General features: G+C 70.3%; 47 protein-coding genes, 1 tRNA gene and 3 pseudogenes (1 of these 51 only partly in view). 28 read left to right on the top strand and 23 right to left on the bottom strand.

Annotated elements, in window-relative coordinates:
- Positions 1–482 precede the first annotated feature (482 nt).
- Complete coding sequence (locus tag ACFP2V_RS28245) at positions 483–1,049, bottom strand: Uma2 family endonuclease (protein WP_055628263.1); 567 nt, start codon at positions 1,047–1,049, stop codon at positions 483–485.
- Between the two features lie 219 nt (positions 1,050–1,268).
- Positions 1,269–1,577, bottom strand: a pseudogene (locus ACFP2V_RS28240) (helix-turn-helix domain-containing protein); the annotation flags it as partial.
- On the opposite strand from ACFP2V_RS28240, the gene ACFP2V_RS28235 reads away from it, so the two are divergent.
- On the top strand, positions 1,569–1,886 hold the full coding sequence (locus ACFP2V_RS28235; protein ID WP_381218123.1) for a group II intron maturase-specific domain-containing protein: 318 nt from the start codon (positions 1,569–1,571) through the stop codon (positions 1,884–1,886). The pseudogene ACFP2V_RS28240 and the gene ACFP2V_RS28235 overlap by 9 nt on opposite strands.
- A gap of 425 nt (positions 1,887–2,311) precedes the next feature.
- Here ACFP2V_RS28235 and ACFP2V_RS28230 read toward each other — a convergent pair whose 3' ends face one another.
- From ACFP2V_RS28230 to ACFP2V_RS28205, 6 genes are all read right to left on the bottom strand, one after another.
- Positions 2,312–2,791, bottom strand: a complete 480-nt coding sequence (locus ACFP2V_RS28230; RefSeq protein ID WP_381218122.1) for a riboflavin kinase — start codon at positions 2,789–2,791, stop codon at positions 2,312–2,314.
- A 243-nt stretch (positions 2,792–3,034) separates the two neighbouring features.
- Positions 3,035–3,559 carry a flavin reductase family protein gene (locus tag ACFP2V_RS28225; protein ID WP_332429570.1) on the bottom strand — a complete coding sequence of 175 codons (525 nt, stop codon included), beginning with the start codon at positions 3,557–3,559 and terminating at the stop codon, positions 3,035–3,037.
- Positions 3,560–3,594: 35 nt separating this feature from the next.
- Positions 3,595–4,530: an SDR family NAD(P)-dependent oxidoreductase gene (locus tag ACFP2V_RS28220; protein WP_381218121.1), complete on the bottom strand. Its 936-nt coding sequence runs from the start codon at positions 4,528–4,530 to the stop codon at positions 3,595–3,597.
- Between the two features lie 135 nt (positions 4,531–4,665).
- On the bottom strand, positions 4,666–5,625 hold the full coding sequence (locus ACFP2V_RS28215; protein WP_381218120.1) for an isocitrate lyase/PEP mutase family protein: 960 nt from the start codon (positions 5,623–5,625) through the stop codon (positions 4,666–4,668).
- The gene (locus ACFP2V_RS28210) at positions 5,622–6,143 is read right to left on the bottom strand and encodes a cupin domain-containing protein (RefSeq protein WP_381218119.1); all 522 of its coding nucleotides are present in this window, start codon (positions 6,141–6,143) and stop codon (positions 5,622–5,624) included. The genes ACFP2V_RS28215 and ACFP2V_RS28210 overlap by 4 nt, the downstream gene beginning before the upstream one ends.
- Before the next feature lie 31 nt (positions 6,144–6,174).
- Positions 6,175–7,359 (bottom strand): LLM class flavin-dependent oxidoreductase, encoded by a 1,185-nt coding sequence (locus ACFP2V_RS28205; RefSeq protein ID WP_381218118.1) that lies wholly within the window; start codon positions 7,357–7,359, stop codon positions 6,175–6,177.
- A gap of 750 nt (positions 7,360–8,109) precedes the next feature.
- On the opposite strand from ACFP2V_RS28205, the gene ACFP2V_RS28200 reads away from it, so the two are divergent.
- Entirely contained in the window at positions 8,110–9,183 is a 1,074-nt protein-coding gene (locus ACFP2V_RS28200; RefSeq protein ID WP_381218117.1) for an AraC family transcriptional regulator, read from the top strand.
- A gap of 217 nt (positions 9,184–9,400) precedes the next feature.
- Here the strand turns inward: ACFP2V_RS28200 and ACFP2V_RS28195 are convergent.
- The 3 genes from ACFP2V_RS28195 to ACFP2V_RS28185 all read right to left on the bottom strand — a co-directional run bounded on the left by ACFP2V_RS28195 (position 9,401) and on the right by ACFP2V_RS28185 (position 11,346).
- Positions 9,401–9,474 (bottom strand) — tRNA-Pro (locus ACFP2V_RS28195).
- A gap of 33 nt (positions 9,475–9,507) precedes the next feature.
- Positions 9,508–10,311: a Pr6Pr family membrane protein gene (locus ACFP2V_RS28190; protein ID WP_381218116.1), complete on the bottom strand. Its 804-nt coding sequence runs from the start codon at positions 10,309–10,311 to the stop codon at positions 9,508–9,510.
- A 108-nt stretch (positions 10,312–10,419) separates the two neighbouring features.
- The gene (locus ACFP2V_RS28185; protein WP_381218115.1) at positions 10,420–11,346 is read right to left on the bottom strand and encodes a metallophosphoesterase; all 927 of its coding nucleotides are present in this window, start codon (positions 11,344–11,346) and stop codon (positions 10,420–10,422) included.
- Positions 11,347–11,509: 163 nt separating this feature from the next.
- Between ACFP2V_RS28185 and ACFP2V_RS28180 the strand changes: the two genes are divergently transcribed.
- Positions 11,510–11,974, top strand: coding sequence for a GatB/YqeY domain-containing protein (locus tag ACFP2V_RS28180; RefSeq protein WP_381218114.1), 465 nt, complete (start codon positions 11,510–11,512; stop codon positions 11,972–11,974).
- A 128-nt stretch (positions 11,975–12,102) separates the two neighbouring features.
- Here ACFP2V_RS28180 and ACFP2V_RS28175 read toward each other — a convergent pair whose 3' ends face one another.
- Positions 12,103–14,427, bottom strand: coding sequence for a transglycosylase domain-containing protein (locus tag ACFP2V_RS28175; RefSeq protein ID WP_381218113.1), 2,325 nt, complete (start codon positions 14,425–14,427; stop codon positions 12,103–12,105).
- Positions 14,428–14,844: 417 nt separating this feature from the next.
- Between ACFP2V_RS28175 and wblA the strand changes: the two genes are divergently transcribed.
- Positions 14,845–15,183 carry a transcriptional regulator WblA gene (gene wblA, locus ACFP2V_RS28170; RefSeq protein WP_381218112.1) on the top strand — a complete coding sequence of 113 codons (339 nt, stop codon included), beginning with the start codon at positions 14,845–14,847 and terminating at the stop codon, positions 15,181–15,183.
- A 287-nt stretch (positions 15,184–15,470) separates the two neighbouring features.
- Here wblA and bagB read toward each other — a convergent pair whose 3' ends face one another.
- Together bagB and bagA are read right to left on the bottom strand one after the other, a co-directional pair.
- Complete coding sequence (bagB, locus tag ACFP2V_RS28165; RefSeq protein WP_381218111.1) at positions 15,471–16,964, bottom strand: ATPase BagB; 1,494 nt, start codon at positions 16,962–16,964, stop codon at positions 15,471–15,473.
- A 232-nt stretch (positions 16,965–17,196) separates the two neighbouring features.
- Positions 17,197–18,174 (bottom strand): ATPase BagA, encoded by a 978-nt coding sequence (bagA, locus tag ACFP2V_RS28160; protein ID WP_381218110.1) that lies wholly within the window; start codon positions 18,172–18,174, stop codon positions 17,197–17,199.
- Between the two features lie 81 nt (positions 18,175–18,255).
- On the opposite strand from bagA, the gene ACFP2V_RS28155 reads away from it, so the two are divergent.
- The 4 genes from ACFP2V_RS28155 (at position 18,256) to ACFP2V_RS28140 (ending at position 20,825) form a co-directional block, all read left to right on the top strand.
- Positions 18,256–18,417 carry a DUF4177 domain-containing protein gene (locus ACFP2V_RS28155; protein ID WP_019355547.1) on the top strand — a complete coding sequence of 54 codons (162 nt, stop codon included), beginning with the start codon at positions 18,256–18,258 and terminating at the stop codon, positions 18,415–18,417.
- Positions 18,414–18,884, top strand: coding sequence for a RidA family protein (locus tag ACFP2V_RS28150; protein WP_381218109.1), 471 nt, complete (start codon positions 18,414–18,416; stop codon positions 18,882–18,884). Before ACFP2V_RS28155 ends, ACFP2V_RS28150 begins: the two co-directional genes overlap by 4 nt.
- A gap of 184 nt (positions 18,885–19,068) precedes the next feature.
- Complete coding sequence (locus ACFP2V_RS28145; RefSeq protein ID WP_381218108.1) at positions 19,069–19,998, top strand: NUDIX hydrolase; 930 nt, start codon at positions 19,069–19,071, stop codon at positions 19,996–19,998.
- On the top strand, positions 19,995–20,825 hold the full coding sequence (locus tag ACFP2V_RS28140) for an MBL fold metallo-hydrolase (protein ID WP_381218107.1): 831 nt from the start codon (positions 19,995–19,997) through the stop codon (positions 20,823–20,825). Before ACFP2V_RS28145 ends, ACFP2V_RS28140 begins: the two co-directional genes overlap by 4 nt.
- A 332-nt stretch (positions 20,826–21,157) precedes the next feature.
- On the opposite strand, the gene ACFP2V_RS28135 is transcribed toward ACFP2V_RS28140, so the two are convergent.
- A complete protein-coding gene (locus ACFP2V_RS28135) occupies positions 21,158–21,832 on the bottom strand; it encodes a Crp/Fnr family transcriptional regulator (RefSeq protein WP_042163713.1) in 675 nt (224 codons plus the stop codon).
- 274 nt (positions 21,833–22,106) lie between these two features.
- Between ACFP2V_RS28135 and nth the strand changes: the two genes are divergently transcribed.
- The 3 genes from nth to ACFP2V_RS28120 all read left to right on the top strand — a co-directional run bounded on the left by nth (position 22,107) and on the right by ACFP2V_RS28120 (position 25,246).
- Positions 22,107–23,105, top strand: a complete 999-nt coding sequence (gene nth / locus ACFP2V_RS28130) for an endonuclease III (RefSeq protein WP_381218106.1) — start codon at positions 22,107–22,109, stop codon at positions 23,103–23,105.
- Positions 23,106–23,233: 128 nt separating this feature from the next.
- Positions 23,234–23,929, top strand: coding sequence for an NUDIX hydrolase (locus ACFP2V_RS28125; protein WP_381218105.1), 696 nt, complete (start codon positions 23,234–23,236; stop codon positions 23,927–23,929).
- A 117-nt stretch (positions 23,930–24,046) separates the two neighbouring features.
- Positions 24,047–25,246: a MarP family serine protease gene (locus tag ACFP2V_RS28120; protein ID WP_381218104.1), complete on the top strand. Its 1,200-nt coding sequence runs from the start codon at positions 24,047–24,049 to the stop codon at positions 25,244–25,246.
- A 254-nt stretch (positions 25,247–25,500) separates the two neighbouring features.
- Here ACFP2V_RS28120 and ACFP2V_RS28115 read toward each other — a convergent pair whose 3' ends face one another.
- From ACFP2V_RS28115 to ACFP2V_RS28090, 6 genes and pseudogenes are all read right to left on the bottom strand, one after another.
- Positions 25,501–25,689, bottom strand: coding sequence for a hypothetical protein (locus ACFP2V_RS28115; RefSeq protein ID WP_381218103.1), 189 nt, complete (start codon positions 25,687–25,689; stop codon positions 25,501–25,503).
- Positions 25,690–25,867: 178 nt separating this feature from the next.
- On the bottom strand, positions 25,868–26,818 hold the full coding sequence (locus tag ACFP2V_RS28110) for an alpha/beta fold hydrolase (protein ID WP_381218102.1): 951 nt from the start codon (positions 26,816–26,818) through the stop codon (positions 25,868–25,870).
- A complete protein-coding gene (locus tag ACFP2V_RS28105) occupies positions 26,815–27,303 on the bottom strand; it encodes a phage holin family protein (RefSeq protein ID WP_381218101.1) in 489 nt (162 codons plus the stop codon). Before ACFP2V_RS28105 ends, ACFP2V_RS28110 begins: the two co-directional genes overlap by 4 nt.
- A gap of 202 nt (positions 27,304–27,505) precedes the next feature.
- Positions 27,506–28,942 carry a Na+/H+ antiporter NhaA gene (nhaA, locus tag ACFP2V_RS28100; protein ID WP_381218100.1) on the bottom strand — a complete coding sequence of 479 codons (1,437 nt, stop codon included), beginning with the start codon at positions 28,940–28,942 and terminating at the stop codon, positions 27,506–27,508.
- 276 nt (positions 28,943–29,218) lie between these two features.
- Positions 29,219–31,174, bottom strand: coding sequence for an acetate--CoA ligase (acs, locus tag ACFP2V_RS28095; RefSeq protein WP_381218099.1), 1,956 nt, complete (start codon positions 31,172–31,174; stop codon positions 29,219–29,221).
- A gap of 207 nt (positions 31,175–31,381) precedes the next feature.
- Positions 31,382–31,924: pseudogene (locus ACFP2V_RS28090) on the bottom strand (carbonic anhydrase); the annotation flags it as partial.
- Positions 31,925–32,651: 727 nt separating this feature from the next.
- Here ACFP2V_RS28090 and ACFP2V_RS28085 point away from each other — a divergent pair.
- Entirely contained in the window at positions 32,652–33,932 is a 1,281-nt protein-coding gene (locus tag ACFP2V_RS28085; protein ID WP_381218098.1) for a polysaccharide deacetylase family protein, read from the top strand.
- A 94-nt stretch (positions 33,933–34,026) separates the two neighbouring features.
- Entirely contained in the window at positions 34,027–34,851 is an 825-nt protein-coding gene (locus ACFP2V_RS28080) for a Fic family protein (protein ID WP_381218097.1), read from the top strand.
- Positions 34,852–35,299: 448 nt separating this feature from the next.
- On the opposite strand, the gene ACFP2V_RS28075 is transcribed toward ACFP2V_RS28080, so the two are convergent.
- The gene (locus ACFP2V_RS28075) at positions 35,300–36,133 is read right to left on the bottom strand and encodes an HAD family hydrolase (RefSeq protein ID WP_381218096.1); all 834 of its coding nucleotides are present in this window, start codon (positions 36,131–36,133) and stop codon (positions 35,300–35,302) included.
- Between the two features lie 578 nt (positions 36,134–36,711).
- Here ACFP2V_RS28075 and ssd point away from each other — a divergent pair.
- From ssd to ACFP2V_RS28040, 7 genes and pseudogenes are all read left to right on the top strand, one after another.
- Positions 36,712–37,818: a septum site-determining protein Ssd gene (ssd, locus tag ACFP2V_RS28070; protein ID WP_381218095.1), complete on the top strand. Its 1,107-nt coding sequence runs from the start codon at positions 36,712–36,714 to the stop codon at positions 37,816–37,818.
- A gap of 209 nt (positions 37,819–38,027) precedes the next feature.
- Positions 38,028–39,230, top strand: a complete 1,203-nt coding sequence (locus tag ACFP2V_RS28065) for a TadA family conjugal transfer-associated ATPase (protein WP_381218093.1) — start codon at positions 38,028–38,030, stop codon at positions 39,228–39,230.
- A 136-nt stretch (positions 39,231–39,366) separates the two neighbouring features.
- Positions 39,367–40,218 (top strand): type II secretion system F family protein, encoded by an 852-nt coding sequence (locus tag ACFP2V_RS28060; RefSeq protein ID WP_381218138.1) that lies wholly within the window; start codon positions 39,367–39,369, stop codon positions 40,216–40,218.
- Positions 40,215–41,003 carry a type II secretion system F family protein gene (locus ACFP2V_RS28055; RefSeq protein ID WP_381218091.1) on the top strand — a complete coding sequence of 263 codons (789 nt, stop codon included), beginning with the start codon at positions 40,215–40,217 and terminating at the stop codon, positions 41,001–41,003. Before ACFP2V_RS28060 ends, ACFP2V_RS28055 begins: the two co-directional genes overlap by 4 nt.
- An 85-nt stretch (positions 41,004–41,088) precedes the next feature.
- A complete protein-coding gene (locus tag ACFP2V_RS28050; protein ID WP_326754001.1) occupies positions 41,089–41,298 on the top strand; it encodes a DUF4244 domain-containing protein in 210 nt (69 codons plus the stop codon).
- Positions 41,285–41,650, top strand: a complete 366-nt coding sequence (locus ACFP2V_RS28045; protein ID WP_381218088.1) for a TadE family type IV pilus minor pilin — start codon at positions 41,285–41,287, stop codon at positions 41,648–41,650. Before ACFP2V_RS28050 ends, ACFP2V_RS28045 begins: the two co-directional genes overlap by 14 nt.
- A gap of 263 nt (positions 41,651–41,913) precedes the next feature.
- Positions 41,914–42,264, top strand: a pseudogene (locus tag ACFP2V_RS28040) (Rv3654c family TadE-like protein); the annotation flags it as partial.
- Between the two features lie 115 nt (positions 42,265–42,379).
- On the opposite strand, the gene ACFP2V_RS28035 reads toward ACFP2V_RS28040, so the two are convergent.
- On the bottom strand, positions 42,380–44,899 hold the full coding sequence (locus ACFP2V_RS28035; protein ID WP_381218086.1) for a DEAD/DEAH box helicase: 2,520 nt from the start codon (positions 44,897–44,899) through the stop codon (positions 42,380–42,382).
- Between the two features lie 79 nt (positions 44,900–44,978).
- Here ACFP2V_RS28035 and bldG point away from each other — a divergent pair, with 79 nt between their 5' ends.
- From bldG to tmk, 8 genes are all read left to right on the top strand, one after another.
- Complete coding sequence (bldG, locus tag ACFP2V_RS28030) at positions 44,979–45,320, top strand: anti-sigma factor antagonist BldG (protein ID WP_003991900.1); 342 nt, start codon at positions 44,979–44,981, stop codon at positions 45,318–45,320.
- Between the two features lie 112 nt (positions 45,321–45,432).
- The gene (locus ACFP2V_RS28025; RefSeq protein WP_381218083.1) at positions 45,433–45,861 is read left to right on the top strand and encodes an ATP-binding protein; all 429 of its coding nucleotides are present in this window, start codon (positions 45,433–45,435) and stop codon (positions 45,859–45,861) included.
- A gap of 505 nt (positions 45,862–46,366) precedes the next feature.
- Entirely contained in the window at positions 46,367–48,772 is a 2,406-nt protein-coding gene (locus tag ACFP2V_RS28020; RefSeq protein ID WP_381218081.1) for a sodium-translocating pyrophosphatase, read from the top strand.
- Between the two features lie 195 nt (positions 48,773–48,967).
- Positions 48,968–49,561 (top strand): small secreted protein, encoded by a 594-nt coding sequence (locus ACFP2V_RS28015; protein ID WP_381218079.1) that lies wholly within the window; start codon positions 48,968–48,970, stop codon positions 49,559–49,561.
- Between the two features lie 154 nt (positions 49,562–49,715).
- Entirely contained in the window at positions 49,716–51,245 is a 1,530-nt protein-coding gene (locus tag ACFP2V_RS28010; RefSeq protein ID WP_381218077.1) for a DUF7059 domain-containing protein, read from the top strand.
- 284 nt (positions 51,246–51,529) lie between these two features.
- Entirely contained in the window at positions 51,530–51,727 is a 198-nt protein-coding gene (locus ACFP2V_RS28005) for a hypothetical protein (protein WP_381218075.1), read from the top strand.
- A gap of 256 nt (positions 51,728–51,983) precedes the next feature.
- Positions 51,984–54,890 carry a type I DNA topoisomerase gene (topA, locus tag ACFP2V_RS28000; protein WP_381218073.1) on the top strand — a complete coding sequence of 969 codons (2,907 nt, stop codon included), beginning with the start codon at positions 51,984–51,986 and terminating at the stop codon, positions 54,888–54,890.
- Positions 54,891–55,122: 232 nt separating this feature from the next.
- Positions 55,123–57,671: the 5' portion of a dTMP kinase gene (tmk, locus tag ACFP2V_RS27995; RefSeq protein WP_381218071.1), read on the top strand. 730 nt of this gene lie beyond the right edge of the window; the window shows 2,549 of its 3,279 coding nt (coding positions 1–2,549); the start codon lies at positions 55,123–55,125; its stop codon lies off the right edge, out of view.

Below are 57,671 nucleotides of genomic sequence, written 5' to 3'. Positions count from 1 at the left end.
GAGCACGACAGAAACCCCCTACGGACGTCCGTAGGGGGTTTCTGAACTGTGTCGGGGTGGCGGGATTTGAACCCACGACCTCTTCGTCCCGAATGAGGTTCGGTTGCTGAGCTCGCCAGGGCGGATGGCGTTTTCCCTGGTCAGAGCGTCGGGCTGGCGTGGTCTCGAGTGGTCTCGAAGGGGCTCGGAGAGCGAGTCGGCTCCCCGATGGCTCCCAGAAGGACCCCCATCCGCCACCTCGGGCTGGTCGGCGCCGACGGACTGGCGATCCGCCTTCTGGCGTGCGTGCACTGGGGCGGTCGACAGAGATGAGACCTACACATTACGAGGGCTGGTGGGGGTGTGCCGGGTGGTTCCGGACAGTGCTCCACTGCCCGGATCTGCCTGGTCAGAGCCCGTGACAGGTGTCGCGCGGTCTTCTCCGTGATGCCCTGTGCGGCACCGTCCGCTCACGCACAGCGGGCCGCTGAGCAGCATGTGGGTCAGATCTGCCCGAGGTCGATCTCCACCGGGAACGGAGCCGTGACCTTGACGACGCCGGTGAACACGTCGCCCTCCCGGTACGTCTTCGTCGCAGGGTCGAGCACGTACGTGTACACCAGAGGAACGCCTGTCGCGGCCTGCTCGATCCGCCAGTAGAAGCCGATGCCTGCCTTGGCATACTGGTCGACCTTCACGATCCGGTCGGTGGTCTCCGAGCCCGGTGACACCACCTCCGCCGCCAGCAGCACGTGCTCGGGCCGGGTGGGCGTGACGTCGATCGTGTCCGCGCGGTACACCACGACGTCCGGGCGGCGATTGGTCAGCGGGACGTCTTGGAGCCGGACGTCGAAGTCGGTGTCTGCGTTCCAGTCCGGCCCCGCGGCGGCATCCAGGGCGTTCGCCAGAATCCGGGCCAGCCGGTTGTGCCGCTTGGACGCACTCGGGCTCACGACGACCATCCCGTCAACGATCTCGATGCCGGCGCACTGCTCCTCGGACCAGGACTCGTACTCCTCCGCCGTGATCTGCTCGTGCATCCACGCCGGGGCCACCATCTCGGCCGTCATGAAGCACCTCCCGGACACTGTGCGGCGGGCCCGATCCCGCTCGGTTCAGCGTACTGTCTCCGGCCCGTCGGGCACTCTGCCTCAGGGCTGTCGGACATCGGCAACATGCGTGCCGGCCTTGTGGCCGACGCCCCTCCGGAGCTGCGCCGCTGATCAGCGGCGGCCTGCTCTGCCTCGCCGCGGTCGCCGCAGTGGGAGCCGTCACGGTGGACCTGCGCCGGCCCGCCACTGGTCCTCATCCCAGCCGTGCGCGGCCGGCCCCTGCTCCAGCATCGCGGCCAGTTTCTCGCACAGCGCCGGGCGGAGTTTGCAGCGCTGCCCACCGGGCCCCCGGGAGGCCGGCGCCGCCGGCCCTCCGGCGGCCCAGGCGCGCCGCCACTGGTAGGCGGACTTCGGTGTCACCCGCAGCAGCTCGGCGACCTCCGGCGCACTGGCCCCGGCCGCGAACAGCTCGGCGGCCCGCAGGCGCAGCGCCTCGCGTCGCGCGCGTTCCTGAGCGGTCATTCCGCCGCTGTCTGCGTGCCTCACACCTTCCGGTGCAGCGCTGTCGCCGCGTACCGTCACCCGGGCGGGCTGTCACCGGTCAGACCTCAAAGCGCCGAAGTCGGTAATCCAACCGTGCGGGGATGGATGCAGTATTTCGGCCGGTTCTACCGGTCGGCGCTGACACCCCTTCTGACGCGCATCAATGCCTGCTTGGCGCGATGGATTCGCCAGAAACACAAGAAGCTCGCGGCGCTACGCAAGGCGCTCCAGAAGATGTGGGAGATCGCTGATCGGTATCCCCGCATGTTCGCGCACTGGAGTTGGACCACTGTGGCGTCCGTGGCCTGGTGATCAGAGTGGCAAGAGCCGTGTAACGGGAGACTGTTACGCACGGCTTCTGTGAGAGCCGAGGGGTGAGATTCCCCTCGGCTACTCGGCATCTTCTGGTTCAGGCAACACCCCATTGCCGATCCTCGCCCGCTGGATCATGCCGCCGCACTCCTTCACCGTCACCTGTCTGTCGACCGTTCCCGACCCCCGCGCCCGACCCGAAAAGCGTCGTCAGCTCGGCTACGGCACGCCGACCGCACGATGCGGGGACGCCGGCGTGGAGCGCTCTGAATCTGCCGCGAAGAGGCAAGCGGACGTCATGCTCCGGCTGAGCCCGACTCGCCGTGCGAGCAGGCCGACGTCGATCCGTGCGCACCCGGCGCGACGCTGCGCCTCCACAGCGGCCACAACGCGCAGAATTGCCCACCGAGGCGGTCGACGCGGGGTCATCGCGCGCCCGCTTCGAGCGAGATCGACGTCGCCCAGTCGCGGACATCCTCAATGTCTCTCGCCAACTGCCCCACAAGGTCCTCGACGTCACGAAACCGACGTTGCGAGCGGAGCCGGTTCACGAGATGGACCGATATTTCCCGGTCGTACAGCTCGATCTCCACGTCGAGGAGATGGGCTTCGAGGAGTCGTTGGCCGTGGCGGCCGTAGAAGGTGGTTCTCCGTCCGATGGAGACCGCAGCAGGCCAGTGTCGGCCGTCATCCTCCGTGACAACTACGGCGGACCAGACACCGTCGAGGCGAGCGCTGGTCGACATGGTGAGGTTGGCGGTGGGAAAACCCAGCAGTCGTCCGCGGGCATCGCCGTGTTGGACGACGCCGGTGACGACCTGGTCGTGTGACTGAAGGCTTTCGATCGCGAACGGCCGGCTCGCTGTCAGGCGTCTGGCCGGGCTCTGCCGAGTTATCTGCAGCAACGGAATCCTCCTTGGTGCGGTCAGGGGCCACATCAGTGGACATCGCATATGAACCGATCGGCGGCTCGCCTATAGAGACCATTGAGGCGTTATGTCTTTTTAGAGATGGGGCCAGTTGTCTCGTGATTCTCAAACAGAATCACGAGGCAACTGGATCGATTCCTGTCTCGGCCCGGTAGGGATTCGCGCGGCGGATCGCCTCCGCGTCGGAGATGCGGCGCGGAGTCGGTGTGCTCGATTCCGTTACGCGGCGTCGACTGCGGGAGGAGAGGCGAGCTCGCGGAATGTCGAACCGTGCCAGACGAGCGGCTCGTTCTCACCGGCACCGAGACGGTGTGCTTCGAGCAGCACCATCCAGTGGTCGCCGGCTTCCGAGACGGCGGAGATGGAGCAGTCGAGCCACAGCGCCGCACCGTCGATGAATACCGCACCGTCATCGCTCACTTCGATCGCGACCTGTTCGAATCGCGCAGCACGATCCTTATGGGCGAGCTGTCGGGTGAGACCGCTCTGCCCCTTGCCGAAGATCGAAACGCCGAGGCGGCCCGCCTTCGAGATCTGCTCCCATGTCACGGACGTCTTCTGCACCGCGACGGCGACGAGGCACGGTTCGAGGGACACGCCGACCATGAAGGACGATGCGACGAGCGCGTGCTTCGCTCCGTCGATGTCGGCCGCGAGCGCCGCAACGCCCGAAGGGAACTGAGCGAACGTCTGACGCACGATCAGCGGATCGGCGTCGAACCCACGCAGGCGGTTCTGGATCACGGTTTCTTGCTCCTTCACCTCTACGGACACCTGCGTCACCTCACTGACACGTCTGCCGCGTCGGCGGGCAGCACGGTATCGAGCTCGGGCGCGAGGTAGACCATCTGACCGCGGAACGACTGGCTCGCGTTCCGAAGCGGCTCGAGACCGCCGTCCTGCATGAGGTCGCCCGCGCTCGCCGCCCAGCTCTCGGGAGTGGGCTCAGCGGTCTTCATTCGCGGCATCACGGAGAAAGCCGTGCGGGCGGCGGCGACGCCTGCCACCTCGAAGGCTTCGCCGTAGACCGTGGTGTCCTGGTGCGCGAGCCATGCCACGAATGCCGAGACAGCACTTGCGGGCACGTGCGCCCGCATGGCGTCCTGGACGACGGGGTCACGGAACGCATCCTCCGTCATCGGCGTCCAGGCGACCGGCAGCACCGTACTGACCTGCACACCGACCTCCTTCGCCTCGGCGGCGAGAGTGTTGCCGAGACCCCAGATCGCCGACTTGGCGGCGGCGTACGCCGAGTCGAGCGGAACACCCATGAGGGCGTTCGACGACACGTTGATGAGGCGCCCGCTGCCGGAGGCGATGAGGTGCGGCATCGCGGCACGCGAGACCTCGACGACCCCCTTCACGCTGACATCGAAGACACGCCACCACGTCTCGGAGTCCATCTCCCAGAACCGCCCGAAGGCGTTGATGCCGGCGTTGTTGACGACGATGTGGAGCTGTCCGAACGCGTCGAGCGCAGTCTGGACGATGTCCGCCGCCGCGGTGACGATGTCGTTGCTGTCGGCCACCGCGACGCCACCGTCGACGGTGATCTCGGCCACCGTCTCCGCGGCGCGCTCGGCGTTGATGTCGTTGGCGACGACACGTGCCCCGCGCGACGCGAGCATCTTCGCGTGCTCGCGCCCCATTCCCTGTCCCGCACCCGTGACGATCGCCACGCGGGCGTCGAAACCGAGTTCGTCGTTGATTCCCATTTCACACCTCTCCTCTCTGCCGATCGGACACGATCACGTGCGCGCCGTTCTTCGCCGGCGCCGGCGCGCTTGCCCACCCGATCCCGGATGCCGCGCCGGTCACGAGGCCGGCCTTTCCCCTCGCGAGCCGCGTCATCAGTAGTGCTCTCCGACGTGGGCGTTGTTGTCGTAGTCGCGCTGGGCGCTCCCCGGGAGGTACTTCTCCTCCGTCTCGCGCACGTAGTCGGTCGACGGGCGTCCGAACATGGCGCCCCAGCCGACGTCGTAATCCGTGCCGGCGTCGGCACTCATGCGGTCGAGGTACTCGGCGAAAGGCGTGGCCTCGCCCGACTCCTTGACGTCGGCCAGCAGTCGCCACACCTCGTGGATGCCCGGCAGAACGAACGGAACAGGCTGGATCGCCTGCCCCAGCGCGGTCATCTCGGCGACGGTCTTACGGCCGATCAGCCCCACGCTGACGGCGTAGGCCGGGCCGGGCGTCTCCTTCAGCGCGAGCTCGGCCTGTTCCCACGTGTGCATGCCTTCGAAGAAGATCACGTCGGCGCCGGTTTCAGCCTTGTAGAGCTGCGCACGACGGATCGCCTCGTCGACGCCGCCCCCGGCGGCACCGTAGCCGTCGGTGCGGGCGACGATCACGAAATCCTCGTCGTGCTTGTCACGCGCGTCGACAGCGGCGTTCAGGCGCCCGATCGCCTCGGCGTCGGACACGAGCTCGATGCCGGCGACACCACCCGACTTCTTCGGTTCGCGCTGGTCCTCGATGTGGATGCCTCCGACACCGGCGTCGATGAACTCGGCCACCGTGCGCTGCACATTGATCGGCGCGCCGAAACCGGTGTCGGCATCGCAGTAGATCGGGATGTCCGCAGCGCGGGCCGTGCGCTTCGCGTGGTCGACGACCTCGGTCAGGGTGAGCCACCCCACATCCGAGATGCCCTGCCACCACGCCGACATCCCGCCCGAGAGCTGGAACGCCCCGAAGCCCGCGTGCTGCGCCATCGCCGCGTGGATCGGCAGCGAACCGAACGGCATCAGTGCCGTCTCCTCGCTCTCGAAGACCGTGCGCAGCGCCTTGCCGGGGGCAGTGAGGGTCACGATGACACCTCGGGGGAGTTGAAGCCGACGGTCACGACGATGTACACGCAGTCCTCGTCGTAAGGGTTCTTCCAGGCGTGGGGAACGCCCGCCATGACGAGCAGGTCACCCGGAACGAGCGTGCGCTTCTTGCCGCCGGGAAGGTGAAGGTCGACCTTGCCCGAGATCACGACCTCGTAGTCGATGGTGTCGCTCGCATGCATTCCGGCATCGCCGTCGTCATCGGTGACGGTCATGCTGTCGCCGAGATCGTCGGCCCCCACCTCGCCCGACGAGTGCGCAGGGAAGCTGCTCACGCCGAAGGTGGATCCATTGGGTCCTGCCAGAGCGACCCTGGCCGGCGGGGCACCGAAGTTCTCCTTGCTGTGGCCGCCTTCGACGGCCCAGTAGAACGCACCTGCGGACACGCCGGGGAAGTCGAACTCGGCGGCAGGGCCCACGTCGAGGAAGTCGACGTCGCCGGACTCGGTCGGGCCCGCGACGACGAGTCGAAACTGCTTGGGGTCAGGGAACGTCATCTGCCTTCACTCCTTTGTGAACGGTCGGACGTCAGGCGCGCAGGCCCGCGTCGCGCATGAGCGGGAAGATCTGCTCGTTCATCCGGTCGAGGCCCTCGTCGTAGTCGACGAGGCCGGTGCAGACGCCCGTGATGCCCGAGTCCTGCAGCTTCTGGAGCCCGTCGACGATCATCTCGGGCGTGCCCACGAGCGGAACGAGACCGGCCCGGAAGAACGTCTTGATGCTCTCGTCCTGCTTCGGGTCCTCGGACTTCTTGTAGTGATCCCAGCTCCACCCGCGGGAGTCGCCGTTCTGGATGATGTGCTTGTAGCGGAGGGCGCTCTCGTAATCGCCCTTCTCCTCGACGTACTCGAGGTACTCCCGCGCTTCCTTCTCCGTGTCCTTGCAGATGATGTGCACACCGGCCCACAGGCCGAGGTCCTCACGCCCGGCCGCGTCGGCGTTCTCGCGCAGCTTCGGCGTCACCGACTGGCTGTGCTCGACGCTGCCGATCGCCGCGAACAAGATGTTGGCGTGCTTGAACGCGAACTGCTGACCGGCAGGGCTGGAGCCCGCGCTCATCACCATCGGCCCGGGCGTCTGAACGGGCTTGGGCCACGACTGCGCACCCTGGAGCTGGAAGAAGTCCCCGTCGAAGTCGAACTGGTAGTCGTCTTCGACCGCCCAGAGCCGCTCGACGATGGTCATCCACTCGTCGGCGAGCTCATAGCGCGTGTCGTGCTCGGGCGCCTCGACACCGAACATGCGGTATTCGGGCTTGAAGTAGCCGGCTGTGGCGTTCAGGCCCATGCGGCCGCCGCTGATGTGGTCGACGGTGGCCATCATCTTCGCCGCCATCACCGGGTGGATAAAGGGGACGAGGCAGGTGGCGAAGATCTGTATGTTCTGCGTCGCTGCTGCCAGACCTGCGGCCCACGTGAACGTCTCGAACTGCCGGCCCCACGGGCGGTCGGGGCCCGAGAGCCCCTGCCAGCGGGCGATGGGGATGAACCCGTCGACACCGTAGCGGTCGGCCTTCTGTGCGAGACCTTGGATCTCGCCCCAGTTGCCGAGCTTGATCGTGTTCTCGGCGAGGTTGAGACCGCCCTGGCCGGTCGTCACGTTCGCGCCGAAAATCGCGACCTTGAACTTGTTCGGGCCACCTATCATGGGCCGCTGAGAACGTTCGACTGTGTGATCGGCGACGAAATCACGCGGTACGGCATTCTGCGTCACTGGTTTTCTCCATATCGTTGTGGCTTTGGGATTCCGAAGAGCGCCTGGGCCGGATCGGATCGTGCGAAAAGGAATTCGACTGTCGCGATCGCGGGCAGCGTGCAGACCGGACGCGCCCGATGGTGATTGCGCTCTCCACTGGGTGTATGGCGAGCCGCATTCTTGGCCTACTGGTTGCAGCCAATTGTGAGGGCGGCGTATACGCGATCCGCGTCGTCGTGGTTTTTCCAGACGTGCGCGATGTCGCCTATGACGAGCAACGATGATGACCCTGCCGCTGAGGGCGATCTCGTACGCAGGGGGTGCTCCCCGGATCTCCTTCGATGTCGGTGCGTCGGCTTCTCCGCCGACCCCCGTTGACGCATGACGCTAAGAGCGGGCAGCACCGGACCGTCATGGTAGGAGACGCCATCAACGCAGGAAAACGCGCCAAAGCGCCTCCTCTTGCCGGTTGGTGGCGCAAGATGTAAAGCTGCTGGCGTTACTTCAGGTGCCTGGCGGTGCTCCAGCCACCGCAGCGCTTCCGGAGCGGCACCCCATCCCCTCGACGAAGAGGAGAGAGATGCGTTCTGCGACCGTTCCTCCCGACACCCGGGCGAACATGCCATGCGGTGGAACGACATCCGTGCCGGCTTCGCCGGGACCCCTTGGCCGGCCGGCTCCCCACCGCGGCAGGTGGACGCGGCTTTCTCAGAGGGTTCCTGAACACGCTGGACCGCCTCCATGCGGCGGCGGCGAAAGAGCGCAGCGATGAAGCTAAGCTCTTATCAGAACTTGCGCGTGCCGAACTTCAGTGTTCACAATCTGCGCCAGATACTCGAGGAAGCGGATCTCGACTGGCGAACTGCGCTCGCGAATGCGGAGATCGACCCCAACGCGCTGAACCGACCGGGAAGTACTATTCCTGCAAGGAAGGAGCTGGCCTTCCAGCTTCAGTTCGTCGCTCTCACAAAAGATCGCGTCGATCTTTGGGTACGAGCCTCGCGCGCCTACGCGACGAGCACCTACGGCGCTCGCGGAATGGCCCTCGCGACCGCGCCGACCGTTGCGGCGTGGGCAGAAGTTGCCAGCGCGACTGATAACGCCCCCGGGCTCCTCGAGATCACGCCTCTCCGGGCACCGGATGGGAGGGTGACGGGAATCGAATTCACCTACCCGGACGCCCCGGAAGAGTTGATCCCGTTCAGCGTCTACCGCGATCTCTGTACCGCCACCCCATCTCTCGCGTGGCTGTACGGCGGCACTTTTCCCTTCACCCGCATCGAAGTCCCTCTCGCGGAAGTCTCGCCCGAGGCCTTGACGTACGTCTCCTGCACCATCGACTGCTGTGCCGAGGCGTTGCGGCTGTGGTGGGACCCTGCGATATCAACAGAAGAGCTCCCCTTCGGCAACGCCTTCCAGCACGAGGCATGGGTCAAAGCGGATGCCCAGATCATCGACTCGTTCAGGGCGACTGGCGACTGGCCCCACACTGTCGCGAAAGCCATAAGGGCCGCACCCAATCTCAACCGCACATTGGCAAATGTGGCCGCGACGCTGCGAGTCTCCCCACGCACCCTGCAACGCAAGCTTGAACTCACGGGCGACGACTTCGCCCGGGTACGGGACGAGACTTTGAGTGACCTGGCCTGCGATCTGCTCTCGCATACAGATCACTCTGTAGCGGAAATATCCCGCAAGCTGGGCTACGCAGATCCGGCCAGCTTCACGATGGCCTTCAAGCGGTGGAGGGGGATGCCTCCGACGGCGTTCAGGGAGGCTTCTCGCTACGGAGACAAGGATCCTGGACATCAGCACACTGAACGGCCCCGCAGTTGCTGGTGATTACCTGCGGTGTCGGCGGTACTGGTCGACAGCGAGGGAGACAGGTCCGAGCGGGGCAGCGTAGGGCAGTGAGTCCGTGGCCCGGGTGCTGTGCGGGGAGATCACCGTCACGCTGGATTCCTGACTCGGCTCCCCAACGGCTCCCCATATGACTTCGCGAACCACTCAGGGGCCTGATCCATGATGCGGATCAGGCCCCTGACCTGGTGTATCTCTGTCGGGGTGGCGGGATTTGAACCCACGACCTCTTCGTCCCGAACGAAGCGCGCTACCAAGCTGCGCCACACCCCGATTGTCGCTGCTCTCGCGGCGACGACGTTTACTTTAGCCCACCGGTGGCTGGAGACGAAATCCGGTTTTGGCGCCGAGGCGGAGGGGGCCCGGGCGGGTGCGGTCCACGGCGATGAGAGCGAGGGCCAGGCAGTAGAGGGCGACGAGCAGGAGGAGGGAGACGCCCAGGATGTACTGGTAGCCGTGCCGGTTGGTGTCCTGGAAGGGGTAGAGGGAGCGGGCCGGGTCGGCGGGGAGGAGCAGTCCGTGGATCAGGGTGAAGGTCAGGTAGGCCGTCGGGTACAGGAGCCATGCGGCGGCGTGGGCGAGGCGTAGGCGGGCCGGCGGGGAGAGGAGCAGCCAGTCCAGTACCGCCGCGATCGGGAGCACGGTGTGCAGGGTGGGGGGCGCGAGCGCGGCCAGTGTGCCGGCCGGGCCGGTCAGGGCTGCCGTCGCCGTCGGCCCCGTCGTCGTGAACGCCGGTGTCGCGTCCGCCAGGAGTACGTGATGGACCAGGGCTGCCCCGACCACGTACAGCAGCGTCGCTCCGGTCAGGGCGCCCGGGAGAGGGCGGCGGGCGGTCCAGGCCCGGCGGGCCGAGGCGAGCATGACCACGGCCAGCAGGAGCGTGCTCTGAACCGCGAAGTGGCTCAGGACTCGTGTGGGGCTGCCGAGCAGGATCTCGACGGTCACCGCCGCGATCGCCGCCAGCGCCAGGAGCAGGCGGTACGTCGCTGCCAGGGGTCGGTGTACCAGTGGCACCACGGCTCCCGCGGGGACGGACGAGGGCAGGAGCTTCGGTCTTCTCCCCGGGATGACGGGGAGGTCAGGGATGTCCCTGGGTATCGATGCGGTCATGGACCCCAGAGTGGGTGAATGACCTGGGCGGGGCGATGCGGGCGGGCCGGACGGGTGACGTGGGGGTTGACTCGGCCGCGTCGGCCCCCACCCGGCCCCTCGGGCCCGCTACTCCCGCCCCACCAGGGTCATCAGCGTCGCCTCCGGCGGGCAGGCGATGCGGACCGGGGTGTAGCGGTTGGTGCCGCAGCCCGCGGAGACGTGGAGGTAGGACGTGCGGCCCTCGGACGTGTGGGTGGACAGGCCCTTCACCCGGTCGGTGTCCAGGTCGCAGTTGGTGACCAGCGCGCCGTAGAAGGGGATGCAGAGCTGGCCGCCGTGGGTGTGGCCGGCCAGGACCAGGGGGTAGCCGTCGGCCGTGAAGGAGTCCAGGACGCGCAGGTAGGGGGCGTGGACGACGCCCATCGAGAAGTCCGCCGTGCCCGACGGGCCGCCCGCCACCTCCGCGTAGCGGTCCCGTTTGATGTGCGGGTCGTCCAGGCCGGTCAGCTCGATCGTGACGCCCTCGATCTTCAGGGTGTCCCTGGTGTTCGTCAGGTTCCGCCAGCCCGCGCCGTCGAAGCCGTCCCGCAGGTCCTCCCACGGGTTGTGGATCACGTTGGCGGCTGGATTGTTGCCGTTCAGGCCGTGCCGGCCCTGGGCCTTCTCGATCAGGTAGCGGGCCGGGTTGCGCAGCTTGGGACCGTAGTAGTCGTTGGAGCCGAAGACGTACGCGCCCGGGAACTCCATCAGCGGGCCCAGCGCGTCCAGCACCTCCGGGACGCCCTCCGGGTCGGACAGGTTGTCGCCCGTGTTGATCACGAAGTCCGGGCGCAGACCCGCCAGCGAGCGCAGCCAGCGCTGCTTCTTGCGCTGGCCGCTCACCAGGTGGATGTCGGAGACCTGCAGGACGCGCAGGGGGCGCATTCCGGCGGGCAGGACGGGGACCGTCACCCGCCGCAGCCGGAAGGAGCGGGCCTCGAAGCCCGCCGCGTACACCAGCCCGGCGGCGCCGGCCGCCGTGATTCCCAGGGGGATTCCGTATCGCGCGCGCATACGCCCATCGTGTCAGATCCGGGGGGAGTGGATGGCCGCGGTACCTTTCGGCGGCCGGCCGGAGCCGGTATCCGTCCGCCCGAACACGCCCGGAAACGCCGCGCCTTGGGGCAGGGAGGAAATGTACGGGCGTCCTTCCTCCCCTTCCTGCGACAATCGGGGTATGACCACGCTCAAGTCGAAGCTGCATGACGACCTCAACGTTGCGATCAGAGAGCGTGACGAGCTCAGCTCCTCCACGCTCCGGCTGACGCTCACCGCGATCACCAAGGAAGAGGTCGCGGGGAAGGAGAAGCGCGAGCTCTCCGACGACGAGGTCCTCAAGGTGATCACCCGTGAGGCGAAGAAGCGCCGTGAAGCGGCGGACGCCTTCGAGCAGGGCGGACGTCCCGAGCAGGCCGAGCGGGAGAAGGCGGAGGGCGAGTTCCTCGCGCGGTACCTGCCCCAGCAGATGTCCGACGACGAGCTGGACGCGATCGTCGCCCAGGCCGTCGAGGAGGCGAAGGCGGCCGGCGCGGAGGGCCCGCGGGCCATGGGGGCGGTCATGAAGATCGTCAACCCGAAGGTGGCCGGGCAGGCCGAGGGCGGCCGGGTGGCCGCCGCGGTGAAGAAGCTCCTCGCCGGCTGAGCCGGCCGATAGTGGCCGGCCGGCCGACCGAGTCGGCCGGCAGCGAGCGGCCGGTCCGGCCGACAGCGAAGGGCCCCTCCCTCCCGGTGCGGGAGAGAGGGGCCCTTCGCGATGCCGCCGGTGTGCCGTCAGCGCCGTCCGCCCGGCCCGTTGCCGTTGCCCTGGAGGAAACCCTCGGGGATGGAGATGGTCGGGTTGGGTTCGGCCCCGCCGTTGGTACCAGCCCCGCCGTCGGTACCGGTGTCGCCGTTACCGCCGCCGACCAGGCCGCCGATGATCCCGCCGGCGTCGTTGTTGCGGCCGTCGCCACGGCCGTCACCACGGTCGTCGTCGTTCCCGCGGCCCCGGCCCCGGCCCCGGCCCCGGCCCTTGTCCTCGTCGGGCTTCTTGCGGTCCGGGATGTTGACGAGGTTGAACTCGGGGGCCTCCTTGCCGTTCAGCGCGCCGCTCATCATGTCGCGCCAGATCGGGCCGGGCACCTGACCACCGAACACCTTCGCGTGCCAGGTCCCACCGATCGAGATGTCGACCATCTGCCGCTTGTGCTCGGGGTCGCCGACCCACACCGCACCGGCCAGGTTCGGCGTGTAGCCCACGAACCAGGCGGCGTAACGGAAGTCCGTCGTACCGGTCTTGCCCGCGCTCGGGCGGCGGCCGAGACCGGCCTCCGTACCCGTACCGTCCTCGACCACGCCCCGCAGGAGGGTGTTGATGGTGTCGGCGGTCTTCTCCGACATCGCGCGCGAGCACGTCGACTTCGGGACCGAAAGCGACTTCGACTTCTTGCCGACGCGCTGGCTGATGGACTCGATGGCGACCGGCGTGCAGTACATGCCGCGCGAGGCGAAGGTGGCGTAGCCGTTCGCCATGGTCAGCGGGGACATCTCCTGGGTACCGAGGGCGATCGACGGAGCCTGCTCCATCTTGTTGCCGTTGGCCCGCTCGATGCCCATCTTCTTCGCCATCTGCGTCACCGGGCAGATGCCGATCTCGCTGATCATCTCGATGTAGTAGGTGTTGACCGACTTCGCTGTCGCTTCCTTCATGTCGTACGGGCCGACCTCGGCCTCGTTCTCGTTCTCGACCGGGACACCCGGCTCGTTCCATGTCTTGCCCTCGCAGGCCTGGACCGGGGCCGGGTAGTCCATCTGGTACGGCGAGGCGTACGTCTTCGTCGCCGGCATCCCGCCCTCGAGGGCGGCCGCGGCCACGATCGGCTTGAACGTCGAACCGGGCTGGTAGCCGGCGCCACCACCCATGCCCTGGTCCACGGAGAGGTTGATCTGCGTCTCGTTCTTGCCGAAGCCGTACGGACGCGACTGGCCCATGGCGAGGATCTTGCCGGTACCGGGCTCGACGACGCTGGCGGCGGTGGCCACCTCGTCGCTCTTGTTGACGTGGTTCTTGACCGACGCCTGCAGAGACTCCTGCGCCTGTGGGTCGAGCGTCGTACGGATCGTCAGACCGCCGTGGTTCCAGACCTTGGCCCGCGCCTCCGGGGTCTTGCCGAAGGCCGGATCGTTCAGGAACACCTGGCGCACGTAGTCACAGAAGAAGCCCGCGCCGTGGACCGCCGTGATGCAACCGTTCTTCGGCTTGCTGACCTTCAGCCCGAGCGGTGTCTTCGACGCCTCGGCGGCCTGCTCCTGGGAGATGTCGCCGACCTGGGCCATCCGTGCCAGGACGACATTGCGCCGCTTGGTGGCCTCCGTCTCGTCGTTGACCGGGTCGTACCGGCTCGGCGACTGGACGAGGCCGGCGATGAGCGCGGACTCCTGGAGGCTCAGGTCCTTGGCGGGCTTGGAGAAGTAACGCTGGGCGGCGGCCTCCACGCCGTAGGCCTGCTGGCCGAAGTACGTGATGTTCAGGTAGTTCTCGAGGATCTTCTTCTTGCCCAGCTCCTCCTCGACCTGGATCGCGAACTTCAGCTCGCGGATCTTGCGGCCGATCGTCTGCTGGGTGGCCTGCGCGACCTTCGTCGGGTCGTCGCCGGCCTCCTCCACGAAGACGTTCTTCACGTACTGCTGCGTCAGGGTGGACGCACCCTCGGAGACGCCGCCGCTCTGCGCGTTGCGGTTCATCGCGCGCAGTACGCCCTTCAGGTCGACCGCGCCGTGCTCGTAGAAACGCGAGTCCTCGATCGCGACGATCGCCTTCTGGAGGTGCGGCGAGATGTCCTTGAGGTCGACCACCGTGCGGTCGCGCGAGTAGACGGTGGCGATCTTGCCGCCCCCGGCGTCGAGGATGGTGGTGCGCTGACTCAGCGGGGGCGTCTTGAGGTTGATGGGGAGCTCGTCGAAGCTCTCCACCGACCCCTTGGTGGCGAGGCCCAGCGCCCCCACGGCGGGCAGCGCGATACCGGCCAGCACGGCCCCCGACAGGACACTGACACCGAGGAACTTGGCGGCCTGCTGCGTTGCCGACAGACCGCCGCCCGAGCGCTTCTTTGGCATGGGAGCAGCCTACGTTCTCAATCGCCGGACACGCGTATAGGCCTTGGCCTAAGCTGCCCGCAACTGTCACGGCAGTGAGGTCACGTATCAATACGTCGGGCGTTCCCGAATCGTTCCGTATCTCTCCGACTTTTTTGTCGGGGCGTGTTGGACACGTGTCCGGATCCACCCTCCGTGTCACATGGTGTCCGTTGTGGCGCAAGTGAAACGACCCGAAACGTCGGGATTGCCGCGCATGTCGCCAGCTCACTCCCCCGGGTGATCTGCCGCTTACCCATAGTCCGTTCGGGCCATTCAAGATTGGGCCCGCTGGGGGTGTTGCGCTGTGCCCACCTTCCGTAACGTCCTCAACTGGCGGCGGTGAATATGCCGCTGCCGCCGTGGGGGAGCCTCGATTCGGGAGAGGACGGCGCCGGTATGGGCTGGGTTACCGACTGGAGTGCGCAGGCTGCCTGCCGCACTACTGATCCGGATGAACTGTTCGTTCAAGGAGCAGCGCAGAACAGGGCCAAGGCGGTGTGCACCGGATGCCCGGTACGCACGGAGTGCCTGGCCGACGCGCTCGACAACCGCGTCGAGTTCGGCGTGTGGGGAGGCATGACGGAACGTGAGCGCCGCGCACTGCTGCGCCGGCGGCCCACGGTGACGTCCTGGCGCCGGCTGCTGGAGACGGCGCGCACGGAGTACGAGCAGGGGACGGGTGTCGTTCCCCTCGACGACGACGAGGTGTACGCGAGCTTCGCTGCGGTGGGCTGAGGGCTCTCGGGGGCCTTGGCCTCCGCTTTGCTCCGCGTGAGCGGGACTCCGGGCGGGGCCTTACCGCCTCCGTAGCCGGGCGGGCCTCCGAACAGGCTTTTGGGTGCTCCTTCGGTCATTCTTCCGGCGGTCTTCCGGGCGGCCGGTGCTCCGCCGAGCGGCAGGGCGCGTCCATCAGGGCAAGGCGGCGCGCCCCAGGGCGTGTTGGCGCCGGTGTGGCGATGAAAGACGCCAGGTGGCGGTGAAGGACAGGGCATGGCGCCGCCGTCGGGGCGTACCGACGCGTGTCAGGCGCTCGCCTCGGGCAACTCCGGCCGGTCGGTCGCGAGCCGGTCGCCGATGTCCCGCAGTCCCGTGAGGTCGTGCACGTCGCCGGGCAGCGCGGCCACTTCCGTCACCGCCACCTCGGGGTGGAGTGCGGTGAAGCGGTCACGTGTGCGCTGCTCGCGTGAGAGCAGCCGCATCCGCTCGGCGTGCAGCCTCAACAGGCCCGCGGTGAGCTGGTCGACGGACCGCTCCGCGTCCACCTCGTCCGCCCTGTCGGTGCCGGTGTCGGCGCCGGTGTCGTCCACGGTGGCGGGGGAGCCTCCGTCGGGGACGTCGTCCTGTGCCGATGTCTCGGGAGTGGCGGTTTCGGGGGTTCCGGGAGTTCCAGGTGTCTCGGGTGTCTCGGGTGTCTCGGGAGTGGGAGTCTCCGCAGCGGGGTCGTCCGAACTCTCATATGTGTCGGGGGAGTTACGAAGTCCAGCTTTCCCGTCCTCCTGATCCACAATGCGGGAGTCCTCAAGATTTTCCGCGGCGGTGAGTGCCCGCTCGGCCGACAGCCGGTCGGCGCCGCTGCCGTGGACCCGGTTGAGGACCAGGCCGGCCAGCGGCATGTCCTCGGCGGCCAGCCGTTGCACGAAGTACGCGGCCTCGCGCAGCGCGTCCCGCTCCGGGGCCGCGACCACCAGGAACGCGGTCCCGGGTGCCTGGAGCAGCTTGAAGGTGGCGTCCGCGCGCGTACGGAACCCGCCGAACATGGAGTCCATCGCCGCCACGAACGTCTGTACGTCGCTCAGCAGTTGGCCCCCGAGCACCTTCCCCAGAACGCCGGTCATCATGGACATCCCGACGTTCAGGAATTTCATCCCCGCCCGGCCGCCGACCTTCGCCGGGGCCAGCAGTACGCGGATGAGCTTGCCGTCGAGGAAGGAGCCGAGCCGCTTCGGCGCGTCCAGGAAGTCCAGCGCGGACCGGGACGGCGGGGTGTCGACGATGATGAGGTCCCACTCGTCACGGGCCCGCAGCTGCCCCAGCTTCTCCATCGCCATGTACTCCTGCGTGCCCGCGAAGCCCGCCGAGAGGGACTGGTAGAAGGGGTTGCCCAGAATCGCGGAGGCCCGCTCGGGGTCTGCGTGCGCCTCGACGATCTCGTCGAAGGTGCGCTTCATGTCGAGCATCATCGCGTGCAGTTCGCCGCCCGCGGAGTCGTCTATGCCCTTCACCCGGCGGGGGATGTTGTCGAGCGAGTCGATGCCCATGGACTGGGCGAGTCTGCGGGCCGGGTCGATGGTCAGGACGACCACCTTGCGCCCCCGCTCGGCCGCGCGCAGGCCCAGTGCCGCGGCAGTGGTCGTCTTGCCGACCCCGCCCGAACCGCAGCACACCACGATCCGGGTGCCGCGGTCCTCGATCAGCGGGTCGATGTCGAGCGTGGGGACGGGGGAGAGGCGGTGGCGGGCCGAGCTGCCCGAGTGGGCCGGGTCGTGCGCGTGCGCCGGTTCCGGACGACGACTCATGACATCCCCTGCTTCCGATACTTCCGACTCGGTTCCTGGCTCGGCTTTCGATACTTCCGACTCGGTTCTCGACGCGTTGCCCGGTTCGGCTTCCGGCTCGTCACGGGGGGCGGCGCGACAGACGGCGCGACGCGCACGCCCGCGACGACGCCCGGGTGGAGCACACCCGCGACGGCGCCCGGGTCGAGCACGCCTGTGGCCGCCGCGGCGCCGGCGGGAGGGTTTCGGCCGGTCATGACACACCCTGTGCGCGGAGTTCCTTGGCCAGCGCGTACAGGCCCGCCAGGTCCATGCCCTCCGCGAGCAGCGGCAGCTCGTGCCGGGGCAGATCCACCTCGGCCAGCGCGGCACGCTGCTCGGCCTCCAGCGCGTACCGCTCGGCGTACTCCTCCGCCTGCGCGAGCAGAGGGCCCACCAGCCGCTCGGCGTGCCCCCCGCGCCGCGCGCCGCCGAGACCGGCGGAGGACAAGGACTGCGCGACAGAAGAACGCGTGACCGTCCCCAGGAGTTCCAGATCGGCCGCGTCCAGCAGCTCCGGGCGCACCATGTTCACGATGATCCGCCCCACCGGCAGCCGGGCCGCCCGCAGCTCGGTGATGCCGTCCACGGTCTCCTGGACCGGCATCTCCTCCAGCAGCGTGACCAGGTGCACCGCCGTCTCCGGCGATTTCAGCACCCGCATCACGGCCTGCGCCTGATTGTGTATCGGGCCGATCTTGGCGAGTCCGGCGACCTCGTCGTTGACGTTGAGGAAACGGGCGATGCGCCCGGTCGGCGGGGCGTCCATCACGACGTAGTCGTAGACGAACCGCCCGCTCCGGTCCTTGCGCCGTACCGCCTCGCACGCCTTGCCGGTCAGCAGGACGTCCCGCACACCGGGCGCGATGGTGGTCGCGAAGTCGATCGCGCCGAGCTTCTTCAGGGCCCGTCCGGCGCTGCCCAGTTTGTAGAACATCTGGAGGTAGTCCAGAAGGGCCCGCTCGACATCGATGGCGAGGGCGTGCACCTCCCCGCCTCCGGGAGCGACGGCGATCTTCCGTTCCTCGTACGGCAACGCCTCCGTCTCGAAGATCTGTGCGATGCCCTGGCGGCCCTCGACCTCGATGAGAAGCGTCCGCTTCCCCTCCGTGGCCAGAGCCAGCGCGAGGGCCGCGGCCACCGTGGTCTTGCCGGTTCCGCCCTTGCCACTGACGACCTGAAGCCTGCTCACGTCTTTGAGCCTAATTCCTTCCCGCGCGCCCCGGCGGCTCCGGGGGAGAGTTCCCCGGAATCCAGCCGCTAGAGTCGCCGCATGACGAAATGGGAGTACTCCACGGTTCCGCTGCTGGTCCACGCCACGAAGCAGATTCTGGACACCTGGGGCGAGGACGGCTGGGAGCTCGTGCAGGTCGTTCCCGGCCCGAACAACCCCGAGCAGCTGGTGGCCTACCTGAAGCGGGAGAAGCAGGCGTGAGCGCGGTCGAGGCGAAGCTGGCCGAGCTCGGGCTGAGACTGCCCGAGGTCGTACCGCCGCTGGCCGCGTACCGTCCGGCCGTGCTGTCCGGGCGGTACGTCTACACCGCCGGCCAGCTTCCGATGGTGGACGGCGAACTCACGCTGACCGGCAAGGTCGGCGCCGAGGTCACGGCGGAGGAGGCCAAGGAGCTGGCGCGCACCTGCGCGCTGAACGCCCTCGCCGCCGTGAAGTCCGTCGCCGGTGACCTGGACCGCGTCGCGCGCGTGGTCAAGGTCACCGGGTTCGTGGCCTCGGCCGCGGACTTCACGGGCCAGCCGGGCGTCCTCAACGGCGCGAGCGAGCTGCTGGTCGACGTCCTCGGCGACAAGGGCGTCCACGCCCGCAGCGCGGTGGGCGTCGCGGTACTGCCGCTGGACGCTCCGGTGGAGGTCGAGATCCAGGTGGAACTGACCGAAACGGGCTGACCGAGGCGGGCTGACGGCTGGGGGTAGACGCTCTGGTGGCCGATGGAACGGGTTGACGGAAACGAGTTGACGGAAACGGACTGACGGCCGCGGGCGGCCGATGATCCGGTGGCCCACGGAGACATGGGCGGCCCGGTCCCCTCGGCCACTCGAACATCAGCCCGTCACGGGATAGCCTCCGGCCATGGCGAATGCGCAGGCTGATGGACAGGCCGGGGGCCAGACGGGTGATCGGACCGGTGGTCGGGCCGGTGGACAGGGGTATCCGCCGGAATGGCCGGAGCGCATCCGTGCGCTCGCGGACGGCACCCTCGTCCCGGTCACGCCGAAGCGCGCGGCCACCGTCATGCTCCTGAAGGACACCGGCGACGGCTATGCCGTCCACATGCTGCGCCGACGCGCCTCCATGGCCTTCGCCGGGGGCGCGTACGCCTATCCCGGCGGTGGCGTCGACCCGCGCGACGACGACCTTCACGTCCGCTGGGCGGGCCCCACGCGCGCGTGGTGGGCCGACAGACTCGGCGTCGAGGAAATGGAGGCCCAGGCGATCGTCTGCGCCGCCGTGCGCGAGACGTACGAGGAAGCCGGTGTGCTGCTCGCGGGCCCGACGCCCGACTCCGTGATCGGCGACACCACGGGCCCGGACTGGGAGGCGGACCGCGTGGCGCTCGTCGCGCGGGACATGTCCTTCGCGGAGTTCCTCGACCGCCGAGGGCTGGTCCTGCGCTCGGACCTGCTCGGTGTGTGGACCCGGTGGATCACCCCGGAGTTCGAGCCCCGCCGCTACGACACCTGGTTCTTCGTCGCCGCCCTCCCCGAGGGGCAGCGCACCCGGAACGCCTCTACGGAGGCCGACCGTACGGTGTGGATCGCCCCGCGCGAGGCGGCCGCCGCGTACGACCGGGGCGAGCTGCTGATGATGCCGCCGACGATCGCGACCCTGCGTCAGCTGACGGCGTACACGGCGGCGGCTCAGGCGCTCGACGCGGCACCCGCGCGTGACCTCGCGCCGGTGCTGGCCACCGCGCGGCCGGCCGAGGGCGGGATCGTGCTGTCCTGGCCCGGGTACGACGAGTTCACCCAGCACATCCCGAACGGTGGAGCCACGGCATGACGGACGCGGCAGCCCTTCCCGGCCAACCGCGCGGAGGGGTCCTCTCCGGACCCGCCACCGCGCGGGCGGTCAACGTCCTGGCCCCGAACGCCTCGGCGATGACCCTGGACGGCACCAACACCTGGATCCTGTCGGAACCCGGCTCCGCGCGCGCGGTCGTGATCGACCCGGGCCCGCTGGACGAGGGGCATCTGCACAACGTCGTCGACACCGCCGAGCGGGCCGGCAAGCGCGTCGCCCTCACCCTGCTGACGCACGGTCACCCCGACCACTCCGAGGGCGCCGCCCGCTTCGCCGAGCTGACCGGCACGAAGGTACGGGCGCTGGATCCGGAGCTGCGCCTGGGGGACGAGGGACTGTCCGGCGGGGACGTGGTCACCGTGGACGGCCTGGAACTGCGGGTCGTTCCCGCCCCCGGCCACACCGCCGACTCGCTGGCCTTCCACCTGCCGGCCGACGGGGCCGTCCTCACCGGCGACACGGTCCTGGGGCGCGGTACGACCGTCGTGGCCCACCCCGACGGCCGCCTCGGCGACTACCTGGACACGCTGCGCCGTCTGCGCTCGCTCACGGTCGACGACGGCGTCCACACGCTCCTGCCGGGCCACGGCCCCGTACTGGAGGACGCTCAGGGCGCCGTCGAGTACTACCTGGCCCACCGCGCGCACCGCCTCGCTCAGGTGGAGACGGCCGTCGAGAACGGCCACCGCAGCGCGTCCGATGTCGTCGCCCACGTCTATGCCGATGTGGACCGCTCCCTCTGGCCGGCCGCGGAGCTGTCGGTCCGCGCACAGCTGGAGTACCTGCGGGAACACGGTCTCATCTAGGCCCGCACTTCGCGGGTCACCCGTTAGTGAAGGCTCAGCGCATGATCACCGACCGGTTCCCGCCGCGATCGGTTGCCCGATGACAATCACGCCGCCGGGCCGACCGCCCGTGGACCGATCCCGATCACTTGATCTTCACGATCGAGGGACCCGCGAAGTACGGGTCTAGGGCAGACCCCAGGATCCCGAGACCCCAGGACCCCAAGGTCCCGGGGCCCGCTCCACGTTCGTTCGGCGGGATCCCGGGGCCGGTGATCAGGTGATCACCGGCCCCTGCCCTGAACGTCCGGTCGAGGGACGGTATGGGGACGGGGCGTGAGGGCCGGGTCGGGTCAGCGGGACCGCTTCGCGAGGCGTTCGACGTCCAGGAGGATCACCGCGCGGGCCTCCAGGCGGAGCCAGCCGCGCTGGGCGAAGTCCGCCAGGGCCTTGTTGACCGTCTCGCGGGACGCGCCGACCAACTGGGCCAACTCCTCCTGCGTGAGGTCGTGGACGACGTGGATGCCCTCCTCGGACTGCACGCCGAAGCGGCGGGAGAGGTCCAGCAGGGCACGGGCGACCCGGCCCGGAACGTCGGAGAAGACCAGGTCCGACATGGCGTCATTGGTCTTGCGCAGCCGGCGCGCGACGGCCCGCAGCAGCGCGGTGGCCACCTCGGGGCGGGCGTTCAGCCAGGGCTGGAGGTCGCCGTGGCCGAGGGCGAGCAGCTTGACCTCGGTCAGCGCCGTGGCGGTCGCGGTGCGCGGGCCCGGGTCGAAGAGCGACAGCTCACCGATGAGCTCGCTGGGCCCGACGACGGCCAGCATGTTCTCGCGGCCGTCGGGGGAGGTGCGGTGGAGCTTGACCTTGCCCTCGGTGACCACGTAGAGCCGGTCTCCGGGATCGCCCTCGTGGAACAGGGAGTCGCCCCGTGCGAGGGTCACCTCGCTCAGCGAGGCGCGAAGCTCCGCGGCCTGCTCGTCATCGAGCGCCGCGAAGAGCGGGTTCCGCCGCAGAACGTCGTCCACGTGTTCTCTCCTTGTCGACCTGCTCAGGGGATCTTGGTCCCCACGTACCAGGGGACCGGGGTGCCCATTTTGCCGGACAGTCCAAACAGTGTGATCTGTCACAAGGATGCCGCACGGGCCCGCCCGGGTGAGCGGCAGGGGTCCAATTGGGGGCCGGTCCTCAGGGGTCGAGGCGGATGTCGGTGTCGAGTCGTAGGCTGGCCGGGTGCCCAAAACACCGGTGGGAGTGCAGGCCCAAGGGGCTGTTCGGGTGGCGGCGCACCGAGATTCCGCTGTGGGCGAACAAGGTTCCGATGGCGGTAGGGAAACGGCGAAACCGACAAAGAAGGCGCCGGTGAAGAAGAAATCGACCGCGAGTGCGACCTCGGATTCGACCTTGGCCGCGGATTCGACCTCGGCCAAGGCCGCGGCCTCGAGTGCGACCACGTCTGAGAGGGAGAGGGTGAGGACGCGCAGCGCGGCAGGGGCGAAGTCCACGGCCGCGGTCAAGCCGCCCAAGGCGGAGTCGCGCATCGCCCTCGTCCGCCGCGCCCGGCGGATCAACCGGGAGCTCGCCGAGGTGTTCCCGTACGCCCATCCCGAGCTGGACTTCGAGAACCCCTTCCAACTCGTGGTCGCCACGGTCCTGTCGGCCCAGACCACCGACCTGCGCGTCAACCAGACGACCCCCGCCCTCTTCGCGAAGTACCCCACCCCCGAGGACCTGGCCGCCGCCAACCCGGAAGAGGTGGAGGAGATCCTGCGCCCCACCGGGTTCTTCCGGGCCAAGACCAAGTCGGTGATGGGCCTTTCGAAGGTGCTGGTGGAGGATTTCGGCGGCGAGGTGCCGGGCCGCCTCGAGGATCTCGTCAAACTGCCCGGTGTGGGCCGCAAGACGGCCTTCGTCGTGCTCGGTAATGCCTTCGGCCGCCCCGGCATCACCGTGGACACGCACTTCCAGCGCCTGGTGCGCCGCTGGAAGTGGACGGAGGAGACCGACCCCGACAAGATCGAGGCGGCCGTCGGCGCGCTCTTCCCGAAGAGCGAGTGGACCGACCTCTCGCACCATGTGATCTGGCACGGCCGCCGCATCTGCCACGCCCGCAAGCCCGCCTGCGGCGCCTGCCCCATCGCCCCGCTCTGCCCGGCGTACGGCGAGGGCGAGACCGACCCGGACAAGGCGCGGAAGTTGCTGAAGTACGAGAAGGGCGGCTTGCCGGGCCAGCGGCTGAACCCGCCGCAGGCCTACCTCGACGCGGGCGGCCGGCCGGCCCCGCCGCTGGGCGCCGCATGACGGGGGCATGCATGGCAGGGGCATGCACGGCGGGGGCATACATGGCGGCCGCCGGTGGAACGATCTAGGCACCACCGGGCGTTGGACGGGGCATGGGAGCGGCGGGGGCCAGGACGACAGAGGTGGCGATGACGCGGGTGACCGATCCCCGGGGCGGCCGGGTGGCGCTCAGTACGGAGGGCTTGCCCGCCTGGCTGGACCCGGTGGTCCGGGTCGCGCGGACGATCGCGCCGGGCGACCTGAGCCGCTTCCTCCCCCCGGCGGACGGCGCGGGGCGCCAGGCCGCCGTCCTCATCCTGTTCGGCGACGGGAAGCGCGGCCCGGAACTGCTGCTCATGGAGCGGTCGGCGGCGCTGCGCTCGCATGCCGGACAGCCGGCCTTCCCCGGCGGCACCCTCGACCCCGAGGACGGCGACCCGCTGGCCGACGGGCCGCTGTCGGCCGCGCTGCGCGAGGCCGAGGAGGAGACGGGGCTCGATCCCGACGGAGTCCAGCTCTTCGGCGTTCTGCCGAAGCTCTACATCCCCGTCAGCGGCTTCGTCGTCACGCCGGTCCTGGGCTGGTGGCGGACCCCCAGCCCGGTCGGTGCCGTCGATCCGAACGAGACCGCTCGGGTCTTCACCGTCCCCGTGGCGGATCTCACCCATCCGGACAACCGCACGACCACCACCCATCCCAGCGGCCACCGGGGTCCGGCATTCCTGGTCGAATCGGCCGTGGTGTGGGGTTTCACGGCCGGGATCATCGACCGGCTGCTCCATTACGCGGGGTGGGAGCGCCCCTGGGACCGGGAGAAGCAGGTCCCGCTGGATTGGCGGTCGTGACAGGGTGGGCGCGGTGCCGTGCGGTACGGGGGCTCGTGACGACGGCGGTTCGTGCCGTACGCCTCCGCACTCCGGCCGCGTAAGAACGACCGGAATGACGAGGCGAGGCAAAAAGCGGTGAACGTGCTGGACATCCTGTTGCTGGTCGCCGCCGTGTGGTTCGCGGTCGTCGGCTACCGCCAGGGCTTCGTCGTCGGCATCCTGTCGGTGATCGGGTTCCTGGGCGGCGGTCTCGTCGCCGTCTACCTCCTCCCCGTCATCTGGGACGTCCTGACGGACCACGCGGAGGTCAGCACGGCCGCCGCCGTCGTCGCGGTCGTCGTCGTCATAGTCTGCGCCTCCGTCGGCCAGGCCCTGACCACCCACCTCGGAAACAAGCTGCGCCGTCACATCACATGGTCCCCGGCCCGAGCGCTCGACGCCACCGGCGGTGCCCTGGTCAACGTCGTCGCGATGCTCCTGGTCGCCTGGCTGATCGGCTCGGCCCTCGCGGGAACGACCCTGCCGACGCTCGGCAAGGAGGTCCGCCAGTCCAAGGTGCTGACCGGCGTCTCCCGGGCGCTGCCCGACCAGGCCGACACCTGGTTCGCCGACTTCTCCTCCGTCCTCGCGCAGAACGGTTTCCCCCAGGTCTTCAGCCCGTTCGCGAACGAGCCGATCACCGATGTCCGGCCCCCCGACCCCGCCCTGGCCGGCAGCCCGGTGGCCGACCGCGCGCAGCGGTCCATCGTCAAGGTCATGGGCACCGCCCCGCGATGCGGCAAGGTCCTCGAGGGCACCGGCTTCGTGTTCTCCGAGCGCCGTGTGATGACCAACGCGCATGTCGTGGGCGGTGTCGACGAGCCGACCGTGCAGATAGGCGGCGAGGGCAGGAAGTACGACGCGACGGTCGTCCTCTACGACTGGAAGCGCGACATCGCGGTCCTCGACGTCCCAAACCTGAAGGCGCCCGCGCTGCGGTTCGCCACCGAGGACGCGGGCAGGGACGACGGCGCGATCGTCGCCGGCTTCCCGGAGAACGGCGCGTACGACGTCCGGTCGGCGCGGGTCCGCGGGCGCATCACGGCCAACGGCCCGGACATCTACCACCGGGGCACAGTCCGCCGTGACGTCTACTCCGTGTACGCGACGGTCCGGCAGGGCAACTCCGGCGGCCCGCTGCTGACCCCCGAGGGCCAGGTCTACGGTGTGGTGTTCGCCAAGTCCCTCGACGACGCCGAGACGGGGTACGCCCTCACCGTGGACGAGATCCAGGAGGACATCGCCAAGGGCCGCTCCGCTACCCAGCAGGTGGACAGCGACAGCTGCGCACTCTGAGCGGCGCGAGGCCGCTACGGCCGGTCGTGCGACCGGCCGTACGGACCGGGCCGTACGGACAGGGCCTACGACCGGGCCGTACGGACAGGGCCTACGACCGGGCCGTACGGACAGGGCCTACGACCGGGCCGTACGGACAGGGCCTACGACCGGGCCGTACGGCGGGGGCGTATGGAGAAGGTCGTATGGAGAGGGCGAGGGCGGGTGCACGCCCCAGGAGGCCCACCGGAGCACGGCCGGGCGTACGCCCCTCGTCAGCCGCGTGGGTGATGGTGGCGGAGCCGCACCGAGACCCAGCGGGCCCGGCGGCGGAGGATATGCGGAATCCCGACCCTGAGATCCGTACCTGCCATCTGTGGTGCACCGCCTTGCTGGTGGGGTCCCCTACCGGCCGCCGAGCGGCGGTCGCGGCCTGCGTCACTGTATTCGTGCGTCCAGCCCATACTTCGACCACTGCCCCCGACCCATGGTCGATAACCGCCTCGCGCAGGGCCAATTGGCCTATGCGCCAGGCAAGTGGCCGTTCGTAGGACAGGTGTTCAGATCTGATGGTCGGCCCTGCGTACCGGAAGGGGAAGCGGAAGGAGCGCGGAAGAGACGCGGGAGCCGCTCGGCGGGCTGTCAGCGGTCGGGTTCCGGGTCCTTCAGCCAGTTGATCAGCTCGGAGGAGAACGCCGCCGGGTCCTCCTCGTGCGGGAAGTGGCCGAGCCCGTCGAACAGCCGCCAGCGGTACGGCGCTTCGACGTACTCCCCGGACCCGGCGGCACTGCGGATGCCCACCACGGGGTCGAGCGAGCCGTGCAGATGCAGCGTCGGAACCCGCACCGGCCGCTTCATCCGGCGGTTGAACTGGATGCCGTCCGGCCGGGCCAGGGACCGCACCATCCACCGGTACGGCTCGATCGAGCAGTGCGCCGTGGACGGGATGCACATGGCCCGCCGGTAGTTCTCCAGCGCCTCCTCCTCGGGCCGGCGGGGCCCGGACCAGTCCTGGATCAGCTTGGCCACCAGCGCCCCGTCGTCCGTGGTGAGCTGCCGCTCCGGGACCCAGGGCCGCTGGAACCCCCAGATGTGAGACATGGCGGACGACTGCCTGACGTCGGCGATCATGGCCGCCCGCCAGCGCCGCGGATGCGGCATGGACGACACCGCGAGCCGTCGTACGAGCTTGGGGCGCATCGCCGCCGCCGTCCAGGCCAGGTATCCGCCCAGGTCGTGCCCGACCAGCGCGGCGTCCGGCTCGCCGAGGGAACGGATCACACCGGTGATGTCCAGCGCCAGGTTGGCCGGGTCGTAGCCGCGCGGTGTGCGGTCGCTGCCGCCGACGCCCCGCAGGTCCATGGCGACCGCGCGGAACCCGGCGTCGGCGAGCGCCGACAGCTGGTGCCGCCAGGTCCACCAGAACTGCGGGAAGCCGTGCAGCAGCAGCACCAGCGGCCCGTCGCCGGCCTCGGCGACGTGGAAACGCGCGCCGTTGGCGGCGACGTCCCGGTGGGTCACCTCGGCACCGCCCGGGATGTCGAGGCGTACGGCCGAGAGTGGTTGCGCCGAAGGAGTGGCGGGGTCCGTCATGAGGACGAGCGTGTCACAGCTTCGATCGCCTCGGGGACCCTCTCCTTGGGGAGCTCCGGACGCGGGTGCGGCTTGGCCTTCTGCAGCACGACCGCCGTGTCCTTCATCGAGGCGGCGACCTTCTGCGGGCCGCGGCCCTTCTTGGCCTTCTTCGCGAAGACGGTGCCGATCAGCGCGAGGACGAGCGCGACCAGCACGTTCGCCGCGAATGACAGTAGGAAGCAGACGGCGAGGTTCCAGTCGCTCCAGGTATGAATGCCGTAGGCCAGGGCGAAGCTCAGCATCGGCAGGGAGAACAGCAGTACGAGACCGGCCAGGGTGAACAGTCCGCCGCTCGTCGCGCCCCGCTGCGCATCCCGCTTGAGCTGTGCTTTCGCCAGTGCGATCTCGTCGTGCACCAGCGCGGACATGTTCTCCGTCGCCGAGGCGAACAATTGACCGATGCTGCGTTCGGCGCCGACCGGGCTGCCGTCGGGTGCGCTCATCGCGGTCTCCCTCTTCTGCTTTCGTCCTGCGTGCCTCTGCGTACCTCTGAGTAAGGATCAGTCTGCCGCCTGACGGCTCCTGTCCGCCCCATCACCTGCGTCGACCGCGTGTGTCCGGTTGTGCGTGTCCGACCGGTTCGGACCGGTTCGGACCGGTTCGGACTGGCTTCGGCTGTCCTGACTTTTGTACCGTTCCGTCAGATCATGCCGGACCGCCGTGATCCTCGCCTGCCCCGTCCGGTACTTCGGCAAGCCCGCCGTGTCCCTCGGCCTTCTCCCGGGCGAGCTGCCGGTGTTCGGCGGCCTTGCGCTCGTGGATCTCCGCCATGCGCAGGTGGTACGCCGGGTCGTCCTCCTCGTAGATGTCCGGGACGCCGCTGAGGTCGTCGTCGCGTTCCTCGTCCTCGGTCAGTTTGCGGTACTTGGCGTTCCTGATCCTCAGCAGCACGATGGCGATGGCGGTGGCGATCAGCGATCCGGTCAGGACGGCGGCCTTGACGCTGTCCACCATCGACGCGTCGTCCCCGAAGGCGAGTTCACCGATGAGCAGGGAGACGGTGAACCCGATCCCGGCGAGCGTCGCCACCGCCAGGACGTCCGCCCAGGCGAGGTCGTCGCTGAGCGACGCCCGGGTGAAGCGTGTGGTCAGCCACGTACCGCCGAAGATACCGACCGTCTTGCCGACGACGAGACCGAGGACCACACCGAGCGTCTCGGGCGCGGTGAACACGTCCGCGAGCGCGCTGCCGGAAACCGCCACACCCGCGCTGAACAGGGCGAACAGCGGGACCGCGAGGCCCGACGAGAAGGGCCGGACGAGATGCTCGATGTGCTCGCCGGGGGACTGCTCCTCACCCTCGCGGCGGTGGCAGCGCAGCATCAGGCCCATGGCGACACCGGCGACGGTGGCGTGGATCCCGCTGTTGTACATCAGGCCCCAGACGACCAGGGCGAGCGGCACGTACACGTACCAGCCGCGTACGCCCTTGCGCAGCAGCAGCCAGAAAGCGGCCAGGCCCACCACGGCACCGGCGAGCGCGAGGAAATCGAGGTCGGCGGTGAAGAAGACGGCGATGATCAGGATCGCGAAGAGGTCGTCGACGACGGCGAGGGTCAGCAGGAAGGCGCGCAGCGCGCTCGGCAGCGAGGTGCCGATGACCGCGAGCACGGCGAGCGCGAAGGCGATGTCGGTGGCGGTGGGCACGGCCCAGCCGGCCAGTGAACCGCCACCGATGCCGCTGGTGAGCGTGTAGACGAGGGCCGGTACGGCCATGCCGCACAGGGCGGCGACGACAGGGAGCACGGCGGCCCGGGGATCGCGCAGATCACCGGCGACGAGTTCGCGTTTGAGCTCGATGCCGGCGACGAAGAAGAAGACCGCGAGCAGTCCGTCGGCGGCCCAGTGCGCGACGGACAGGCTCAGGCCGAGCGCCTCGGGTCCGAAGTGGAAGTCGCTGACGCTCTCGTAGCTGTCGTGCACGGCGGGCACGTTCGCCCAGACCAGCGCGGTGATCGCGGCGAGGAGCAGCAGCATGCCGCCGATGGTCTCGGTGCGCAGCGCGTCCGCGACGTAGGTCCGCTCGGGCAGGGAGAGGCGGCCGAATGCCTTGCGCGGGCTGGGGGTGCGGGGGGCGGTCACGGGTGGTCCTCTGGTCGTCGGGCAGCACTGATCGCGTGCCGACCAGACTTCCCGGCGCTCCATGAGACAACTGTGTGGGGGATGGCCTGCTGTGGCCACCCTTCGTGGTCACTGTAGCCAACGTGCTCCGACACCGCACGAAGAGCTCTCGATGACGGACGTCACGGAGGCACCCGGCGCGCGTGCGACGCCGGGTGCCTCCGCGGCCCGTGGGCGGGCCGTGACCGGTGGGTCCCAGGGGAGAAACCAGGGACCCTCTTCGAGTCGGTCCTCGGTTCAGTCCTCGCTGGACGACTGGGGCAGCTTCGCCTGGATCAGATCCATTACCGCCGAGTCGGTCAGCGTCGTGACGTCCCCCAGCTCACGGTTCTCCGCGACGTCCCGCAGCAGGCGGCGCATGATCTTGCCGGAGCGGGTCTTCGGCAGCTCGTTCACCGGCAGGATCCGCTTGGGCTTGGCGATCGGGCCCAGCGTGGAACCCACGTGGTTGCGCAGCTCGGCGACCAGGTCCTCGGTCTCCGCGGCCGTACCGCGCAGGATCACGAAGGCGACGATGGCCTGCCCGGTCGTCTCGTCCGTCGCGCCGACCACGGCCGCCTCGGCGACCGACGGGTGGGAGACGAGCGCCGACTCCACCTCGGTGGTGGAGATGTTGTGCCCGGAGACCAGCATCACGTCGTCGACCCGGCCGAGCAGCCAGATGTCGCCGTCGTCGTCCTTCTTGGCACCGTCACCCGCGAAGTACTTGCCCTCGAAGCGGGACCAGTACGTGTCGAGGAACCGCTGGTCGTCGCCCCAGATGGTGCGCAGCATCGACGGCCACGGCTCGGTGAGGACCAGGTAGCCTCCGCCGCCGTTCGGTACCTCGCTCGCCTCGTCGTCGACGACGGTCGCGGCGATGCCGGGCAGCGGGGTCTGGGCGGAGCCCGGCTTGGCGGCGGTCACGCCCGGCAGCGGCGAGATCATGATCCCGCCGGTCTCGGTCTGCCACCAGGTGTCCACCACGGGGGTGCGGTCCGCGCCGATGTTCTTGCGGTACCAGATCCAGGCCTCGGGGTTGATCGGCTCGCCGACGGAGCCGAGGACCCGCAGCGAGGACAGGTCGAACTTCGCGGGGATGTCGTCGCCCCACTTCATGAACGTCCGGATCGCGGTGGGCGCCGTGTAGAGGATCGTCACGCCGTACTTCTGCACGATCTCCCAGAAGCGGCCCTGGTGCGGGGTGTCGGGCGTGCCCTCGTACATGACCTGGGTCGCGCCGTTGGCGAGTGGCCCGTAGACGATGTACGAGTGCCCGGTGACCCAGCCGACGTCGGCCGTGCACCAGAACACGTCCGTCTCCGGCTTGAGGTCGAAGACCGACCAGTGGGTGTACGCCGTCTGGGTGAGGTAACCGCCGGAGGTGTGCAGGATGCCCTTCGGCTTACCCGTGGTGCCGGAGGTGTAGAGGATGAACAGCGGCTGCTCGGCCTCGAACGCCTCAGGGGTGTGCTCGGTGCTCTGGCCCCCCACGAGGTCGTGCCACCACACGTCGCGGCCCTCGGTCCAGGCGACGTCCTGGCCGGTGCGGCGGACGACGAGGACATGCTGCACGTTGTCGACGCGGCCGGCCGCCTCGTCCACGGCGGGCTTGAGCGCGGAGGGCTTGCCGCGCCGGTAGCCGCCGTCGGCGGTGATGACGACCTTGGCGTCGGCGTCCTGGATGCGGGTCGCGAGTGCGTCCGCCGAGAAGCCGCCGAAGACGACGGAGTGCGCGGCGCCGATCCGGGCGCAGGCCAGCATCGCGATCGCGGCCTCGGGGATCATCGGGAGGTAGACGGCGACCCGGTCGCCCTTTTGGACCCCCAGCTCCAGCAGGGCGTTGGCGGCCTGGGAGACCTCGTCCTTGAGCTGGGCATAGGTGATCGCGCGGCTGTCGCCGGGCTCGCCCTCGAAGTGGATGGCGACCCGGTCGCCGTGCCCGGCCTCGACATGCCGGTCCACACAGTTGTAGGCGACGTTGAGCTCGCCGTCCTTGAACCACTTGGCGAACGGCGGGTTCGACCAGTCGAGGGTCTCGGTGGGCTCCTTGGCCCAGGTCAGTCGGCGGGCCTGCTCGGCCCAGAAACCGAGCCTGTCAGCCTTGGCCTGTTCGTACGCCTCCGCGGTGACGTTGGCGTGGGCGGCCAGGTCGGCGGGGGGTGTGAACCTGCGCTCTTCCTTAAGCAGGTTGGCCAGGCTTTCGTTGCTCACGGCATCTGCCTTTCCCGGAGTGTCCGTTGTGTCCCAGGCCACAGCTCATCAGACCCAGGGGTGTGCTGACAAGGGTCGCCGGCAAAGTGGTTTAGACCTTTTGAGGTTGGCCGGCTGCTTCCGTGGCCAGGGGTCATCCCTACCCACGGACGCCGGTGGTGCGCGGTTCACCCTCGGCAATGCCTCGTATGCCCGGAGGGCGGGTTTTCACAGCGTCGGGTCCTCGGCCCGTACCCGGTCGAACACCCACTCTCCGGCCGCCTTGGTGAGGAGATACGCCTGCGCCTCCCCCACGTGGAAGTAGAGGCCATGGAGCGTCAGGAACTCGTCCTTCAGGGCGCGGGCCACCGATTCGTGGGCGCGCAGGTGCTCCAACTGCTGGACGACGTTGGCCAGGCAGAGCTGCTCGGCCGTGTCGGCCGGCGCCCGCCCGGCCAGTCGCACCCAGGGTCCGCTCCCGTCCCGCACGCGCTTCAGACTCGGCAGCCCGTGCCGCAGCCACCGTCTCAGCGGTGTGCGGGCACTCGGGCTGCCGTCCGGCTGGGGGTCGAGCAGCGCCTGCATCGCACCGCAGCCCGAGTGCCCGCACACCGTGATGGAGCGCACCGCCAGCACCTCCACGGCGTACTCGAGGGCGGCCGCCACCGAGTCGTCACCGCTCTCCTCGCCGGGCGGTGGCACGAGGTTGCCGACGTTGCGGACCACGAACAGGTCGCCCGGGCCACTGGAGGTGATCATCGAGGTGACCAGCGCGGCCGGGTCGGTGACCTGGAGCGGAGAGCCGTCGATCCGTCCGGCGACGATCCCGCCCGCGGCGGCGGCGACCAGGCCGGCCTGGAGCGGCGCGCCGGTGGCGAGGGCGATGCCGAGGGGCAGGGGCAGGGGCAGGGCGATCAGGGAGACCGCGACGGCGGCTGACAGATCCGCGCCCGCGATGCGCGGGCGGCGGTGCCGGGCCGGCGGCGGACTGTGCGGCGGATGGGCGCGCTCGGGCCGGTTCGAGTCGGTGGTACGGGTGGGAACACAGGCTGGCATGCTTCCCGTCTCCTCCGGGGCTGCGCGGTCGTGGAAAGGGGGTGAGTCGCTCGACGGCGGGGGTGGACGCGGCCGTGGGGCACGGCGTCAGAACGGCGGGATCCGGCAACGGCGAGTGTGGCTACTGCGAGGTCTGGTAACGGCGGGATCAAGCGCGGGAGCAAGCGCGGGCGGGACCGGTCAAGGCGAGGAGGTGTCTCGACGACATGGGATCCCAACTATCAGTAAACGAATCGTAATTCAGAGTAAAGGGTAGGCATGGACTTTCCCGGCAAACGGGGCAACGAATCACCTTCAAAGGTGAAGAGGGCATTTAATCGGCTTGTCGTACTAATTCCTTCTCGGTCCCATGCGACTTTGGCGGCGTTGCCGGCGCGGGCCGGCGCAGCACCAGGCATCCCCCGCCAGGGTTGGCCCGAGAGAAGGAAGAAGGTGGGCGGACATGGTCGCCACCCGAAGGATCGCCGTGGGCGCCGTGGGCGCCGTGATCACCGCGGTCTGCGCCGCCTCGCTCGCCGGCTGCGGAACCGGCACCGACGGCTCCAGGAGGGAATTGCACGGCCCCGAGAGGGCGAAGCCGGCGCAGGCACCGGAAAGGGCGGTCCGACTGATCGGCGACGGCTCCACCGCGTACACCGGGACGCAGCCGCACCTGATCAAGCCCGAGCGGCTGAAGCCGGGCGAGAGGCCCCCGCAGTTCGTCGTCTTCTCGTGGGACGGCGCGGGTGAGGACAGCCAGAAGCTCTTCTCCCACTTCCGCAAGGTCGCCCAGGAGAACAACGCGACCATGACGTACTTCCTGAGCGGCGTGTACATGCTTCCGGAGGAGAAGCGCGACCTGTACCGACCGCCGCAGCACTCGCCGGGCCGGTCCGACATCGGCTTCAACGACGCGGAGGGCATCGCCGCCACGGTGGAGCAACTGCGCTCGGCGTGGTTGGAGGGCAACGAGATCGGCACCCACTTCAACGGCCACTTCTGTGGCGCCGACGGCGGGGTCGGCGAGTGGTCGGTGGCGGAGTGGAAGGACGAGATCGCCCAGGCCAAGTGGTTCGTGAAGGCATGGAAGACACACGCCGGCCTGAAGAACGAGGCCCCGCTGCCCTTCGACTACGACAAGGAGCTCATCGGCGCCCGCACCCCCTGCCTGGAGGGCCAGGAGAACTTCATGAAGGCGGCGAGCGAGCTGGGCTTCCGCTACGACACCAGCGGAGTCAACAACCAGGTGTGGCCGAAGAGGGAGCAGGGGCTGTGGGATCTGTCGCTGCAGCTCGTCCCCTTCCCCGGGCACTCCTTCGAGCAGCTCACCATGGACTACAACTTCATGGTCAACCAGTCCGGCACCACCACCCAGGGCGATCCCGCGAAGCACGAACTGTGGGGCGACCAGATGCGGGACGGCCTGGTCGCGGGCTTCCAGCGGGCCTACGACGGCAACCGGGCACCCCTGATCATCGGCAACCACTTCGAGTCCTGGAACGGCGGCACCTACATGCGTGCCGTCGAGGAGACCGTTGAGGCGGTGTGCGCCAAGCCCGAGGTGCGCTGTGTCTCCTTCCGGCAGCTCGCGGACTGGCTGGATGCCCAGGACCCGCAGACCCTGGAGAAGCTGCGCACCCTGGATGTGGGCGAGAGCCCGAAGGGGGGCTGGAAGTCCTTCTTGTCCGCCAAGCCCGCTCCGGCCCCCAAGGGCGTGCCCGGGGTGCCCGCGGCCAAGGGGTGAGCGGCGGCCTGCACCGTGGCCGCGAGCGGCGATCCGGCGTGAAGAAGGCCACTCCTTCGAGGAGTGGGCGCCGGAAGTGCGTAATGTCGTACTCATGAGTACGACAGGGGCGACCGCCGATCCGCTCGTGGCCCTGGGCTCGCTGCCCGGTGTGGCCGACTCCGTGGAATCCGTGCGCAAGGCCGTGGACCGGGTCTACGGACACCGGGTCATGCGGCGGCGCAGCAACGAGATCACCTCCGAAGCGGCGCTGCGTGGCGCCCGCGGCTCGGCAGCGCTGTCCGGCGCGGACTGGGCGCTGGAGGAGGTGCGCAGGCGCAGCGACTTCGGCACCGACGACGAGGCACGCACGATGGGTGCCGCGCTGCGGCTGTCCGCCGAGGCGGGCCAGCTGCTGACCATCTGGCGGCAGTCGCCGCTGAGGGTGCTCGCCCGGCTGCACCTGGTGGCGGCGGCCGACCGCGCCGACCAGGTCGGGCGGCCCCGCAAGGAGGGCGAGCCGGTCGACGAGCCCTTGGTCGGCCTCCCGCTACCCGGTGCGGCGGAGGCGCACGGCAGGCTGGAGGGCCTGACCGAGCTGATCGTCGCGGGCGGTTCCGCCCCGGCGCTGGTCACGGCCGCCGTCGTACACGGCGAGCTGCTCGCGCTGCGCCCCTTCACCTCCTGCAACGGCCTTCTCGCACGTACGGCCGAGCGCATCGTGCTGGTCGGCAGCGGGCTGGACCCGAAGTCGGTCTGCCCTGCCGAGGCCGGCCATGCCGAACTGGGCCGCGAGGCCTATCTGACGGCTCTGGAGGGATACGTCTCCGGCACCCCCGAGGGCGTGGCCGCCTGGATCGCCCATTGCGGACGGGCGGTCGAGTTGGGGGCGCGTGAGTCCATGGCGGTGTGCGAGGCACTGCAGCGCGGGGCGGCGTAACGCGCGCGTGGGGCCGGCCTGCGCGTGGAGTGGAAACGCGAAGGCGGCACAGCGATAAGAGACGTTTGCGTGGCATTCGCGCAGAAATGCGGCGGTACGAATTTCTCGTACCGCCGCTGGCACGTCCACCTGGTTACCAAGCGTCCTCGATATATGCCCATCAGGTCGGGAACTCTGCCCGTCCCTGGTGCGGCTGGCCCGTAATCGACGGGTCGACGTCGCGTGGGTGCCCTGTGGCCATGCTCGGTCCGTGGGGCCAAATGCGTTGTGAAGGTGATCCTCTCGGATGTCCTTGGTCTCGCGGGCCGCTGAATCCTTTGTACTCCAGGTTCCAAGCAAGCGGAAGTGGGGGGCCCACTTCTTTACTTTTACGCTCAAAGGCGCACCAATCGGACGCCGGTGTGCCGGACGGGAGCCGGCCCGGTCGGTGCGCCTTCGCGGTGGCCGGTCAGGCCACCGTCGCGCGGCGTCGGCTGGTGTACCAGACCAGGCCCGCGGTGGCCGCGGCGGCTCCTATGGCGGCAGCCGCCACCAGGGCCGGGCGAGGCGGAACGGAGAGCGCGGGGAGGCGCTGCTTGAGCCGGACGGGCCGGTGGAAGTCCAGGATCGGCCACTCGCGTGCGACGGCTTCGCGGCGCAGTGCCCGGTCCGGGTTCACGGCGTGCGGGCGGCCCACGGACTCCAGCATCGGCAGATCGGTCACCGAGTCGCTGTAGGCGTAGCAGCGGGCGAGGTCGTAGCCCTCCGACTCGGCCAGCTCCCTGATCGCCTCGGCCTTCGTCGGGCCGTACGCGTAGTACTCCACATCTCCGGTGAAGCACCCGTCGTCACCCACGACCATGCGGGTGGCGACGACCCGGTCCGCACCCAGCAGCTCGCCGATCGGCTCGACCACCTCGGCGCCCGAGGTGGACACGATCACCACGTCTCGGCCGGCGGTGTGATGCTGCTCGATGAGGGTGGCGGCCTCGTCGTAGATGATCGGGTCGATCAGGTCGTGCAGGGTCTCGGCGACGATCTCCTTGACCTGTTGGACGTTCCAGCCGCGGCACAGTGCGGACAGGTACTTGCGCATCCGCTCCATCTGGTCGTGGTCGGCACCGCCGGCCAGGAAGACGAACTGGGTATATGCGGTACGCAGGACTGCCCTGCGGTTGATCAGGCCGCCTTGGTAGAACGACTTGCTGAACGTGAGCGTGCTCGACTTCGCAATGACCGTCTTGTCCAGATCGAAGAAGGCGGCTGCGCGGGGCAGTGAGTGGTTTTCCACGCCCCTGAGCATAGGTGCAGCCCATTCGGCGTAAAGTATGGCGCGTGGGTTTGCCTGAGAGGGCTCTCGGGTACACCATGGAAGTCACGGATCGTTCGCGACCGTGCGAACCCGGTCCGGCTCCTCCCCCCCCGAGTCGGCCGTGGGGACGACCCCCGCTCTCCCCCCCGGCGGGGGTCGTCGCATGTCCGGGTGGGTTTTCTCTTCTTCTCGGCACGGCCGAGGCGCCGCTTGTCGGCCGGGTCCCGACTGAATTGTCATGCGCATGCCTTATGACTCCGTGTAGTCATGAGGCTGCTCTGCGGGATTCACGCATGGGCTGCCCGAGGCTCACCGATGTGGGTGACGGCGATATTCACAAGCGTCGACCTGTCCACAGTTTTTGACCAAGATCCACACGATTCTCCGGATCGCTGCACCGTGATTCCAACGCATCCCGCTCACGGCGGGTTCACCACCCGTTCCGTTTGTCGAGTCGCGTACGGCCGGTTTCTGTCGGCCGTTCATATCGAGGCCGCTTGCCGGTTCTCGCACGTTTGGGAATCGCGGGGCCGCAGAGGCACCGCGAGATGCAGCGAAGGGGGAAGGAAATGGCAGGAACCGTCACACACGATCCGCCGCCCGCCGCCGGAGGAGGCAGGCAGGGCGGACCGCTGATCATCACCGAGGACGCCGGGCTTCTCGACGACCTGCTGCGCCTGTGCGCGGCGGCCGGTGCCACCCCGGAGGTCCATCACGGGGTGCCGGAACGGCGGGGAAGTTGGGAGGCCGCACCGCTCGTCCTCGTCGGTGACGATGCCGCGCGGCGCGTGCGCGGTGCCGCGCGGCGGCGCGGAGTGGTGCTGGTCGGCCGCGACCAGGACGACTCCGGCGTCTGGCGCCGGGCCGTCGAGATCGGCGCCGACCATGTGCTGATGCTGCCCGACGGCGAGCAATGGCTGGTCGACCGCATCGCCGATGTGGCCGAGGGCGTCGGCCGGCCGGCCCTGACCGTCGGTGTCCTCGGCGGCCGGGGCGGAGCCGGCGCCTCCACGCTCGCGTGCGCGCTCGCCGTCACTTCGGCGCGTGAGGGGCTGCGCACTCTCCTGGTGGACGCGGATCCACTGGGCGGCGGACTCGACGTGGTCCTCGGCGGCGAAACGGCGGAAGGGCTGCGCTGGCCCGCTTTCGCCGCCTCACGGGGACGGGTCGGCGGCGGCGCCCTGGAGGAGTCACTGCCCGAACTGCACTCCCTGCGAGTGCTCAGCTGGGACCGCGGCGACTGCGTCACCGTACCGCCGCAGGCCGTACGCGCGGTGCTCGCCGCGGCCCGGCGCGGGGGCGGCACGGTCGTGGTGGACCTGCCGCGGCGCGTCGACACCGGGGTGGCCGAGATCCTCGCGCAACTCGACCTCGGGCTCTTGGTGGTCCCCGCCGAGCTGCGCGCCGTCGCGGCGGCCGGACGCGTCGCCTCCGCCGTCGGCATGGTCCTGCGCGACCTGCGGGTGGCGGTGCGCGGACCGTACGCACCCGGTCTCGACGACCGCGAGGTGGCCCGGCTGCTCGGACTGCCCCTCGTCGGCGACGTACCCGTCGAGCCCGGCCTGCAGCACCCGCCCGGCTCGGGACGGCCGCCCGGGGCGTCCGGCCGGAGCCCGTTGGCCCGGTTCTGCAAGGAGTTCTGGGAGCGGGCGCTGGTGGAGACGAGGGCCGCATGAACAGCGGAGGGCGTCAGAGGACGAAGGGGCCGCACGGGATGCCGGTGGGCGGCCGGGAGGGCGTGGTGCCCGTGGAGACGTGTGGGGTGCCGCCGGCGGGGTTCGGGGTCATGGCTCCGATGGGGGTCGGAGGTGGCGGTGTGGCTGCCGCGGGCTCCCGTAGCGCAGGGGCGGTGGGGAGCGGGGCCGGGGCGCCGGTGGCGGGAGAGATGTCCGGTACGCCGGAGAGCACGTCGGGGGGCGGGCCCGGAATGCCTGCCGGACTGCTCGACGGGGTACGGCGGTGGCTCGCGGAGAGCGGCTCCGAACCGACGCCCGCGCGGGTGGCGCAGGCCCTGCGGGAGCAGGGACGGGTGCTCGGCGCCGCCGAAGTGCTGGGTGCCGCGGAACAGTTGCGGTCCGAACTGATCGGCAGCGGCCCGCTGGACCCGCTGCTCGCCGACCGCTCGGTCACCGACGTGCTCGTGTCGGCACCCGACAGGGTCTGGGTGGACCGGGGCGGCGGACTGGAGCTGACGGGCGTCTCCTTCCCGGACGCGGTGGCCGTACGCAGGCTCGCCCAGCGGCTCGCCGCCGTGGCCGGCCGGCGCCTGGACGACGCCCGGCCCTGGGTCGACGCGCGGCTGACCGACGGGACGCGGCTGCACGCCGTGCTGCCCCCGGTGGCCGTCGGCTGCACCTGCCTGTCGCTGCGCGTCGTACGGCCCCGCGCCTTCACCCTGGACGAACTGACGGCGGCGGGAACGGTGCCGCCGGGCGGCGACCGGATCCTGCGCGCGCTGCTCGACGCGCGGCTGTCCTTCCTGGTCAGCGGCGGCACCGGGACCGGCAAGACGACCTTGCTCAGTGCATTGCTGGGGCTGGTCGGTCCGGGCGAGCGGATCGTCCTCGCCGAGGACTCGGCCGAACTGCGGCCCGACCATCCGCACGTCGTACGCCTGGAGACCCGGCCCGCGAACCAGGAGGGTGCCGGGCTCGTCACGCTCGAGGACCTGGTGCGCCAGGCGCTGCGGATGCGGCCGGACCTGCTGGTCGTGGGTGAGGTGCGCGGCCCCGAGGTGGTCCATCTGCTGGCAGCCCTCAACACCGGACACGAAGGCGCCGGGACCGTCCACGCCAATGCCGCCGCAGACGTACCCGCTCGGCTGGAAGCGCTCGGCACGGCGGCCGGGCTCGACCGTTTCGGGCTGCACAGCCAGCTGGCGGCCGCCCTGTCCGTGGTGCTGCACCTCGTCCGTGACCGGACCGGCCGACGACGGATCGCTGAGGTGCACGTGCTGGAACGGGACCCGTCGGGGCTGGTGCGGACGGTGCCCGCGCTGCGCTGGAGCCCCGACGCGTTCGTCCCCGAGCGGGGGTGGGAGCGGCTGCGGGAACTGCTCCGGAACACCGGCGACGGTGGCGGACTGTGAGTGGGCGGTTCGTGGGAGGTCGGCTCGCGGAAGAGCGGCCGCTGGGCGATCAGCCCATGAACGAGCGGCCGTTGAACCGGTGAAGGCGGCAGATGGTGAGAGGGGACCGAGGGTGGACGGGACTGCCGGGATGTCGATGGGGACGGCCACGGTGTGCCTCGGGGCCGCCGGGTGGCTGCTGGGCGGCCGGCGGGCCGGAGCCAGGCGGGCACGGCTGCTGCTGGCCGGTGGGGGACCGGCCGGGAGCGGGCCGCCGGGATGGCCCCGGGCGATCCGCGCGTGGGGACGCATCCGGGGACGGCTGCGGGCCGAATGGTGGGCCCTGGCCGCCGGGGCGGCGTTGGCACTGCTGGGCACATCGGTGCTGCCGCTCGTCGCGGGCGCGGCCGGGGTGCCGCTGCTGCGGCGGGTGCAGCTGGCCGCTGGGGAGCGCCGGGTCCGTGAGCGCAGGGGCGACGCGGTGATCGCGCTGTGCGGGGCCCTCGCCGGGGAGGTGCGCGCAGGGCGACAGCCGGGTGAGGCACTGTCACCGGCCGCGCGTGACTCCGGCGGGCTCGGCGACGCCCAGGCGGCGGTGCTGGCGGCCGCACGGTTCGGCGGGGATGTCCCGGACGGGCTCGTGGTGGTGGCGCGGCAGCCGGGCGCCGAAGGGCTTCGCGGGCTCGCAGCGTGCTGGCGGGTCGCAGTGGACCAGGGGGCGGGGCTCGCGGCCGGACTCGACCGGCTGGAAGCGGCGCTGCGTGCCGAACGGGACCAGCGTGCCGACCTGCGCGCCCAGCTGGCCGGCGCCCGCGCCACCGCGGTGATGCTCGCGGGGCTCCCCGTCCTGGGGCTGGGGCTCGGCGCGGCCCTCGGAGCCGACCCCCTGCACATCCTCCTGCACACCCCGTCGGGGCTCGGCTGCCTTGCGGCCGGCGGGGTCCTGGAGGGTCTGGGGCTGTGGTGGGTGCTGCGGATCATGCGGGGCGCCGAGGAGGCGTCGGTATGAGCGGCGACGTTCTCCACGGACTGGGGGTCGTCGTGGGGGTGGCGCCGGTACTCGGCTGGCCGGCCTGGTGGCTGCGCCACGCGCGGTGCGAGCGCCGGCTGCGACGACGGCTGGCCGAGACGCTGGCCGTGGAACAGGCGGCGGCCCGGCCGCGCCTCACGGTGCCGAGAGGCGCGCGCGGTTGGCTGCCCCCGGTGGGAGCGGCCTGCGCGGGCTGGGTGCTGGTGGGCGGTCTCGCCGGAGTGCTGGTGGGGCTGGCCGGTGCCGTCGGACTGTGGCGGTGGCGCCTGCGGCAGACGGCGGCCGGGGCGCACGAGCGGGAACGTGCCGCGGCCCGTGCGGCGCGGCAACTCCCTCTTGCCGCCGATCTGCTGGCCGCCTGCATCGCGGCCGGCGCCGGGCCAGTGCCCGCCGCGCAGGCGGTCGGCGAGGCCCTGGGCGGGCCGGTCGGGGACGCGCTGGCCAGAGGCGCGGCGGAGGTGCGGCTCGGTGGGGAACCGGGCGCGGCCTGGCGCCGACTGGCCGCCGTGCCGGGAGCCGGGGCCCTGGCCCGGCTGCTGGAACGGGCCGATGTGTCCGGGCTCCCCATGGCCGCGCCCGTTGCGCGGCTCGCCGTGGAGTCCCGCGCGCAGTGGGCCCGCGAGGCGACGGCACGGGCACGGCGGGCCGCCGTCATGGTCACCGCGCCGGTGGGTCTGTGCTTCCTGCCCGCCTTCGTCGCGGTCGGCGTGCTGCCCGTGGTGATCGGACTGGCCGGCGGGGTGCTGGGAGGAGGTGGTCGATGACGGGAGAGAACCGAAAGCGGCGGCAGGGCAGACGGACAGACAGTCGAGTGGTGTTTCAACAGGAAATTCCCATAAGGGGGTTGAGATGTATCAGGTGGTACGGGCGCGGCTGCGTGCCCTGGTGTGCAGGATGCGCGCGGCACGGAAGGACACCGGAATGGTCACTTCCGAGTACGCCATGGGCATCGTGGCGGCGGTGGCGTTCGCCGTCGTGCTCTACAAGGTGGTCACGAGCGGCCCGGTCGACGCGGCGCTGACGAAGATCGTGGAGCAGGCGCTCGATGGCCGGATGTGAGCGGCGCTCGGACCGTGGCTTCGTGACGGCGGAGTCGGCGATGGCGCTGCCCGTGCTGGTGATGTTCGCGATGGCGCTGGTGTGGGGGCTGTTGGTGGTGGCGGCGCAGATCCAGTGTGTGGACGCGGCCCGCACCGGTGCCCGCGCGGCGGCCCGGCAGGACTCCCCCGGTGCGGTCGTCGAGGTGGCCCGCCGGGCGGCGCCGTCCGGCGCGGAGGTCACCGTGCGCCGGGAGGCGACGCAGGTTCGTGTGGTCGTCGTGGCCAGGCCCCCGTTATTGCGCGGGCTGCCCTTCGAGGTACGGGAGGAGGCGGTGGCGGCCGTGGAGGAGACGGTGGGGGCGGACACGTGAAGTACGAGATCCATGACCGGCGACGACGGCAGAGCGGCCGGGTTCGCGGCCGAGGGCGTGGGCGTGGGCATGAGCGTGGGCGTGGGCGTGGGGCCGGTCCGCCGGACCGGGGGCCCGAGCGCCATGCCGGTGGGGAGTGCGACGGGGCGCGTGCCGCACCGGCCGGGCAGGAGGCCGGGCCCGGGCGCGGCTTCCGCCGGGCCGGCTGCCGGCACCGGGACGGCGGCCGTCGCCCGGCCCGGGGTCCAGGTCGGCACCGGTACCCCGGACAAGGCCCCGACCGGGGCTCCGCGACCGTCTGGAGTGTCGGGGTCATCGCCGTGCTGTGTGTCGTCTTCGGCGTCGTCCTCACCCTGGGGCAGGCCGTCGTGGTCCGGCATCGGGCGGCCGGCGGTGCGGACCTCGCCGCACTGGCGGCGGCGGACCGGTGGATGGACGGTACGGCGGCGGCCTGTGCGCGAGCCGGCCGGGTGGCCGGGGCGCAGGGCACGCGCCTGGTGCGGTGCACGGTCGAGGGCGAGGTCTCGGACGTGTCGGTGGCCGCGGGACGAGGACCGTTCGAGGCGGAGGTCAGGGCGCGGGCGGGGCCGGCCGGTCCGCCAGGGCTGGTCTGAACGAATCCCCGCCCGCTCAGCGGAGCCTTGCGAGCGCACGCACCGGACGCCGCTGAGCCCACCCTCCGGGCGGACGACGGGTATATGCCGGACAGCCCCTGGCCACCGCTGCCGTTCACTCCTGGTCGGCCTCCGCCGCCATGCCGCCCGTCCGGTCCGTCCCGTCCGCCTCCGCCGCGTTCTCCTTCGCCGGCGCGCCCTCCAGCAGCACCGTGAGGAGCCGTACCGCACCTCGTTTGTGCAGCGGTTCGTTGCCGTTTCCGCACTTGGGGGACTGGATGCAGGACGGGCAACCGGCCTCGCACTCGCAGGAGGAGATGGCCTGCCGGGTGGCGGTGAGCCAGTCGCCGGCGGTGTGGAAGGCGCGCTCCGCGAAGCCGGCCCCGCCCGGATGACCGTCGTAGACGAAGACGGTGGGCAGCAAGGTGTCGGGGTGCAGGGGCACGGAGACCCCGCCGATGTCCCAGCGGTCGCAGGTCGCGAAGAGGGGCAGCATGCCGATCGACGCGTGCTCGGCGGCGTGCAGGGCGCCGCCGAGGATCTCCGGATTGATCCGGGCCCGGTCCAGCTGGTCCTCGGTGACCGTCCACCACACCGCGCGGGTGCGCAGCGTACGGGGCGGCAGGTCGAGTTTCGTCTCGCCCAGTACCTCGCCGGTGATGACACGTCGACGCAGGAAGGAGACCACCTGGTTGGTGACCTCGACGGAGCCGTAGCACAGGCGGCCGTCGCCCCACGGGATCTCGGTGTCCGTCTCCAGTACGGAGATCGACGTCGTGTCGCGGGCGACCGTCGTGTAGGCCGGGGCGGCCTGTTCGACCAGGGCGACGGAATCCTCCAGGTCGAGGGATCGGACGAGGTACGTGCGGCCCTGGTGCAGATGGACCGCGCCCTCGTGGACGGTCGTGTGCGCGGCGCCGGCGTCCACCGTGCCCAGCAGCCGTCCCGTACCGTCCTCGACGACCTGGACGGGACGGCCGCCCTCCCCTCGGATGTCGGTCAGGTCGGCGGCCCGTTCCCGGCGGGTCCAGTGCCAGGCCCTGGTCCGGCGGCGGAGTAGCTTCGCGGCCTCCAACTGCGGCAGGAGCTCCTCGGTGGACGGCCCGAACAGCTCCAGGTCCTCGTCCGTCAGCGGCAGCTCCTCGGCCGCCGCGCACAGGTGCGGGGCGAGCACGTAGGGGTTGTCGGGGTCGAGGACGGTGGATTCCACGGGCCGGTCGAACAGGGCCTCGGGGTGGTGGACGAGGAAGGTGTCCAGGGGATCGTCGCGGGCGACCATGACGGCGAGGGCGCCCTGCCCGGACCGTCCCGCACGGCCCGCCTGCTGCCACAGGGACGCCCGGGTGCCCGGGTAGCCGGCGATCACCACGGCGTCCAGGCCGGAGACGTCCACGCCGAGTTCCAGGGCGTTCGTCGCGGCGAGTCCGAGGAGTTCGCCGGAGTGCAGGGCGCGTTCGAGGGCGCGGCGCTCCTCGGGGAGATAGCCGCCCCGGTAGGCCGCCACCCGCCGGACCAGCGAACGGTCGACCTCGGCCAGGCGTTCCCGGGCGATCACCGAGATCAGCTCGGCACCGCGCCGGGAGCGTACGAAGGTGACCGAGCGGACGCCCTGCACGGTGAGGTCGGTCAGCAGGTCGGCTGCCTCGGCGGTGGCGGTGCGGCGGACGGGGGCGCCCTTCTCGCCGTGCAGCTCGGTCAGGGGAGGCTCCCAGAGGGCGAACACCAGTTCACCGCGAGGCGAGGCGTCGTCGGCGACCTCGACCACCGGCAGCCCGGTGAGGCGGCGGGCGGCGACCGCGGGCTCGGCGGCGGTCGCGGAGGCGAGCAGGAACACGGGCGAGGCGCCGTAGCGGGCGCAGAGGCGGCGCAGCCGACGCAGCACCTGGGCGACGTGCGAGCCGAAGACGCCCCGGTAGGTGTGGCACTCGTCGATGACGACGTACTTCAGCGACTTCAGGAAGGAGGACCAGCGGGCGTGGGACGGGAGGATGCCCCGGTGCAGCATGTCCGGGTTGGTCAGGACGTAGTTGGCGTACTGGCGGATCCACTCGCGTTCCTCGAACGGAGTGTCGCCGTCGTGGACCGCCGCGCGCACCGAATGGCCCAGAGGATGTGAAAGTTCCTTCACAGCACGGCACTGGTCGGCCGCCAGGGCTTTCGTGGGAGCCAGGTAGAGGGCGGTCGCACCGCGGCCGTTCGGGGCCTCGGAGCCGTCCAGGAGCGCCGACAGGACCGGCGTGAGATACGCCAGGGACTTGCCGGAGGCGGTCCCGGTGGCGACCACGACCGACTCGCCGTCCAGGGCGTGCTCGGCGGCGCGTGCCTGGTGGGCCCACGGATGGTCGATGCCCGAGGCCTGTACGGCGGCGAGCACCTCCGCCCGGATCCGATCCGGCCAGACGGCATGGCGACCCGCTCGCGGGGGCAAGTGCTCCGTATGAGTAATGCGCGAAGCCCTGCTCGGCCCGGCGGCGAGCCGGTCGAGGAGCGCCCCCGGCGAGGGCTGGGGAGCGCTGTCCGCCGGGGACCGATCGGGTCGGAGATTCTTGGCCATCGGCACCGAGTGTGTCACCGGCATGACGGACAATGGGGCCAAGGCGTCGTGCACGCCTGCCGGTAAGTGATTGAATGCCATCGCGGCTGGCGAACCGTCCCGGGGGCTGAGCCGAGATGCCCCAAGGGCGACCGCTCGATAGCTAGGTGCTGGAGGATCCGTGGACCTGTCCCTGTCGACCGAGACCATGGGCGATCGCACGATCGTCAGGGTCGGTGGCGAAATCGACGTATATACCGCGCCCAAGCTGCGCGAGCAGCTGGTCGAGCTGGTGAATGACGGCAGTTTCCACCTTGTCGTCGACATGGAGGGTGTGGACTTCCTCGATTCAACCGGACTCGGCGTGCTGGTCGGCGGCCTGAAGCGTGTGCGTGCCCATGAGGGCTCGTTGCGCCTGGTCTGCAACCAGGAGCGCATTCTCAAGATCTTCCGCATCACCGGCCTCACCAAGGTGTTCCCGATTCACACCTCGGTCGAGGAAGCGGTGGCGGCCACCGACTGATCACCGGTCCCGGGCGTCCGCGCCCGGGAGAGCAGTGAAGTACGAGGAGGACCGGGCTCTTCGGCGGCCCGGTGCCTTCCCACGGCACGCCCGAAGTCTGCGAGGGGGATGCATGGCCACCGTTGAACTCCGCTTCAGCGCGCTGCCCGAGCATGTCAGGACCGCCCGACTGGTGGCGGCAGCGGTGGCGCGCAGGGCCGGAGTGGACGAGGCGGTCCTCGACGAGGTCCGGCTCGCCGTCGGTGAGGCGTGCACCCGTGCCGTCGGACTGCACCAGAACGGCGGAATCTCGGCCCCTGTGAAGGTGCTGCTGATCGAGGAGGAGAAGCAGTTCTCCATCGAGGTCGGCGACGAGGCGCCCCACGCGGTCCCCGGCGGGCGCACGCCCGGTGGCGGGCCCGGGGCCGAGACCGAGGAGGACGAGATGGGCCTCGCGGTCATCAGCGGGCTCGTCGACGATGTCGAGGTCAGTGCCGGGGAGCACGGCGGATCGATCCGCATGAGGTGGTCCACCACGCCGCTGGCCACCTTCCCCGTCTGATTCCCCGTCTGACCGAACGTATCCGGCTCACCCAATTAACTCAATTCACCCAACTCGCCTGCCTCACTCGATTGCACCCGAATCGCCTGATTCGCTCGCTTCACCCGAACGGCGACTCATACCGAAGGGCCCCACCCGTGGGGCCCTTCGGCATGTGCGGGTGTCATCGTCCGCGCCTACAGTGGTCCCTGTGCCGGCCTTCCTCGCCGAGCGGTCCCTGGGCGAGCGGTCCACAGTAGCGTTCATCGCGTGAATTCATTCACGATCGGCCGGGCGATCAAAGAGGTTTTTGCGTGATCACTGAGAGGATCATTCGTCTGATCAGGTGAATGATCCGTCGAATGCCTCAGTGGCGTTACGGATTTCGGTTCCCGGGCCGTCCGACGATCATTGCGTGAAGGACACGTGTGGCCATTTACATTTAACGCGCTCTGTTTTGATCAGGTTCCGGGTACCTACAATCCCGTCCACATCTTGAGCTCAGCCCAAGCGTCAAGGAGGACGAATGGCGGGGCTTTTCCTCTCACAACAGCCGGGCCAACCCATCTCCCTCGCAGCTGCCGTGCTGACCGACGACAACCGTGTGCTCGTGGTGGTCATCGGGGTCGTAGCACTGGCGGCGCTGACCGTCGCGGGGGTCCTGGTGCGCCAGGTCCTCGCGGCCGGCGAGGGCACCGAAAAAATGAAGGAGATCGCCGCGGCGGTCCAGGAGGGCGCGAACGCCTATCTGGCCCGCCAGCTGCGCACGCTCGGCGTATTCGCCGCCGTCGTGTTCTTCCTGCTTCTGCTGCTGCCCGCGGACGACTGGAATCAGCGTGCCGGTCGATCGGTGTTCTTCCTGATCGGAGCGACGTTCTCGGCGACCACCGGATATATCGGCATGTGGCTCGCCGTCCGCAGCAATGTGCGAGTCGCCGCGGCGGCCCGCGAGGCGACACCGGCTCCCGGAGAGCCGGAAAAGGATCTCACCGCCGTCTCGCACAAAGCGATGAAGATCGCTTTTCGCACGGGCGGCGTGGTCGGCATGTTCACCGTCGGGCTCGGCCTGCTGGGCGCCGCCTGCGTGGTGCTCGTGTACGCGGCCGACGCGCCGAAGGTGCTCGAGGGCTTCGGGCTCGGGGCCGCGCTGATCGCGATGTTCATGCGCGTCGGTGGCGGCATCTTCACCAAGGCCGCCGACGTCGGCGCCGACCTGGTCGGCAAGGTCGAGAAGGGCATTCCGGAGGACGATCCGCGCAATGCCGCGACCATCGCCGACAACGTGGGCGACAACGTCGGCGACTGCGCGGGCATGGCGGCCGACCTCTTCGAGTCGTACGCCGTGACGCTGGTGGCCGCGCTCATCCTGGGCTCGGCCGCCTTCGGCAACGCCGGACTGGCCTTCCCGCTGCTCGTGCCCGCGATCGGCGTCCTCACCGCGATGGTCGGCATCTTCGCGGTGGCCCCCAGACACGCCGACCGCAGCGGCATGAGCGCGATCAACCGCGGGTTCTTCCTCTCCGCGGTGATCTCACTCGTCCTGGTCGCGATCGCCGTGTACAGCTATCTGCCGTCGTCGTACGCCGGCCTCGACGGCGTCACCGACGCGGCGATCCAGGGCAAGGCCGGCGACCCGCGGATCCTCGCGCTCGTCGCGGTGGCCATCGGCATCGTGCTCGCCGCCCTGATCCAGCAACTCACCGGCTACTTCACCGAGACCACCCGGCGTCCCGTCAAGGACATCGGGAAGACCTCGCTCACCGGCCCGGCCACCGTCATCCTCGCCGGGATCTCCCTGGGGCTCGAATCGGCCGTCTACACCGCCCTGCTGATCGGCCTCGGCGTGTACGGGGCGTTCCTGCTCGGCGGTACGTCGATCATGCTGGCGCTGTTCGCGGTGGCGCTGGCCGGCACCGGTCTGCTCACCACGGTCGGTGTGATCGTCGCGATGGACACCTTCGGGCCGGTCTCCGACAACGCTCAGGGCATCGCCGAGATGTCCGGCGACGTCGAGGGCGCCGGCGCCCAGGTGCTCACCGATCTGGACGCCGTCGGCAACACCACCAAGGCGATCACCAAGGGCATCGCCATCGCCACGGCGGTCCTCGCGGCGGCGGCCCTGTTCGGCTCGTACCGCGACGCCATCACCACCGGCGCGCGGGGCGTGGGCGAACGGTTCAGCGGTGAGGGCGCGCCGTTGAGTCTGATGATGGACATCTCGCAGCCCAACAACCTCGTCGGACTCATCGCGGGCGCGGCGGTCGTCTTCCTCTTCTCGGGGCTGGCGATCAACGCGGTCTCGCGGTCGGCGGGTGCGGTGGTCTTCGAGGTGCGGCGGCAGTTCCGTGAGAAGCCCGGGATCATGGACTACAGCGAGAAGCCGGAGTACGGCAAGGTCGTCGACATCTGCACCAAGGACGCCCTGCGCGAACTCGCCACCCCCGGTCTGCTGGCCGTGATGGCACCCATCTTCATCGGGTTCACGCTCGGCGTCGGGGCACTCGGCGCCTTCCTCGCGGGCGCGATCGGCGCGGGCACACTCATGGCGGTGTTCCTCGCCAACTCCGGTGGCGCGTGGGACAACGCCAAGAAGCTCGTCGAGGACGGCCACCACGGCGGCAAGGGCAGCGAGGCCCACGAGGCGACCATCATCGGCGACACCGTCGGCGACCCCTTCAAGGACACCGCGGGGCCGGCCATCAACCCGCTGCTGAAGGTGATGAACCTGGTGGCGCTGCTCATCGCGCCCGCGGTCATCCAGTTCTCCTACGGCGCGGACAAGAACGTCGGCGTGCGGGTGCTGATCGCGGTTCTCGCCCTGGCGGTGATCGTCGGCTCGGTGTACGTGTCCAAACGGCGCGGGATCGCCATGGGTGACGAAGGCGATGCCGAACCGGACTCCAAGTCGGTCGATCCGGCGGTGGTTTCGTAGGACCGGCCACCGAGGCCCAGCTCAAGGTGCGGGCGGACGGCGCGTGTTGACGACGCGTCGTCCGCCCGCACTGTGCGGTGTACGCCCCCGTCGTGAGCCTTCTCTCGCTGGTGCAAATGGCTTCAAAAATGGTCTTAGCAGACGTTCGCCGGGGAGATGTCGCGCATCTGACGTGTATGTTCCGGGCCGGGAGCCATGGAAGGGGCCGATCCGGTGAACAAGAAGCTCGCGGCCGCGCTGTCCGGCGGTGCGGTACTGGTACTGGCGCTGACGGGATGCGGCGGCGGCGACAACAACAACGAGAAGCTGAACTCCTGGGCGGACCAGGTCTGCGGCGCGGTGCAGCCGCAGGCGAAGAAGATCCAGGCCGCCAACGCCGCGATCCAGAAGGAGACCTCGGACAACAGCACCCCGGAAGAGGTCCAGAAGACCGACTCGAAAGCCTTCCAGGACATGTCCGACGCCTACAAGGCGATCGGTGCGGCCGTGACCAAGGCGGGGGCACCGGACGTCGAGAACGGCGAGAAGAAGCAGACGGACGCGGTCAAGGAGCTCAACAGCATCTCCGCGTCGTACGCCTCGCTGAAGAAACAGGTCGACGGGCTCGACACGGACGACCAGGCGAAGTTCGCCGACGGCCTGAAGGGCATCGCCACCGAGCTGGACAAGCTCAGCAAGAGCGGCAACGACGCCCTCAAGACGCTGGAGGAGGGCAAGGTCGGCGAGGCGATGGCCCGGCAGGCCAGTTGCAAGACGGCCACCGGCCCGGTGCAGACCACGACGGGCTGACGGCGCGACAGCGCACAGCCGCCCTCACCCCGCGCACCCTGGGGCCGCCGCGGCCGCCCGCCACGGTCTCGACGGCCGCCACCGCCGAGGCAGTCGTGACCGCTGAGGCAGTCGCGGCGGTCACGGCACGCGCGGGGTGAGGATGGCGGCCACAATGGAGGGCGTGAGTAACCCCGGCCTGCCGCCTCTGCCCTCGTCCGACCGCCCCGACACCGTCGCCCGCCTCCGGGACGCGCTGCTCGGGGCCTCCTTCACCGCCGACGGACTGCTCGAACTGCTCGGCGCCCCCGCGTACGCGGCGCTGGCCCGCAGCGAGACCGTGCCCGCCTTCCGGGCCACGCGCGGGGACACCCCGCTGGAGACGCTCGTACGCCTGTTCCTGCTGCAGCAGCCCGTGCCGCACGCGCGGGTGGCGGACGTCCTGCCCCTCGACGCCTGCCTGAAGGACGGGTGGCTGACGCACGCCGGCGCGGACGACGTCGCCGCGGCCGTGGACGTACGGCCGTACGGCGGGCCCGCGGACGAGGACTGGTTCATCGTGTCCGACCTCGGGTGCGCGGTCGGCGGCGCGGGCGGCATCGGCAGTGCGCACGAGGGTGTTGTCCTCGGCGTCGGAGGGGCGTCCACGACCCTGGCCGGCATCACCGTCCGCACGCCCGTCGCCTCCGCGCTCGACCTCGGCACCGGCTCCGGCATCCAGGCGCTGCACGCCACTCGGCACGCCACGCGCGTGACGGCCACCGACGTCAACCCGCGCGCGCTGCACATCACCGCGCTCACCCTGGCCCTCTCCGGGGTCCCGGCCGCCGATCTGCGGGAGGGATCGCTGTTCGCACCGGTCCGCGCGGGCGAGAAGTACGACCTGATCGTGTCCAACCCGCCCTTCGTGATCTCGCCGGGTGCCCGGCTCACCTACCGCGACGGCGGAATGGGCGGGGACGATCTGTGCCGCACGCTCGTTCAGGAGGCGGGGGAACGGCTCGGCGACGGCGGGTTCGCGCAGTTCCTCGCCAACTGGCAGCACGTCGAAGGGGAGGACTGGCAGGACAGACTCAGGTCGTGGGTGCCGCGTGGGTGCGACGCCTGGATCGTGCAGCGCGAGGTGCAGGACGTCACTCAGTACACCGAGCTGTGGCTGCGGGACGCCGGAGACCACCGTGGTGACATGGCCGAATACCGGGCGCGGTACGACGCCTGGCTGGACGAGTTCGAGGCGCGCGGTGTGAAGGCGGTCGGCTTCGGCTGGATCACACTGCGCAGATCGGGCGCCGATCGGCCGTCGGTCACGGTGGAGGAATGGTCGCATCCGGTCGAGCAGCCGCTCGGGGACACGGTGCGGGCCCACTTCGAGCGGCTCGGCCATCTCCGCAGGCACGACGACGCCGGGCTGCTCGAAGCGCGCTTCAAGCTGGCCGCCGAGGTGGTGCAGGAGCAGGTCGGGCTGCCCGGCGCGGAGGACCCGGAGCATGTGGTGCTGCGCCAGAACCGCGGCATGCGCCGGGCCACCCGGGTGGACACCATCGGCGCCGGCTTCGCGGGTGTGAGCGACGGCACGATGAGCGCGGGCCGCATCCTCGACGCCATCGCCCAGCTGCTCGGCGAGGACCCGGTACTGCTGCGCGACCGCACACCGGCCCAGATCCGGCTGCTCGTGGAGCAGGGCTTCCTGGAGCCGGTGAAGTGACGGGGCGGGCCTGTCGGTCCTGAGATCGGCGGGGCGCGTGGGCCCTGGGGCCGGCGGGGGGCGCGTGGGTCCTGAGGCCGGCACGAAGGTGTGGCAGGGGCTCGGGAGGGTGGTCGGTTCGCCAACTTTCGAGTTGTTTCGGACACCTCGCCGAGGGCCGGCCGTCGTCGCACCCGACCGCGTCGCCCCTGCGTTCACTTCCGGTTCGCCTTCCCGCCGCTCGCGCGTGCGAGCCTCACCCCGGGCCCGGCGTCAGCGGCCGGGAAGAAGGGCTCGGGGGGACCATGGAGAGCGGACCGGCGATCTTCGCGGGGATGGTGTTCTGCCTGTTCGGGAGTGGGTTGCTGGCCTGGATCGCGACCAGCGTCCGCCGGCATCGCCCCGTGGCCCAGGGTGTGAGCCCGGTCGCCTCGGTCACCGTCGCGAGCCTCGTCTCGCTGACCTCCCTCGTCGTCGGGGTGTGGTGCCTCACCCGCCTCTGAGCATCGCGGGCGAACAGGGGATTCGGGTCATCGAGAGGTCGCGCTCCGCATGGGGGCGGGCAGGGTCTGGACAGTCCGGGCGGCAGGAACGGTGCAAGTCGGGTTACCGTTCGAGTGGCCGTTGCGGGCTTTTCCCGTTTGACACGGGGGCGGGATGTACCGTCACACTCCGCAGCGTCACGAACCGTGAATGCAGACCCGACCCCGGGACGACAGCCCGGGGAGGCCCCAGCGTCGACCGGAGAGAAGAGCGAAGTTGTCCCCGACCAGCGAGACCGCGAAGGGCGGCCGCCGACTCGTCATCGTCGAGTCGCCTGCCAAGGCGAAGACGATCAAGGGCTATCTCGGCCCTGACTACATCGTCGAGGCGAGCGTCGGGCATATTCGCGACCTTCCCAACGGCGCCGCGGAGGTGCCCGAGAAGTACACCGGTGAGGTCCGCCGTCTCGGTGTGGACGTCGACCATGACTTCCAGCCGATCTATGTGGTCAACGCCGACAAGCGGGCCCAGGTCAAGAAGCTCAAGGACCTGCTGAAGGAATCCGACGAGCTCTTCCTCGCCACCGATGAGGACCGCGAGGGCGAGGCCATCGCCTGGCACCTGCAGGAAGTGCTCAAGCCGAAGATCCCGGTCAAGCGGATGGTCTTCCACGAGATCACCAAGGACGCGATCCGCGAGGCCGTGGCCAACCCGCGCCAGCTCAACCAGAAGCTGGTCGACGCCCAGGAGACCCGCCGCATCCTCGACCGTCTCTACGGCTACGAGGTCTCGCCGGTCCTGTGGAAGAAGGTCATGCCCCGGCTGTCCGCCGGCCGTGTCCAGTCCGTCGCCACCCGCCTCGTGGTCGAGCGGGAACGGGAGCGCATCGCGTTCCGTTCCGCCGAGTACTGGGACCTGACCGGCACCTTCTCCACGGGCCGCGCCGGGGACGCCTCCGATCCGTCCTCGCTGCTCGCCCGCCTGCAGTCCGTCGACGGCAGGCGTGTCGCGCAGGGTCGCGACTTCGACTCCCTGGGACAGCTGAAGAACGCGAACACCCTCCAGCTCGACGAGGCGAACGCCCGCGCCCTGGCCGCCGCCCTGGAGAACACCCGGTTCTCCGTGCGGTCCGTCGAGTCCAAGCCGTACCGTCGCTCGCCGTACGCCCCGTTCCGTACGACGACGCTGCAGCAGGAGGCGAGCCGCAAGCTCGGCTTCGGCGCGAAGGCCACCATGCAGGTCGCGCAGAAGCTGTACGAGAACGGCTACATCACCTACATGCGTACGGACTCCACGACGCTGAGCGGGACGGCGGTCGCCGCCGCCCGTGCCCAGGTCACGCAGCTCTACGGCGCCGACTACCTGCCGCCGCAGCCGCGCACCTACGCCGGGAAGGTGAAGAACGCGCAGGAGGCGCACGAGGCGATCCGCCCCTCCGGCGACCGCTTCCGCACCCCTGCCGAGACCGGCCTGACCGGCGACCGGTTCCGGCTCTACGAGCTGATCTGGAAGCGGACCGTCGCCTCCCAGATGAAGGACGCCACCGGCAACTCCGTCACCGTGAGGATCGGTGGCACGGCGGCCGACGGACGGGACGTCGAGTTCACCGCGTCCGGCAAGACCATCACCTTCCACGGCTTCCTGAAGGCATACGTCGAGGGTGCGGACGACCCGAACGCCGAGCTCGACGACCGCGAGCGCCGGCTGCCGCAGGTCGCCGAGGGCGACGCCCTCACCGCCGAGGAGATCACGGCCGACGGCCACGCCACCAAGCCCCCGGCCCGCTACACCGAGGCGTCGCTGGTCAAGGAGCTGGAGGAGCGGGAGATCGGCCGCCCGTCGACGTACGCGTCGATCATCGGCACGATCCTCGACCGCGGCTACGTGTTCAAGAAGGGCACGGCCCTCGTGCCGTCCTTCCTCTCCTTCGCCGTCGTCAACCTGCTGGAGAAGCACTTCGGCCGGCTCGTCGACTACGACTTCACCGCCCGCATGGAGGACGACCTCGACCGCATCGCACGCGGCGAGGCGCGGGCCGTGCCGTGGCTCAAGCGGTTCTACTTCGGCGAGAGCGCCCCCGACAGCGACCTCCCCGCGGGCGGCAGCGGTGGCGGCGCGGCCGAGGCGGGCAACGGCGACGGGGACCACCTCGGCGGCCTCAAGGAGCTGGTGACCGACCTGGGCGCGATCGACGCGCGCGAGGTGTCGTCGTTCCCGGTGGGCAGCGGCATCGTGCTGCGGGTCGGGCGCTACGGCCCGTACATCGAGCGCGGCGAGAAGGACTCCGAGAACCACCAGCGGGCCGACGTCCCCGAGGACCTGGCGCCCGACGAGCTGACGGTGGAGTTCGCCGAGGAGCTGCTCGCCAAGCCGAGCGGTGACTTCGAGCTGGGCATCGACTCGGCGACGGGCCACCCGATCGTCGCCAAGGCCGGCCGCTACGGCCCGTACGTCACGGAGGTCCTCCCCGAGGGCACCCCGAAGACCGGCAAGAACGCGGTCAAGCCGCGCACGGCCTCCCTCTTCAAGTCGATGTCCCTGGACACGGTGACGCTCGACGACGCGCTGAAGCTGATGTCGCTGCCGCGCGTGGTCGGCGCCGATGCCGAGGGCGTGGAGATCACCGCGCAGAACGGCCGGTACGGGCCGTATCTGAAGAAGGGCACCGACTCGCGGTCGCTGCAGTCCGAGGAGCAGCTCTTCACGATCACGCTGGAGGAGGCGCTGGCGATCTACGCCCAGCCCAAGCAGCGTGGCCGGGCCGCGGCCAAGCCACCGCTGAAGGAGCTGGGCGAGGACCCGGTCAGCGGCAAGCCGGTCGTGGTGAAGGACGGCCGCTTCGGCCCGTACGTCACCGACGGCGAGACCAACGCGACCCTGCGCTCCGACGACAGCGTCGAGACGATCACCCAGGAGCGCGGGTTCGAGCTGCTCGCCGAGAAGCGCGCCAAGGGACCCGCCAAGAAGACGGCCAAGAAGGCCCCGGCCAAGTCGGCCGCCAAGAAGACGGCCGCCAAGAAGGCTCCGGCGAAGAAGACGGCGGCCGCCAAGAAGACCGCGGCGAAGAAGACCACGACCGCCGCGAAGACGACGGCGGCGCGGAAGACGACGGCCACGGCCACGGCGACGAAGTCCGCCGCCGCGAAGAAGGCGACGGCCGCCTCGAACGGTGCCGAGGACTGAGGAGCCTTCAGGACCTGATGAGGGTGCCGGAGTTCCCAGGGCCCCAGCGGCCCCGGGAACTCCGGCGAAGCTCCCGCAAAGCTCACGCGGAACCCTCAGGACCTGCCCGTTCCTCGGTGCGGATCTTCGCGAGGGTTCGGAATGCGAACGTCCCGGCAACACTTCGGTGTCAGGGTGTGTACATGTCACAGTGAAGGCCCGAGGTGTCGGTGCGGGCCGATAGGCTGAACGCATGACGCGATCCGAGCCGCCAACGGCCCCTCAAACGGCCCCCGACGACGCCCTGGTCGCGGACTCCCGCGAGCGCGCGGTCCGCGCCCTGCTGCGTCGCCCGCAGCTGAAACGCCTCTGGAGCGCGCAGCTCGTAGGCGGTGTCGGCGACGTCCTCGCCCTCCTGGTGCTGGTGCTCCTCGCTCTCCAGGTGGCGGTCGCCGAAGGTTCGTTCGGCGGTGGCTACCGGGGCGTGGCGTTCGCAGTGGCGACCGTTTTCGGGGTGCGGATCCTCGCGACGCTGCTGTTCGGCGCCGTCCTCCTCGGCCCGCTCACGTCGCTCACCTCTCCGGGCGGCCCGCTGGACCGCCGCTGGACCATGATCGCCGCGGACGGACTGCGGGCGGCCCTGCTCATCGTCGCGCCCCTGTGGATCGACTGGACGCCCGACCACGCGCTCGCCCTGCTCCTCGTCACCGCCTTCGTGTCATCGGTCGCCGAGCGGTTCTGGACGGTCTGCCGGGAGAGCGCGGCGCCCGCGCTGCTGCCCGCCCCGCCCCTGGAGGGCGCGACGGTGCGGCCACTGCCGGACCACATGGACGCGCTCCGTCGCCTGTCGCTGCGTACGGGCTTCGTGGCGGTGCCGGCCGCGGCCCTCGTCCTCGTCGTCGCGGGACTCCTCAACAACCTGCTGGGCACGGGCATCGACTGGTTCGAACAGCACCAGGCGGCGCTCGCCTCGTATGTCGCGGCCGGACTGTTCGCCGCGTCGCTGTCCATGGTGACGTTCCTCGAACTGCCCGGTACGCGCACCCCCCGCGCGCGGTCGCCGCTGGAGGGGCTGCGCCGCCCGAAGAGCACCGCCGGCTCCGACAAGGGCCGCACCGGCGCCATGCCGCTGCTGGTGCTCGCCTCCGCGTCCGTGGCCGCCGCGGTGTCGGCCGCCGTCGCGGTGTTCGTGCTGCACGCCGATGACCTGGGCGGCGGGCCCGTGCTCTACGGCCTGCTGGTGGCCGCGCTGACCGGCGGTGTCGTCGTCGGCATACGGACCGCGCCGGCCCTGCTGCCGTCGCTGTCGCGACGCCGGCTGCTCGCGCTGGCGCTCGCCTTCACCGGCATCGCGCTGCTCGCCGCCGGACTGGTGCCGGACGTCACCAGCGTGCTGCTGATCGCCGCGCTGGCCGGTGTCGGCGCGGGCACGGCGGCCAACACCGGGCACACCCTGCTCGACCAGGAGACCGAGGACCAGCGGCGGCCCCGTACGACGGAGCACCTGCACGCGGTCGTCCGCCTCTTCGTGGCACTCGGCGCGGTGATCGCCCCGCTGGTGGCCGCGGGCATCGGACCGCACCGGCTGGAGAGCGGCCGGTTCGTCTTCGCGCACGGCGGTGCCGCGTTCACGCTGATGCTGGTGGGCGCGCTGCTGCTGCCGGTGGCCGCGCTCGTCCTGGCCAAGGTCGACGACCGTTCCGGGGTGCCGCTGCGGCAGGATCTCCGGGACGCGCTGCTCGGCGGCGACGACCCCGAGCCCGCGGTGGCGGGTGCCGGCTTCTTCGTCGTCCTGGAGGGCGGCGACGGGGCCGGGAAGTCCACCCAGGCCGAGGCGCTCGCCGAGTGGATCCGGGGCAAGGGCCACGAAGTCGTGCTCACGCGTGAGCCGGGGGCCACCCCGGTCGGCAAGCGGCTGCGGTCGATCCTGCTGGACGTCTCGAGCGCCGGACTGTCCCACCGCGCGGAGGCCCTGCTGTACGCGGCGGACCGCGCCGAGCACATCGACACGGTCGTACGGCCCGCCCTGGAGCGCGGCGCGGTCGTCATCTCCGACCGGTACATCGACTCCTCGGTGGCCTACCAGGGTGCCGGGCGCGACCTGTCGCCGACCGAGATCGCCCGCATCAACCGCTGGGCCACCGACGGCCTCGTACCGCACCTCACCGTGCTCCTCGACGTGGCGCCGGAGACCGCGCGCGAGCGGTTCACCGAGGCGCCGGACCGGCTGGAGTCGGAGCCCGCCGAGTTCCACGCGCGCGTGCGGGCCGGTTTCCTCACACTGGCCGCGGCCGACCCCGGCCGGTACCTGGTCGTCGACGCCGGTCAGGAGCCGGACGCGGTCGGTACGGTCATCCGGCACCGGCTCGACCAGGTGCTGCCGCTCTCCGAGGCCGAGATCAAGGCCATCGCGGAAGCCCGGCGCAAGGCCGAGGAGGAGGCCCGCCGCAAGGCGGAGGAGGAAGCGGCGCGCAAGGCCGAGGAAGAGCGCCTGGAACGCGAGCGCCAGGAACAGCTGGCGCGGCTGCGTGCCGAGGAGGAGGAGCGCAAGCGGCGCGAGCTGGAGGAGGCGCAGCGGCGCGAAGCCGAACGGCAGGCGGAGGAGGCCCGGCAGCGCGCCGAGGAGGCCGCCCGCCGTGCCGAGGAGGAGCGGCAGCGGCTCCTCGCCGAGGAGAAGGCGCGCGCGGAGGCGGAAGCCCGCCGCAAGGCGGAGGAGGAGCGCCGCCGCAAGCAGGCCGAAGAGGAGGAGCGGCTGCGTGCCGCGGCCGAGGCACTGCGCCTGGAGAAGCAGCGCAAGGCCGA

The sequence above is a fragment of the Streptomyces incanus genome (assembly GCF_042656345.1).
Classification (GTDB): domain Bacteria; phylum Actinomycetota; class Actinomycetes; order Streptomycetales; family Streptomycetaceae; genus Streptomyces; species Streptomyces incanus.
This window is presented reverse-complemented; position numbering and strand designations above follow the sequence as displayed.

Bases quoted from the DNA above. Each gene is read 5' to 3' on its own strand.
- ACFP2V_RS28245 (WP_055628263.1), bottom strand. From the start codon at position 1,049: ATGACGGCCGAGATGGTGGCCCCGGCGTGGATGCACGAGCAGATCACG.
- ACFP2V_RS28220 (WP_381218121.1), bottom strand. From the start codon at position 4,530: ATGGGAATCAACGACGAACTCGGTTTCGACGCCCGCGTGGCGATCGTC.
- ACFP2V_RS28210 (WP_381218119.1), bottom strand. From the start codon at position 6,143: ATGACGTTCCCTGACCCCAAGCAGTTTCGACTCGTCGTCGCGGGCCCG.
- ACFP2V_RS28200 (WP_381218117.1), top strand. From the start codon at position 8,110: ATGAAGCTAAGCTCTTATCAGAACTTGCGCGTGCCGAACTTCAGTGTT.
- ACFP2V_RS28190 (WP_381218116.1), bottom strand. From the start codon at position 10,311: ATGACCGCATCGATACCCAGGGACATCCCTGACCTCCCCGTCATCCCG.
- ACFP2V_RS28185 (WP_381218115.1), bottom strand. From the start codon at position 11,346: ATGCGCGCGCGATACGGAATCCCCCTGGGAATCACGGCGGCCGGCGCC.
- ACFP2V_RS28180 (WP_381218114.1), top strand. From the start codon at position 11,510: ATGACCACGCTCAAGTCGAAGCTGCATGACGACCTCAACGTTGCGATC.
- ACFP2V_RS28175 (WP_381218113.1), bottom strand. From the start codon at position 14,427: ATGCCAAAGAAGCGCTCGGGCGGCGGTCTGTCGGCAACGCAGCAGGCC.
- wblA (WP_381218112.1), top strand. From the start codon at position 14,845: ATGGGCTGGGTTACCGACTGGAGTGCGCAGGCTGCCTGCCGCACTACT.
- bagB (WP_381218111.1), bottom strand. From the start codon at position 16,964: ATGAGTCGTCGTCCGGAACCGGCGCACGCGCACGACCCGGCCCACTCG.
- ACFP2V_RS28155 (WP_019355547.1), top strand. From the start codon at position 18,256: ATGACGAAATGGGAGTACTCCACGGTTCCGCTGCTGGTCCACGCCACG.
- ACFP2V_RS28145 (WP_381218108.1), top strand. From the start codon at position 19,069: ATGGCGAATGCGCAGGCTGATGGACAGGCCGGGGGCCAGACGGGTGAT.
- ACFP2V_RS28140 (WP_381218107.1), top strand. From the start codon at position 19,995: ATGACGGACGCGGCAGCCCTTCCCGGCCAACCGCGCGGAGGGGTCCTC.
- ACFP2V_RS28125 (WP_381218105.1), top strand. From the start codon at position 23,234: ATGACGCGGGTGACCGATCCCCGGGGCGGCCGGGTGGCGCTCAGTACG.
- ACFP2V_RS28115 (WP_381218103.1), bottom strand. From the start codon at position 25,689: ATGGGCTGGACGCACGAATACAGTGACGCAGGCCGCGACCGCCGCTCG.
- ACFP2V_RS28110 (WP_381218102.1), bottom strand. From the start codon at position 26,818: ATGACGGACCCCGCCACTCCTTCGGCGCAACCACTCTCGGCCGTACGC.
- ACFP2V_RS28105 (WP_381218101.1), bottom strand. From the start codon at position 27,303: ATGAGCGCACCCGACGGCAGCCCGGTCGGCGCCGAACGCAGCATCGGT.
- ACFP2V_RS28085 (WP_381218098.1), top strand. From the start codon at position 32,652: ATGGTCGCCACCCGAAGGATCGCCGTGGGCGCCGTGGGCGCCGTGATC.
- ACFP2V_RS28080 (WP_381218097.1), top strand. From the start codon at position 34,027: ATGAGTACGACAGGGGCGACCGCCGATCCGCTCGTGGCCCTGGGCTCG.
- ACFP2V_RS28075 (WP_381218096.1), bottom strand. From the start codon at position 36,133: ATGCTCAGGGGCGTGGAAAACCACTCACTGCCCCGCGCAGCCGCCTTC.
- ssd (WP_381218095.1), top strand. From the start codon at position 36,712: ATGGCAGGAACCGTCACACACGATCCGCCGCCCGCCGCCGGAGGAGGC.
- ACFP2V_RS28065 (WP_381218093.1), top strand. From the start codon at position 38,028: ATGTCCGGTACGCCGGAGAGCACGTCGGGGGGCGGGCCCGGAATGCCT.
- ACFP2V_RS28060 (WP_381218138.1), top strand. From the start codon at position 39,367: ATGGGGACGGCCACGGTGTGCCTCGGGGCCGCCGGGTGGCTGCTGGGC.
- ACFP2V_RS28055 (WP_381218091.1), top strand. From the start codon at position 40,215: ATGAGCGGCGACGTTCTCCACGGACTGGGGGTCGTCGTGGGGGTGGCG.
- ACFP2V_RS28050 (WP_326754001.1), top strand. From the start codon at position 41,089: ATGTATCAGGTGGTACGGGCGCGGCTGCGTGCCCTGGTGTGCAGGATG.
- ACFP2V_RS28045 (WP_381218088.1), top strand. From the start codon at position 41,285: ATGGCCGGATGTGAGCGGCGCTCGGACCGTGGCTTCGTGACGGCGGAG.
- ACFP2V_RS28035 (WP_381218086.1), bottom strand. From the start codon at position 44,899: ATGGCATTCAATCACTTACCGGCAGGCGTGCACGACGCCTTGGCCCCA.
- ACFP2V_RS28025 (WP_381218083.1), top strand. From the start codon at position 45,433: ATGGCCACCGTTGAACTCCGCTTCAGCGCGCTGCCCGAGCATGTCAGG.
- ACFP2V_RS28020 (WP_381218081.1), top strand. From the start codon at position 46,367: ATGGCGGGGCTTTTCCTCTCACAACAGCCGGGCCAACCCATCTCCCTC.
- ACFP2V_RS28015 (WP_381218079.1), top strand. From the start codon at position 48,968: ATGGAAGGGGCCGATCCGGTGAACAAGAAGCTCGCGGCCGCGCTGTCC.
- ACFP2V_RS28010 (WP_381218077.1), top strand. From the start codon at position 49,716: ATGGAGGGCGTGAGTAACCCCGGCCTGCCGCCTCTGCCCTCGTCCGAC.
- ACFP2V_RS28005 (WP_381218075.1), top strand. From the start codon at position 51,530: ATGGAGAGCGGACCGGCGATCTTCGCGGGGATGGTGTTCTGCCTGTTC.